The sequence below is a fragment of the Microvirgula sp. AG722 genome (assembly GCF_003269145.1).
Lineage (GTDB): Bacteria > Pseudomonadota > Gammaproteobacteria > Burkholderiales > Aquaspirillaceae > Microvirgula > Microvirgula aerodenitrificans.
Genome location: NZ_QLTJ01000001.1, coordinates 570,004 through 627,329, shown reverse-complemented (window position 1 = coordinate 627,329; position 57,326 = coordinate 570,004). Strand labels below are relative to the sequence as shown.

51 protein-coding genes and 1 riboswitch (2 of these 52 only partly in view) are annotated in these 57,326 nt (G+C 67.1%); of the genes, 41 read left to right on the top strand and 10 right to left on the bottom strand.

The features are described from left to right. The 4 genes from kdpB to DFO50_RS02955 all read left to right on the top strand — a co-directional run. Window positions 1-556: the 3' end of a potassium-transporting ATPase subunit KdpB gene (gene kdpB / locus DFO50_RS02970; protein WP_112692000.1), read on the top strand. It extends 1,526 nt beyond the left edge of the window; 556 of the gene's 2,082 nt are visible here — the last part of the coding sequence; the start codon falls outside the window, past its left edge; the stop codon is at window positions 554-556. A 48-nt stretch (window positions 557-604) separates the two neighbouring features. Beyond that, window positions 605-3,274, top strand: coding sequence for a sensor histidine kinase KdpD (locus DFO50_RS02965; RefSeq protein ID WP_028498632.1), 2,670 nt, complete (start codon window positions 605-607; stop codon window positions 3,272-3,274). After that, the gene (locus tag DFO50_RS02960; RefSeq protein WP_112691999.1) at window positions 3,271-4,032 is read left to right on the top strand and encodes a response regulator; all 762 of its coding nucleotides are present in this window, start codon (window positions 3,271-3,273) and stop codon (window positions 4,030-4,032) included. The genes DFO50_RS02965 and DFO50_RS02960 overlap by 4 nt, the downstream gene beginning before the upstream one ends. A 78-nt stretch (window positions 4,033-4,110) precedes the next feature. Then, a complete protein-coding gene (locus DFO50_RS02955) occupies window positions 4,111-4,599 on the top strand; it encodes a M48 family metallopeptidase (RefSeq protein ID WP_028498631.1) in 489 nt (162 codons plus the stop codon). Between the two features lie 6 nt (window positions 4,600-4,605). On the opposite strand, the gene DFO50_RS02950 is transcribed toward DFO50_RS02955, so the two are convergent. Together DFO50_RS02950 and DFO50_RS02945 are read right to left on the bottom strand one after the other, a co-directional pair. After that, window positions 4,606-5,544, bottom strand: coding sequence for an alpha/beta hydrolase (locus DFO50_RS02950; protein WP_028498630.1), 939 nt, complete (start codon window positions 5,542-5,544; stop codon window positions 4,606-4,608). A gap of 52 nt (window positions 5,545-5,596) precedes the next feature. Further along, complete coding sequence (locus DFO50_RS02945; RefSeq protein ID WP_112691998.1) at window positions 5,597-6,490, bottom strand: DMT family transporter; 894 nt, start codon at window positions 6,488-6,490, stop codon at window positions 5,597-5,599. An 85-nt stretch (window positions 6,491-6,575) separates the two neighbouring features. Between DFO50_RS02945 and DFO50_RS02940 the strand changes: the two genes are divergently transcribed. Next, complete coding sequence (locus DFO50_RS02940; RefSeq protein WP_036385490.1) at window positions 6,576-7,160, top strand: helix-turn-helix domain-containing protein; 585 nt, start codon at window positions 6,576-6,578, stop codon at window positions 7,158-7,160. Here DFO50_RS02940 and metH read toward each other — a convergent pair. Continuing rightward, on the bottom strand, window positions 7,145-10,855 hold the full coding sequence (metH, locus tag DFO50_RS02935) for a methionine synthase (protein ID WP_112691997.1): 3,711 nt from the start codon (window positions 10,853-10,855) through the stop codon (window positions 7,145-7,147). The two genes, DFO50_RS02940 and metH, sit on opposite strands and share 16 nt — an antisense overlap. A 250-nt stretch (window positions 10,856-11,105) precedes the next feature. On the opposite strand from metH, the gene DFO50_RS02930 reads away from it, so the two are divergent. From DFO50_RS02930 to DFO50_RS02875, 11 genes are all read left to right on the top strand, one after another. Next, the gene (locus DFO50_RS02930; RefSeq protein ID WP_028498626.1) at window positions 11,106-11,930 is read left to right on the top strand and encodes a MetQ/NlpA family ABC transporter substrate-binding protein; all 825 of its coding nucleotides are present in this window, start codon (window positions 11,106-11,108) and stop codon (window positions 11,928-11,930) included. Between the two features lie 10 nt (window positions 11,931-11,940). Next, window positions 11,941-13,065 (top strand): methionine ABC transporter ATP-binding protein, encoded by a 1,125-nt coding sequence (locus DFO50_RS02925; RefSeq protein ID WP_051528723.1) that lies wholly within the window; start codon window positions 11,941-11,943, stop codon window positions 13,063-13,065. Beyond that, window positions 13,058-13,702 (top strand): methionine ABC transporter permease, encoded by a 645-nt coding sequence (locus DFO50_RS02920; RefSeq protein WP_107888925.1) that lies wholly within the window; start codon window positions 13,058-13,060, stop codon window positions 13,700-13,702. Before DFO50_RS02925 ends, DFO50_RS02920 begins: the two co-directional genes overlap by 8 nt. 60 nt (window positions 13,703-13,762) lie before the next feature. After that, window positions 13,763-15,016: an SfnB family sulfur acquisition oxidoreductase gene (locus tag DFO50_RS02915; RefSeq protein ID WP_112691996.1), complete on the top strand. Its 1,254-nt coding sequence runs from the start codon at window positions 13,763-13,765 to the stop codon at window positions 15,014-15,016. Window positions 15,017-15,032: 16 nt separating this feature from the next. Further along, a complete protein-coding gene (locus tag DFO50_RS02910; protein WP_112691995.1) occupies window positions 15,033-16,265 on the top strand; it encodes an SfnB family sulfur acquisition oxidoreductase in 1,233 nt (410 codons plus the stop codon). Continuing rightward, complete coding sequence (locus DFO50_RS02905; RefSeq protein WP_112691994.1) at window positions 16,265-17,620, top strand: LLM class flavin-dependent oxidoreductase; 1,356 nt, start codon at window positions 16,265-16,267, stop codon at window positions 17,618-17,620. Before DFO50_RS02910 ends, DFO50_RS02905 begins: the two co-directional genes overlap by 1 nt. 364 nt (window positions 17,621-17,984) lie before the next feature. Further along, entirely contained in the window at window positions 17,985-18,959 is a 975-nt protein-coding gene (locus tag DFO50_RS02895) for a quinone oxidoreductase (protein WP_107888921.1), read from the top strand. Window positions 18,960-19,091: 132 nt separating this feature from the next. Then, entirely contained in the window at window positions 19,092-19,874 is a 783-nt protein-coding gene (gene cysE / locus DFO50_RS02890; protein WP_028498619.1) for a serine O-acetyltransferase, read from the top strand. Between the two features lie 195 nt (window positions 19,875-20,069). Further along, entirely contained in the window at window positions 20,070-20,642 is a 573-nt protein-coding gene (locus DFO50_RS02885; RefSeq protein WP_233495170.1) for a DUF6088 family protein, read from the top strand. Next, complete coding sequence (locus DFO50_RS02880) at window positions 20,635-21,675, top strand: nucleotidyl transferase AbiEii/AbiGii toxin family protein (protein WP_112691993.1); 1,041 nt, start codon at window positions 20,635-20,637, stop codon at window positions 21,673-21,675. Before DFO50_RS02885 ends, DFO50_RS02880 begins: the two co-directional genes overlap by 8 nt. A gap of 87 nt (window positions 21,676-21,762) precedes the next feature. Then, window positions 21,763-22,341 (top strand): YqiA/YcfP family alpha/beta fold hydrolase, encoded by a 579-nt coding sequence (locus DFO50_RS02875; protein ID WP_036385487.1) that lies wholly within the window; start codon window positions 21,763-21,765, stop codon window positions 22,339-22,341. Between the two features lie 3 nt (window positions 22,342-22,344). Here DFO50_RS02875 and DFO50_RS02870 read toward each other — a convergent pair whose 3' ends face one another. The 3 genes from DFO50_RS02870 to DFO50_RS02860 form a co-directional block, all read right to left on the bottom strand. Further along, window positions 22,345-23,706, bottom strand: coding sequence for a sodium-dependent transporter (locus DFO50_RS02870; RefSeq protein WP_028498615.1), 1,362 nt, complete (start codon window positions 23,704-23,706; stop codon window positions 22,345-22,347). A 135-nt stretch (window positions 23,707-23,841) separates the two neighbouring features. Next, the gene (gene rng, locus DFO50_RS02865) at window positions 23,842-25,365 is read right to left on the bottom strand and encodes a ribonuclease G (RefSeq protein WP_028498614.1); all 1,524 of its coding nucleotides are present in this window, start codon (window positions 25,363-25,365) and stop codon (window positions 23,842-23,844) included. Window positions 25,366-25,439: 74 nt separating this feature from the next. Then, window positions 25,440-26,039: a nucleoside triphosphate pyrophosphatase gene (locus tag DFO50_RS02860; protein ID WP_028498613.1), complete on the bottom strand. Its 600-nt coding sequence runs from the start codon at window positions 26,037-26,039 to the stop codon at window positions 25,440-25,442. Between the two features lie 221 nt (window positions 26,040-26,260). Here DFO50_RS02860 and DFO50_RS02855 point away from each other — a divergent pair, with 221 nt between their 5' ends. Further along, the gene (locus tag DFO50_RS02855; RefSeq protein WP_199489719.1) at window positions 26,261-26,650 is read left to right on the top strand and encodes a VOC family protein; all 390 of its coding nucleotides are present in this window, start codon (window positions 26,261-26,263) and stop codon (window positions 26,648-26,650) included. 1 nt (window position 26,651) lies between these two features. Here the strand turns inward: DFO50_RS02855 and DFO50_RS02850 are convergent, their stop codons facing one another. Then, entirely contained in the window at window positions 26,652-27,107 is a 456-nt protein-coding gene (locus DFO50_RS02850) for a GNAT family N-acetyltransferase (RefSeq protein ID WP_051528722.1), read from the bottom strand. Window positions 27,108-27,254: 147 nt separating this feature from the next. Here DFO50_RS02850 and parC point away from each other — a divergent pair, with 147 nt between their 5' ends. From parC to DFO50_RS02805, 9 genes are all read left to right on the top strand, one after another. Continuing rightward, the gene (gene parC / locus DFO50_RS02845; protein ID WP_107888918.1) at window positions 27,255-29,585 is read left to right on the top strand and encodes a DNA topoisomerase IV subunit A; all 2,331 of its coding nucleotides are present in this window, start codon (window positions 27,255-27,257) and stop codon (window positions 29,583-29,585) included. A gap of 107 nt (window positions 29,586-29,692) precedes the next feature. Beyond that, the gene (locus tag DFO50_RS02840; RefSeq protein ID WP_107888917.1) at window positions 29,693-30,154 is read left to right on the top strand and encodes a cupin domain-containing protein; all 462 of its coding nucleotides are present in this window, start codon (window positions 29,693-29,695) and stop codon (window positions 30,152-30,154) included. A 64-nt stretch (window positions 30,155-30,218) separates the two neighbouring features. Further along, window positions 30,219-30,599 carry a fluoride efflux transporter CrcB gene (crcB, locus tag DFO50_RS02835; protein ID WP_028498609.1) on the top strand — a complete coding sequence of 127 codons (381 nt, stop codon included), beginning with the start codon at window positions 30,219-30,221 and terminating at the stop codon, window positions 30,597-30,599. 78 nt (window positions 30,600-30,677) lie between these two features. After that, the gene (locus DFO50_RS02830; RefSeq protein WP_107888916.1) at window positions 30,678-31,523 is read left to right on the top strand and encodes a sulfurtransferase; all 846 of its coding nucleotides are present in this window, start codon (window positions 30,678-30,680) and stop codon (window positions 31,521-31,523) included. Between the two features lie 146 nt (window positions 31,524-31,669). Beyond that, entirely contained in the window at window positions 31,670-32,671 is a 1,002-nt protein-coding gene (locus DFO50_RS02825; RefSeq protein WP_028498607.1) for a sulfate ABC transporter substrate-binding protein, read from the top strand. A gap of 13 nt (window positions 32,672-32,684) precedes the next feature. Continuing rightward, entirely contained in the window at window positions 32,685-33,509 is an 825-nt protein-coding gene (locus DFO50_RS02820) for an EAL domain-containing protein (RefSeq protein WP_051528720.1), read from the top strand. Between the two features lie 26 nt (window positions 33,510-33,535). Next, on the top strand, window positions 33,536-34,366 hold the full coding sequence (gene cysT / locus DFO50_RS02815; protein WP_028498606.1) for a sulfate ABC transporter permease subunit CysT: 831 nt from the start codon (window positions 33,536-33,538) through the stop codon (window positions 34,364-34,366). Between the two features lie 12 nt (window positions 34,367-34,378). Beyond that, window positions 34,379-35,269: a sulfate ABC transporter permease subunit CysW gene (gene cysW / locus DFO50_RS02810; protein ID WP_028498605.1), complete on the top strand. Its 891-nt coding sequence runs from the start codon at window positions 34,379-34,381 to the stop codon at window positions 35,267-35,269. Between the two features lie 26 nt (window positions 35,270-35,295). Beyond that, on the top strand, window positions 35,296-36,357 hold the full coding sequence (locus DFO50_RS02805; RefSeq protein ID WP_112691992.1) for a sulfate/molybdate ABC transporter ATP-binding protein: 1,062 nt from the start codon (window positions 35,296-35,298) through the stop codon (window positions 36,355-36,357). A gap of 40 nt (window positions 36,358-36,397) precedes the next feature. On the opposite strand, the gene DFO50_RS02800 is transcribed toward DFO50_RS02805, so the two are convergent. Further along, entirely contained in the window at window positions 36,398-37,843 is a 1,446-nt protein-coding gene (locus tag DFO50_RS02800; protein WP_233495169.1) for a cobyric acid synthase, read from the bottom strand. Window positions 37,844-37,969: 126 nt separating this feature from the next. After that, a riboswitch (cobalamin riboswitch) is annotated at window positions 37,970-38,147 on the top strand. Between the two features lie 167 nt (window positions 38,148-38,314). Between DFO50_RS02800 and DFO50_RS02795 the strand changes: the two genes are divergently transcribed. From DFO50_RS02795 to DFO50_RS02735, 13 genes are all read left to right on the top strand, one after another. Next, the gene (locus tag DFO50_RS02795) at window positions 38,315-38,644 is read left to right on the top strand and encodes a ferredoxin (protein WP_107888914.1); all 330 of its coding nucleotides are present in this window, start codon (window positions 38,315-38,317) and stop codon (window positions 38,642-38,644) included. Next, window positions 38,641-42,708, top strand: a complete 4,068-nt coding sequence (locus DFO50_RS02790; protein ID WP_112691990.1) for a cobaltochelatase subunit CobN — start codon at window positions 38,641-38,643, stop codon at window positions 42,706-42,708. The genes DFO50_RS02795 and DFO50_RS02790 overlap by 4 nt, the downstream gene beginning before the upstream one ends. Then, window positions 42,705-44,651, top strand: coding sequence for a putative cobaltochelatase (locus tag DFO50_RS02785; protein WP_112691989.1), 1,947 nt, complete (start codon window positions 42,705-42,707; stop codon window positions 44,649-44,651). The genes DFO50_RS02790 and DFO50_RS02785 overlap by 4 nt, the downstream gene beginning before the upstream one ends. A gap of 33 nt (window positions 44,652-44,684) precedes the next feature. Then, window positions 44,685-45,389 (top strand): cobalt-precorrin-7 (C(5))-methyltransferase, encoded by a 705-nt coding sequence (locus DFO50_RS02780; protein ID WP_112691988.1) that lies wholly within the window; start codon window positions 44,685-44,687, stop codon window positions 45,387-45,389. Continuing rightward, window positions 45,386-46,957, top strand: a complete 1,572-nt coding sequence (locus tag DFO50_RS02775; protein ID WP_112691987.1) for a precorrin-8X methylmutase — start codon at window positions 45,386-45,388, stop codon at window positions 46,955-46,957. The genes DFO50_RS02780 and DFO50_RS02775 overlap by 4 nt, the downstream gene beginning before the upstream one ends. Further along, window positions 46,954-48,108: a cobalt-precorrin-5B (C(1))-methyltransferase CbiD gene (gene cbiD, locus DFO50_RS02770; protein ID WP_112691986.1), complete on the top strand. Its 1,155-nt coding sequence runs from the start codon at window positions 46,954-46,956 to the stop codon at window positions 48,106-48,108. Before DFO50_RS02775 ends, cbiD begins: the two co-directional genes overlap by 4 nt. Beyond that, entirely contained in the window at window positions 48,105-48,836 is a 732-nt protein-coding gene (cobI, locus tag DFO50_RS02765) for a precorrin-2 C(20)-methyltransferase (RefSeq protein ID WP_107888910.1), read from the top strand. Before cbiD ends, cobI begins: the two co-directional genes overlap by 4 nt. Next, on the top strand, window positions 48,833-49,648 hold the full coding sequence (gene cobM / locus DFO50_RS02760) for a precorrin-4 C(11)-methyltransferase (protein ID WP_028498595.1): 816 nt from the start codon (window positions 48,833-48,835) through the stop codon (window positions 49,646-49,648). The genes cobI and cobM overlap by 4 nt, the downstream gene beginning before the upstream one ends. Before the next feature lie 23 nt (window positions 49,649-49,671). After that, entirely contained in the window at window positions 49,672-50,511 is an 840-nt protein-coding gene (locus DFO50_RS02755) for a cobalamin biosynthesis protein (protein ID WP_233495168.1), read from the top strand. Window positions 50,512-50,582: 71 nt separating this feature from the next. Further along, on the top strand, window positions 50,583-52,124 hold the full coding sequence (gene cobJ, locus DFO50_RS02750) for a precorrin-3B C(17)-methyltransferase (protein ID WP_028498594.1): 1,542 nt from the start codon (window positions 50,583-50,585) through the stop codon (window positions 52,122-52,124). Beyond that, window positions 52,121-53,209 (top strand): GTP-binding protein, encoded by a 1,089-nt coding sequence (locus DFO50_RS02745; protein WP_028498593.1) that lies wholly within the window; start codon window positions 52,121-52,123, stop codon window positions 53,207-53,209. Before cobJ ends, DFO50_RS02745 begins: the two co-directional genes overlap by 4 nt. Window positions 53,210-53,218: 9 nt before the next feature. Then, on the top strand, window positions 53,219-53,821 hold the full coding sequence (cobO, locus tag DFO50_RS02740) for a cob(I)yrinic acid a,c-diamide adenosyltransferase (RefSeq protein WP_028498592.1): 603 nt from the start codon (window positions 53,219-53,221) through the stop codon (window positions 53,819-53,821). 2 nt (window positions 53,822-53,823) lie between these two features. Continuing rightward, a complete protein-coding gene (locus DFO50_RS02735) occupies window positions 53,824-55,131 on the top strand; it encodes a cobyrinate a,c-diamide synthase (RefSeq protein ID WP_112691985.1) in 1,308 nt (435 codons plus the stop codon). Here DFO50_RS02735 and pyrC read toward each other — a convergent pair. Both pyrC and DFO50_RS02725 read right to left on the bottom strand, forming a co-directional pair. Beyond that, on the bottom strand, window positions 55,128-56,168 hold the full coding sequence (pyrC, locus tag DFO50_RS02730; protein ID WP_028498590.1) for a dihydroorotase: 1,041 nt from the start codon (window positions 56,166-56,168) through the stop codon (window positions 55,128-55,130). The genes DFO50_RS02735 and pyrC overlap by 4 nt on opposite strands. 17 nt (window positions 56,169-56,185) lie before the next feature. Beyond that, window positions 56,186-56,416 (bottom strand): sulfurtransferase TusA family protein, encoded by a 231-nt coding sequence (locus DFO50_RS02725; protein ID WP_028498589.1) that lies wholly within the window; start codon window positions 56,414-56,416, stop codon window positions 56,186-56,188. Between the two features lie 143 nt (window positions 56,417-56,559). Between DFO50_RS02725 and DFO50_RS02720 the strand changes: the two genes are divergently transcribed. Together DFO50_RS02720 and DFO50_RS02715 are read left to right on the top strand one after the other, a co-directional pair. Next, complete coding sequence (locus DFO50_RS02720) at window positions 56,560-57,321, top strand: NRDE family protein (protein WP_028498588.1); 762 nt, start codon at window positions 56,560-56,562, stop codon at window positions 57,319-57,321. Further along, window positions 57,318-57,326, top strand: the 5' end (the start) of a protein-coding gene (locus DFO50_RS02715; RefSeq protein ID WP_028498587.1) for a CNP1-like family protein. Its footprint extends 507 nt past the window's final position; the window shows 9 of its 516 coding nt (coding positions 1-9); the start codon lies at window positions 57,318-57,320; its stop codon lies off the right edge, out of view. Before DFO50_RS02720 ends, DFO50_RS02715 begins: the two co-directional genes overlap by 4 nt.

Genomic DNA, 57,326 nt, shown 5'->3' with positions numbered 1-57,326 from the left:
CGAGGACAAGCTGCGGCTGATCCGCAAGTACCAGGAGGAAGGCCGGCTGGTCGCCATGACGGGTGACGGTACCAATGATGCGCCAGCGCTGGCGCAAGCGGATGTCGCCGTCGCCATGAACAGCGGCACCCAGGCTGCCAAGGAAGCCGGCAACATGGTGGACCTCGACAGCAATCCTACCAAGCTGCTGCGTGTCGTCGAAGTCGGCAAGCAAATGATCATGACGCGCGGTGCGCTGACGACCTTCAGTGTCGCCAACGATCTCGCCAAGTACTTTGCCATCATCCCTGCCGCGTTTGTCGCCACCTATCCGGCGCTGGGGGCGTTGAACATCATGCATCTGCACAGCCCGGGCTCGGCGATCCTGTCCGCGGTGATCTTCAATGCCCTGATCATCGTCGTGCTGATTCCCCTCGCCCTGCGTGGCGTGAAGTACCGGGCGGAGCCGGCAAGCCGCCTGCTGACGCGGAACCTGCTCATCTATGGCCTGGGCGGACTGATTGCGCCGTTTATCGGCATCAAGCTGATCGACCTCATGCTGACGCCCTTCTTCTGATCCCGGTGCGATAGCGGCATGAACCCTGCGGAAAGGAAAACGGAATAGATGATGACCGAGGACCGCCCGGACCCCGACGCACTCCTGCAGGTCATTGGCGACGACCCGCACCGTCCTCGTCGAGGCCAGCTGAAGATCTTCTTCGGCGCCTGCGCGGGGGTGGGCAAGACATACGCCATGCTCCAGGCTGCGCACCAGCTCCGGGCCGAAGGCACGGCGGTGGCGATCGGCATCGTTGAGACGCACGGGCGGGAGGAGACGCTGGCACTCACGCAAGGCCTCCCCATGCTGCCGCGGCGGGAGATTCAGACGAATGGCCGGCTGGCGACGGAATTCGATCTGGACGGTGCGCTGACGGCCGGCTATCAGTTGCTGGTGGTCGACGAACTCGCCCACTCCAACCTGGCCGGCAGTCGCCACGCCAAACGCTGGCAGGATGTCGAGGAGCTGCTGGACGCGGGCATTGACGTCTACACGGCCTTGAACGTGCAGCACCTCGACAGCCTGAACGACGTTGTCGGCGGGATCGTGGGCATACGGGTCCGGGAAACCGTGCCCGACCGGATTTTCGACCGCGCCGCAGACGTGGTGCTGGTCGATCTTCCCCCGGACGACCTCCTGGCGCGCCTGAGTGCCGGGAAGGTGTATCTGCCGCCCTCCGCCATGCAGGCGCGTCAGCATTTTTTCCGTCGCGGCAATCTGATTGCCCTGCGCGAGCTCGCCCTGCGCCGCGTGGCGGACCGGGTCAACGCGGATGTCCGGGTGTACCGGATCTCGCATGCGATCCGCACAGTCTGGCCTACCCGGGAACTGCTGATGGTGTGCGTGAGCGCCGACAGCGCCCAGGAAGCGCTGATCCGGGAAGGGGCAAGGCTTGCCCAGCAGCTTCAGACCCAATGGGTCGTTCTGCATGTGGACCCGCCCCATGAGAGCGGCGACCCCAAGGCACAGGCCGCACTGCTGCGTCTGGCAGCCTGTGCGCAGCATGCCGGCGCCGATTTCGTGAATATCGCGGGACAGGATGTGGCGCATGCGATCCTGAGCTACGCCAGACAGCGCAACGCGACCAAGCTCATCATGGGCAATACGGCGGCGCGGTCTTTCCTGCCGTTTCAGTCGCGGCTGGCGGAACGCATCGCCCGAACCAACCCCGAGATGGGCCTGGTTCTGCTGCGCATCGACGCGGCGCAGCGGCCGATCCGGCGCTGGGAGCTGGAAAAGCCGGCAGGGCATGTCAAGGCGCTGTCGATTGCGACGCTGGCCTGCATCCTGATCGTGGCGGTCGCCAGTCAGCTGCTGCGGTTTTTCGATCTCTCGAACGTGGTCATGCTGTTTCTGATCACGGTGGTGTTCACCTCCCTGCGGCTGGGGCGTCTTGCCGGGGTATGGGTCTCCCTGCTGTCGGTCGCATTTTTCGACTTCTTCTTTGTCGAGCCCCGCTTCTCTTTTGCCGTTACCGACACGCAGTACGTATTCACTCTCGGACTGATGCTGGCGGTGGCGATCATCATCGGCCAGCTTGCTGCCAGGCTGCAGCGGGAGGCGAAGGGGGCGCGGGAAGGCGAACGGCGCGCTTCGGCACTGGTGCGCGTGACGCGTGACCTTGCCGGCGCCATCGCGGTCGAGCAGGTCGTGGAGGTTTGCCGGGAGACGGTCGAGCCGCTTTTCGGGACGCAGGTGGTCCTGATCCTGCCCGACAGCGACGGCCAGCTCGTCGCGACCCGTCATGCGGACTTCGTCGAGCTGTCGGTCGCCCAGTGGGCATTCGATCACGCCGAGGAGGCCGGACACGGTACGCAGACACTGAATGGCGCACTGGCGCTGTATCTGCCGCTGGAAGGGCCGATGGCGCCGCGGGGCGTGCTCGCCGTGGAACCCGGTGACACGCTGTTGTCGGGCACGCCCGACAGCAGGCGGCTGCTGGATGCCTGCTGTTTTGCCATCGCCCAGGCGCTGGAGCGCATCCACTTCGTTGACATTGCCCAGGACACCATCGTCCGCATGGAGGGCGAGAAGATGCGAAACACGCTGCTGTCCGCCGTTTCACATGACCTCAAGACCCCCCTCACCGCGATTCGCGGGCTGGCCGAGACCCTGGAACATCCGGGGGGACTGGCGGAGTCCGAACGAACGGACATCGCCAGATCCATCCGCATCGAGTCGGACGAGTTGCGACGGCTGGTCTCCAATCTGCTGGATCTTGCGCGCATACAGAGCGAAGGGGTCAGACTGCACAGGGAATGGCATGCGCTCAGCGAGATCGTGGGCTGTGCGCTGGCACGATGCACCACGGCGCTGCAGCCCCGGACGCTGGTGACCGACCTGCCGCCCGACCTGCCGCTGGTGGAGCTCGATGCCGTACTCATGGAGCGCGTGCTCGCCAACCTTCTGGACAATGCCGCAAAGTACACGCCGCCAGACAGCACGATCAGGATCCGGGGCCTGTCTTCCGGCGACTCGATGTACCTGCTGGTCTCCGACGATGGCCCCGGACTGCCGGCCGGTGATCCCGAGCGGCTGTTCGAGTCTTTTACCCGCGGGCAGAAAGAGTCTTCCATCGCCGGCGTCGGCCTGGGCCTTGGGCTGTGCCGCACGATCATCGCTGCGCATGGGGGCAGCATCAGCGCAAAGCCGCGCAAGCCGCATGGCGTCACTTTCGAAATCCGCCTGCCGTTGCGCATTCCGCCCGCGGTCGACAGCGATGAGGTCAATGCATGAGCAAGCCGAAGATACTGATTGTCGAGGACGAAGCGAATATCCGGCGCTTTGTCCGGATTGCGCTGGAGCAGGAAGGAATGAGCGTTTTCGAGGTGCCCTCGGGGGCGCAGGCCCGGATGGACGCCGTGACGCGCAGGCCCGATCTGATCATCGTGGACCTTGGCCTTCCGGACGGGGATGGAAAGGACCTGATCCGCGAGTTGAGGAACTGGGTTTTTTCTCCCATCCTCGTGCTTTCGGCCCGGGAGCGCGAAGACGAAAAGGTAGAGGCGCTCAATGTCGGTGCGGACGACTATCTTGTCAAACCGTTTGGCGTGCCGGAGCTGGTCGCGCGGATTCGCGCGCTGTTGCGCCGTTCGCAGGTCGTGTCCAATACCGATGTGGCCTCGTCGCGCATCCGGTTCGGCAATGTCGCGGTCGATCTCGCCACTCATGAAGTGATTCGCGATGGCAAACCGGTGCATCTGACGCCCATCGAGTTCCGCTTGCTGACGTCGCTGATACGCGGGCATGGCAAAGTGCTGACCCACAAGCAGCTTCTGCGCGACACCTGGGGCGCGCCGTATACCAACCGTCCCCACTACCTCCGCGTTTACATGATGCAGCTGCGGCAAAAGCTTGAAAACGATCTCTCCCAGCCAGAATTCCTGCTTACCGAACTGCAGGTCGGCTACCGGCTGTCCGGCATGACGATCGAAGGCGAAATCCCGGCGAACGCCCCCGGCTCCAGCCCATGGCCCCCCGGACTTCCGTCGTAAGCACGGGCCCCGCGCCGGGCGGGTCCTTGCCTGCGCATGCTCAAGACACACCGGTCACCGGCCCGTACAATCCGCGCCATGTCCGATCTTCCCTACCTGGCCGGCTATGCACCGGCCCTGCTTGAGCGCGTGCGCGACCTGCGTGATGGCGGCAAGCTGCGCGCCTGGATCGAGCAGCGTCACCCCGACCGGCATGCGGTGCAGACCGACAAGGCGCTGTACCAGTACGTCGATGCGCTGCGCCAGCGCCATATGCGCAATGCGCCGCTGCTGTCCCGGGTCCAGTTCGACAGCCAGCAGCACCCGATGCGCGGCACGCTGGGCACCCATACCTTCGTGTCGCGCACCCAGGGCGGCAAGCTGAAGGCCAAGCACGAAATCCGCATTGCCGCGCTGTTTCGTGATGCGCCAGCGGCCTTTCTGCAGATGATTGTCGTGCACGAGCTGGCGCACATGAAGGAGAAGGACCACAACAAGGCCTTCTACCAGCTGTGCTGCCATATGGAGCCTGACTACCACCAGCTGGAATTCGACATGCGGGTGTGGCTGACCGTGCGCGAGGGCTGAGCGGGCTCAGTCGCCCTGCAGGAAGCCGGCAATGCGCCGGTAGACGGCGGCGCATTCATCGGCGACCAGGTTCTCCAGGTTCAGGAACGCATGCACCATGTCGTCGAAGTGCAGCCGTTCGCAGACAATGCCGGCCTGTTGCAGCCGCGCCTGGTAGGCGATGGCTTCGTCGCGCAGCGGGTCGAAGCCGGCGCTGACGATCAGCGTGCGCGGCAGGCGCTCGATAAATGGCGCGTGCAGTGGCGAGGCGTCGCGGCGGTTCTCGCTGTGCTGGAAATAGTTGTCGAAATACCAGCTGACCCGGCTGCTGTGCAGCAGGTATCCCTCGGCATTTTCCTGTATCGACGGCAGGCTCAGCGTGTAGTCCAGGCTCGGATAGATCAGTACCTGATTGCTGATGCGCAGTGCCGGATCGAACTGCGCCAGTGTGCTGATGCTGGCGCACAGCGCGCCGCCGCCCGAGTCGCCGATCAGGGTCAGCTCGTGCCGGTACGGCAGCTGGCGCCGTTCCAGTGCCGCCCAGACGCCACGCGCCACGGTGTGGCCGTCGTTCAGGCCGGCCGGGTACGGGTTTTCCGGCGCGAGCCGGTACTCGGCCGAGACCACCACCTGGCCGGTTGCGGCGGCCAGCCGGCGGCAGACCGGATCGTAGACGCTGACACCACCGGCCATATGGCCGCCGCCATGCAGGAACACGATCACGGCGCGTTCCTCGGTCGGTGCCGGGTGATAGATGCGCACCGGCACGGTGTAGCCCGGACCGGGAATCAGCTCGTCATTGACCCAGGCCAGCGGCGGGCCGGGCTGGACCTGCAGGAAGGTCATCCCGGCCAGTCCTTCACGCGCACTGATTGCGGTCGGCAGATAGCCATTGGCGATCAGCGCGGCGTTGCGCTGGTTCAGATCGGCAAGCCACGGGACGAGTTTGGGGCTGACTGCATGCATGGCGGTTTCCGTTAGTCGGATGGAATAATCCTGACTATAGCCCGGATCCCGTTCACTGGGCCTGCCGCTCGCCCCACTGGCTGATCAGCACGCTGACCACCACCAGTGCCGCCCCGGTGATCACCAGCGGTGTCAGCGTCTCGCCGGCCAGCCAGCCGATCCAGCCGGCCCAGACCGGTTCCATTGCATAGATGATGGTGGCGCGGGTGGCCGGCACGGTCTTCTGCGCCCAGTTCATCGCCACCTGGATCAGCGCGGTGGCCAGCCCGATGCCGGCGACGCAGGCAATCAGGCCCGGATGCGGCTGCGGCAGCGGTTCGCCGGACACCAGCATGCCGGTGGTCGCCAGCAGCGACACCACCAGCAGCTGCACCGTCGCCACCCGGCGCGGTTCGCAGGCGTTCGCATAACGGCTGATCAGGCAGATCTCGAACGCGATGACGGCGGCGCCAGCCAGGGTCAGCCATTCGCCCGGTCCGAAACCGAAATCGAGCCCGCTCGGATCGGACAGCAGCGCCAGACCGGTGAAGGCGATGACGATGCCGGCCCAGGACCAGCGGCTCGGATAGCGCTTGAACAGCAGCCATTGCATCAGCGGTACCAATGGCACGTACAGCGCGGTCAGAAAGGCGGATTTGCTGCTGGTGATGCTGCTCAGCCCCGAGGTCTGCAGGCTGTAGCTGAGGAACAGCACGCTGCCGATCAGGATGCCGGAACGCAGCTCGATGCGGGTCAGCCCGCCGAGCAGCCGCCATGACAGCAGCAGCGCCACCAGCCCGGCGACACCGAAGCGCAGGGCAACAAAACCGAACGGGCCGGACCATTGCAGTGCGGTCTGCACGGTCAGGAAGGTGCCGCCCCACAGCAGGGTGATGCCGACCAGGGTGGCATCGGGCAGCAGGGAGCGGGGCGGGGCCAGCGGAGCGGCCGGGCTGGAGGCGGTCATCGGTAGTGGGCGTTTGTCTGACAACAGGACTGGGCAATATACTGCGCATTTGTTCTGCGGCGCAATATATTGCACAATCCGGCCGATGAATACCGACTCCGTGCTCGCCAATGTGTCCCGCAATGTTCGCCATGCCCGCCGTCTGCGCGGCTGGAGCCAGGAGCGGCTGGCTGGTGCCGCCAGCGTCAGCCGGCGCATGCTGGTCGGCATCGAGACCGGCGACAGCAATGTCAGCCTGGCAACGCTGGACCGGCTGGCGGCCGCACTCGGCCTGAGCTTTGCCGAGCTGGTGCGGCCGGCGGACGGCGAGGGTCCGCCACGGGCCGCGCCGCTGCAGGTCTGGCAGGGCGCCCTGCCAGACAGCAAGGGCATCCTGATGGAGAGCCTGACCCACAACGGGCAGACGGTCGAACTGTGGGTCTGGCGGGTGGCGCCGGGCGATCGCTATGACGCCGAGGCCGATGCGCCGGGCAGCCACGAAATGGTATGGGTGACCGATGGCGAGCTGGTGCTGCAGCAGGGCGAGCGGGTCTGGCGACTGGCGGCCGGCCAGTCGCTGACCTTTCATTCCGACATCGACTACAGCTACCGGAACGAGGGGACGGAGACGGTGCGTTTCAGCAAGAACGTGATCGTCGCTGCCCCGCCGGTCCCTTACTCCGGGTCGTAGCCGAGGTTCGGCGCCAGGTCGCGTTCGGCCTGCTGCAGCGTGACGCCGCGGCGGGCGGCATAACTTTCCACCTGATCACGCCCGAGCTTGCCGACGCCGAAATACTGGCTGTCCGGATGACTCAGATAGAAGCCGCTGACCGCTGCCGCCGGCGTCATTGCATAGCCATCGGTCAGGTCCATGCCGATGGCGCGTGCATCGAGCAGGTCGAACAGCGCGGTCTTGACCGTATGGTCCGGGCAGGCCGGATAGCCCGGCGCCGGGCGGATGCCGCGGTACTGCTCGTCGATCAGCGCTTCATTGCTCAACTGTTCGTCGGCGGCATAGCCCCAGAACTCGCGGCGCACCCGCTCGTGCATCAGCTCGGCGAACGCTTCGGCAAAGCGGTCGGCCAGCGCCTTCAGCAGAATGGCCGAGTAGTCGTCGCCGGCTTCCTCGAAACGGCGCACGTGCTCGTCGATGCCCAGGCCGGCGGTCACGGCAAACGCGCCGACATAGTCGGTGACGCCGCTGGCCTTGTCGGCGACGAAGTCGGACAGGCACCAGTTCGGTTTCACGTCGTTGCGCGGCATCTGCTGGCGCAGTCCGTGCCAGGTCAGCAGCCGTTCGCCCGTGTCCGGGTGATACAGCGCGATATCGTCGTGGTCGACGCGGTTGGCCGGGAACAGGCCGATCACGGCATTGGCGGTCAGCCAGTCGCCGGCGATGATCTCCTTCAGCATCGCCTGGGCATCGGCGAACAGCGCGCGTGCCGATTCACCGACGATCTCGTCACTGAGAATGCGCGGATAACGGCCGGCCAGCTCCCAGCTCTGGAAGAACGGCGTCCAGTCGATATGGCCGGCGATCTCCGCCAGCGGATAGTGGCGGAATTCGCGCACGCCGAGCCAGGCCGGTTTCGGCGGCGTGTAGTGGGCGAGATCGAGCTTGTAGTCGTTGGCGCGCGCGGCGGCGATCGAGGCCAGCCGGCCTTCGCGGCGGTTGGCGTGGCCGTCGCGGGCGCGCTGATATTCGGCGGCGATTTCGGCCACGAACGGTTCGCACAGCGTGTCCGACAGCAGGTTCGAGCACACGCCGACCGCGCGGCTGGCGTCGGCGACGTAGATGACCGGATGCGCGTAGTGCGGGGCGATCTTCACCGCCGTATGCACCTTGGACGTGGTCGCGCCGCCGATCAGCAGCGGCAGGCTGAAACCCTGGCGCTGCATTTCCCTGGCGACGTGGCTCATTTCCTCCAGCGACGGCGTAATCAGGCCGGACAGGCCGATGATGTCGGCCCTGTGTTCGATGGCGGCGTCGAGAATCTTCTGGCACGGCACCATCACGCCGAGGTCGATGACCTGATAGTTGTTGCAGCGCAGGACCACGCCGACGATGTTCTTGCCGATATCGTGGACGTCGCCCTTGACCGTGGCCATGATGATCACGCCCTTGGCCGGCGCGTCGGCCAGCCCCATGCGGATCTTTTCTTCTTCGATGAACGGTTCGAGGTGGGCGACTGCGGCCTTCATGACCCGGGCCGACTTCACCACCTGCGGCAGGAACATCTTGCCGGCGCCGAACAGGTCGCCGACCACGTTCATGCCGTCCATCAGCGGGCCCTCGATCACATGGATCGGGCGCTCGCAGGTCAGCCGGACCTGTTCGGTATCCTCGACAATAAAGGTGGTGATGCCCTTGACCAGCGCGTGCTCCAGTCGTTTGGCGACCGGCCATTCACGCCAGCTCAGGTCCTCGCCCCTGGCTTCCTTCGCGTCGCCCCGGAATTTCTCCGCCAGGGTGATCAGGTGTTCGGTTGCATCGCCGCCGTCCTTCGGCGTGCGCATCAGCACCACATCCTCGATGCGTTCGCGCAGGGCCGGGTCGACTTCGTCGTAGACCTCCAGCGCCCCGGCATTGACGATACCCATGGTCATGCCGCGCTGGATGGCGTGGTACAGGAACACGGCGTGGATCGCCTCGCGCACCTTGTTGTTGCCACGGAACGAGAACGACACATTGGACACGCCGCCGGAAATCTTGGCATGCGGCAGGTTCTGCTTGATCCAGCCGGTGGCCTCGATGAAATCGAGACCGTAGCGCGCGTGTTCCTCGATGCCGGTGGCAACGGCGAACACGTTCGGGTCGAAGATGATGTCCTCGGCCGGGAAACCGACCTCGTCGACCAGGATGCGGTAACTTTCGGCGCAGATCTCGACCTTGCGCGCATAGGTGTCGGCCTGACCGCTCTCGTCGAAGGCCATGACGATGACGGCTGCGCCATAGGCGCGCAGCAGGCGTGCCTGCTCGACGAACTTGTCGCGGCCTTCCTTCATCGAGATCGAGTTGACGATGCCCTTGCCCTGGATGCACTTCAGCCCGGCCTCGATCACGTCCCACTTCGACGAGTCGATCATGATCGGCACGCGGGCGATGTCCGGCTCGGCGGCGATCAGGTTCAGGAAGCGGACCATGGCGGCATGCGCATCAAGCATGCCCTCATCCATATTGATGTCGATGACCTGGGCGCCGTTTGCTACCTGCTGGCGCGCCACATCGAGCGCCGTCGGGTAGTCGCCGGCCAGGATCAGCCGGGCAAAGGCCCTGGAGCCGGTGACGTTGGTGCGTTCGCCCACGTTCACGAACAGGTCGCGGTCGCCGATATTGAACGGTTCCAGACCGGACAGCCGGCATTTCGGCTCGATGACGGGCCGCTGCCGCGGCGGCAGGCCGTCGACCGCGCGCGCCATGGCGGCAATGTGGTCCGGGGTGGTGCCGCAACAGCCGCCGACGATATTGATCAGTCCGGACTCGGCCCATTCGCGCACCGACGTCGCCATGTCGGACGGTTCCAGATCGTAGCCGCCGAACGCATTCGGCAGACCGGCGTTCGCATGGACCGACACGAAGCTTTCGTTGATCCGCGACAGCTCCTCGACATACGGCCGCAGCAGGTCCGGGCCCAGCGCACAGTTCAGGCCCATGCTCAGCGGGCTGGCGTGGCGCAGGCTGTTGTAGAACGCCTCGGTGGTCTGGCCGGTCAGTGTGCGGCCGCTCTGGTCGGTAATGGTGCCGGAGATCATTACCGGCAGCCGTTCGAGCGTCGGGCGGGCGTCGAAATAGCGGCGGATGGCGAACACCGCCGCCTTGGCATTCAGCGTATCGAAGATGGTTTCGACCAGCAGCAGGTCGGCGCCGCCGGCCACCAGGCCATCGATGGCCTCGGTGTAGGCCACCACCAGCTCGTCGAAACTCACATTGCGGTAGCCGGGATCGTTGACGTCCGGGCTGATGCTGCAGGTGCGGTTGGTCGGGCCGAGCACGCCGGCGACAAAGCGCGGTCTGGCCGGATTGCGTGCCGTTTCGGCATCGCACAGCCCGCGTACCAGCGCTGCCGCACTGCGGTTCATCTCGTGGACCAGCGCTTCCATGCCGTAATCGGCCATGGCGATCGACGTCGCATTGAAAGTGTTGGTCTCGATAATGTCGGCGCCGGCATCGAGATAGGCCTGGTGAATGCCGCCGATCACGTCCGGGCGCGTCAGCACCAGCAGGTCGTTGTTGCCTTTTACGTCGCTGGGCCAGTCGGCAAAGCGCTCGCCACGATAGTCGGCTTCCTCCAGCTGGTGGCGCTGGATCATGGTGCCCATGCCGCCGTCGAGAATCAGGATGCGTTCGGCAAGCAGGGCGGACAGGCGGGCGGATCTATCGGGCATGGCGGGGCGGCTGACGGCAACGGAGACTGGGTTGGCGAGTCTACCATGCACGCCGCGCGCGCTCAGGACGACGGTCTTTTATCGATATAACGATTTGCATCGGTATTTTTATAACCAAAAGAAATTAACAAGCCGACTAACAGTATTTAAAAACATAAAAAAACTTGCTTTCATCGATAGCGAACCCGGCGGAAAACCCGGCGGACAACCTGATGCCAGGCCCTGAACAGGCCTTTGCGGGAGTCGCTACATGAACAGCAGAACTGCAGGAAACCGGGCCGCGCCGACGCGGACGTGGCTGGGCGCCGTACTGGCGCTGACCCTGATGCTGCCACTGGCGGGACAGGCGAAAGACGCGCCGATCCGGCTCGGCGTGACGCCGACGCCGCAGGTCGAATCGCTGCGGATTGCAGCGCGCGAGGCCAAAGCACAGGGGCTTGAGGTCGAACTGGTCGAGTTCAACGACTGGAATACCCCGAATGCCGCACTCGCCAACGGTGATATCGACGTCAACTACTTCCAGCACATCCCGTTCCTGGAAAACGCGAAGAAACAGGGCGGCTACCGGCTGGTCGCCATCGCCCCGGGCACGCTGACCCAGATCGGGCTGTACTCGAACAAGTACAAATCGTTCAGCCAGATCCCGACCGGCGGCACGGTGGCGATTGCCAGCGACCCGGTCAACGGCGGCCGCGGGCTGCTGATGCTGCAGAAGTCCGGCCTGATCCGGCTGAAGCCCGGCGTCAGCTACAACGCCAGCGTGCAGGACATCGTCAGCAATCCGAAGAAGCTGAAAATCATCGCGCTGGAAGCGACCCAGCTGGCACGCTCGCTCGACGATGTCGACCTGGCCCAGGGCTACCCGATCTTCCTGAAGCTTGCCGGCCGCAATCCGGACAATGCACTGCTGTTCGACGGCATCGACAACAAGCTGTACGCACTGCAGTTCGTGGTGCAGCCGAAGGATGCGAACAACCCGCGCATCCGCAAGTTCATCGACATCTACCAGCACTCGAAGGCCGTGCGCGCGTCGCTGGATCAGGTGTTCGGCAAGCTGTACGTACCGGCCTGGTAAGGGAGACGTCATGACTTCGCTGACCGATCTGCCGCCGGACCTGCATGCGCTGCTGCAGCCGGCACAGGCCGAAGCCGCCTCGACGGCACGGGTGGCGTTCGAGCATGTCGGCCGCCGCTTCGATACGCCGGCCGGTGCGGTCGACGCGCTGCACGATATCGACTTCACCATTCATGCCGGCGAAATCTTCGGCATCATCGGCCGCAGCGGTGCCGGCAAGTCGACGCTGGTGCGGACCATCAACCAGCTGGAACGGCCGACGTCCGGCCGGGTGCTGGTCAATGGCGTCGACCTGGCCACGCTGGGCGAGGATGCACTGGCGCAGGCACGTCGGCGCATCGGCATGATCTTCCAGCATTTCAATCTGCTGTCGTCCGGCACAGTGGCCGAGAACATCGGCCTGCCGCTGCGTATCGCCGGCGTGCCGAAGCGCGATATCGCGGCGCGGGTCGACAGCCTGCTGGAACTGGTCGGCCTCAGCGCCAGGCGCGATGCCTACCCGGCCACGCTGTCCGGCGGGCAGAAACAGCGGGTCGGCATTGCCCGCGCGCTGGTCCACGACCCGGACATCCTGCTGTGCGACGAGGCGACCTCGGCGCTTGATCCGGAAACCACCCACTCGATCCTGGCCCTGCTGCGCGACATCAACCGCCGGCTCGGGCTGACCGTGGTGCTGATCACCCACGAAATGGAAGTCATCCGCGAGGTGTGCGACCGGGTCGCGGTGCTGGAAAAGGGCCGGGTGGTCGAGCTGGGGCCTGTGTGGCGCGTCTTCGGCGCGCCGCAGGCTGAGGCCACCGACGCCCTGCTGCGTCCGCTGGCGCACGACCTGCCGGATGACCTGCGCGATCGCATCACTGCCACGCCGTCCGCCGTCGATGACGATCTGCTGCTCGATGTCCGGCTGGATGGCGCCAGCGGCGACGATCCTGACCTGGCTCGCGTCGCCGCCGCCCTCGGCCGGCGGGTCCGGCTGCTGCACGGCGGGATCGAACGCATCCAGGGCCGGCCACTGGGCCGGCTGGTGCTGGCGCTGGACCCGGCCGGCCTGTCCTCACCGGCGTCGGCACTGGCCGCGAGCCTCGGGCTCGGCGCGGAGCGCGTGCGCGTTCTCGGATACCTGAATCATGCTTGAACTCTATCTGGAAGCTTTCTGGCAGACCCTGCAGATGGTCGGGGTGTCGGCACTGGTGTCCGGCGTGCTCGGCATTGTGCTGGCACTGGTGCTGGTGACCACCGGCCCCGGCGACCTGTACCCGTCCCGGGGGCTGAACCGGGTGATCGGCACCGTGGTCAATGTGTTCCGTTCCGTCCCGTTCATCATCCTGCTGGTGGTGCTGCTGCCGTTCACCCGGCTGGTGGTCGGCACCACCATCGGCGTGTGGGCGGCGGCGGTGCCGCTGTCGGTGGCCGGCATTCCGTTCTTCGCCCGCATTGCCGAAGTCAGCCTGCGCGAGGTCGACCGCGGCCTGATCGAGGCCGTGCAGGCGATGGGCGGCAAGCGCCTGCACGTGATCCGCCATGTGCTGCTGCCGGAGGCCCTGCCCGGCATCGTCAGCGGCCTGACCATCACGCTGGTGGCGATGATCGGCTCATCGGCCATGGCTGGTGCGGTCGGCGCCGGCGGACTCGGCGATCTGGCCATCCGCTACGGCTACCAGCGCTTCGACAGCGAGGTGATGTTCTCGGTGCTGGCCGGTCTGGTCGCCCTGGTCTGCCTGGTCCAGGCCAGCGGCGACTTCTGGGCCCGGCGGCTGAATCATCGGCTGTAACGACTTCTTTCCTTCCCTGACATCCTGCGCCGTCGTCACGGTGGCGCCCGAGGAATTCCCATGTCCGTACCGCTTCATCCCCCCGTTCCCGGCGTCGTCTCGACCCGACTGCCGACCGTGCCGGATCCCGCCGGCGTCCACCGCATCACCAGCGATGCCGAGGCGATCGAGGTCGCCCGCGCGCTGGCCGCCGTCTTCGCCGATGGCGCCTCCGATCGCGACCGTCACCGCCGGCTGCCGTGGGACGAACTCGACCGCTACTCGGCCAGCGGGCTGGGCGGCATCACCGTGCCGCGCGAATACGGCGGGGCTGCGGTGTCGCATGTGACGCTGGCCGAGGTGTTCCGCATCCTGTGCGCCGCCGATCCGGCACTGGGCCAGATCCCGCAGAACCAGTTCGGCGTACTCGCCGTGGTGGCCGAGCTGGCCAGCGACGCGCAGAAGCGGCGGATCTACGCCGACGTGCTGGCCGGCAAGCGGCTCGGCAATGCCGGGCCGGAGCGCGGCACCCGGACCATCGCGGTCCAGACCACGCGCCTGAGCCGGACCCCGCTCGGTTTGCGGCTCAGCGGGACGCGCGCCTATTCGACCGGGGCGCTGTTCGCGCACTGGATTCCGACCCGGGCGCTGGACGACGACGACCGGCCGATTCTGGTGCTGGTGCCGCGCGAACGCGCCGGCGTCAGCGTGATCGACGACTGGTCGGCCTTCGGCCAGCGCACCACCGCCAGCGGCACCGTGGTGTTCGATGGCGTGGCCATCGACGACGAGCTGGTGCTGCCGGCCTGGCAGCTGGCCGACCGGCCGGGCCTGACCGGGCCGGTGTCGCAACTGATCCAGGCCGCCATCGACGCCGGCATTGCCCATGCGGCGCTGGAGGATGCCAAAACCTTCGTGCGCGAGCATTCGCGGCCGTGGGTGGATGCCAGTGTGGCGCGCGCCAGCGACGACCCGCACCTGATTCATGACGTCGGCCGGCTGACCATCGACCTGCATGCGGCCGAGGCGCTGCTGGCCGATGCCGGCGAAACCCTGGACCGGATCGCGGCCGGCCCGGTGACGGCCGACAGCAGCGCCCGCGCCTCGGTCGCCGTGGCCGAAGCCAAGATCCTGACCACCGAAATCGCGCTGGCCGCCAGTGAAAAGCTGTTCGAGCTGGCCGGCTCGGCCGCGTCGCGCAGCACGCACAACCTCGACCGGCACTGGCGCAACGCCCGCACTCACACGCTGCACGACCCGGTGCGCTGGAAATACCACCTGGTCGGCAATTACTACCTGAACCGGGCACTGCCTGCCCGTCATCAATGGAACTAAGGCGAGGGCTCACGACATGACACACACTGCATCCCTCCAGACGTCGCTGCAGCCGGCTCCGGCCCCGCTGACACCCGCGCAACGGATTCGCGACGATGCCGAGGCGGTGGCAGTCGCCATCGAACTGGCCAGCGTTTTCGCCGTCGGCGCATCCGATCGCGACCGTGACCGGCTGCTGCCGTGGAACGAACTCGAACGCTTTTCCCGCAGCGGGTTGTGGGGCATTACCGTGCCGCGCGAATACGGCGGCGCCGGTGTCTCCAGCGTGACGCTGGCCGAGGTGGTGGCCACCCTGTCCGCCGCCGACGGCTCGCTGGCGCAGATTCCGCAGAACCATTACTACGCGCTGGAAGTGCTGCGCGTCGGCGGCAGTGAGGCGCAGAAGCGCTTTTTCTATCAGCAGGCGCTGGCCGGCTACCGTTTCGGCAATGCACTGGCCGAAATCGGCCACAAGGATTTCCGCCGCCGCACCCGGCTGATCGCCGACGGTGACGGCTTCCGCGTCGACGGACGGAAGTTCTATTGCACCGGGGCGCTGTACGCGCACTGGATTCCGACCCTGGTGGTCGCCGACGACGACACCCAGTACCTGGCCTTCGTGCCGCGCGAGGCGGATGGCGTGACCATCGTCGACGACTGGGACGGTATCGGCCAGCGCGTGACCGGCAGCGGCTCGGTGGCTTTCGAGCAGGTGCGGGTCGAGGCCGACTGGGTGGTGCCGTTCTCGGCATCGTTCACCCGGCCGACGCCGATCGGGCCGTTCGCCCAGTTGCTGCATGCCGCCATCGATACCGGCACGGCGCGCGGCGCATGGGCGGCGACGCTGGACTTTGTCCGCACCCGCGCCCGGCCATGGATCGACGCCGGTGTCGATCGTGCCAGTGACGATCCGCTGGCCATCGTCCAGGTCGGCGACCTGGCCGTGCGCCTGCATGCGGCCGAGGCACTGCTGCGGCGCGGCGGCCGCTTCGTCGATGCGGCCCAGGCGCAGGCCAGCGACGACAGCGTGGCCGAAGCGTCGGTGGCGGTGGCCGAGGCGCGCGTGCTCAGCACCGAAATTGCGCTGAAGGCCGGCAACCGCCTGTTCGAGCTGTCCGGCACCGCGGCGACTTTCGGCGAGCACAACTACGACCGCTTCTGGCGCAACGCCCGCACCCACACGCTGCACGATCCGGTGCGCTGGAAATTCCACGCCGTCGGCAACTTCCACCTGAACGGCGCGCGTCCGCCGCGTCACGGAGCCCTGTAATGAGCAAGAAACAGTTGCTGATCAACGCGTTCAACATGAACTGCGTGGGGCATATCAATCACGGGCTGTGGACGCATCCGCGCGATGACTCGGTCGATTTCAATACGCTGGGCTACTGGACCCGGCTGGCGGCCACGCTGGAGCGCGGGCTGTTTGACGGCCTGTTTATCGCCGACATCATCGGTGTCTACGACGTGTACCAGCAGTCGGTCGACCTGACGCTGAAGGAGTCGATCCAGCTGCCGGTCAACGATCCGCTGCTGCTGGTGCCGGCGATGGCCGCCGTGACGCAGCACCTGGGTTTTGGCGTGACCGCCAACCTGAGCTACGAACCGCCGTATCTGTTCGCTCGCCGCATGTCCACGCTCGACCACCTGACCGGCGGCCGCGCCGGCTGGAATATCGTCACCGGTTATCTGGACAGCGGCGCACGGGCGATGGGCCTGCCGGCCATGGATGCACACGACCAGCGCTACGAGCGTGCCGACGACTACCTCGAACTGCTGTACAAGCTGTGGGAGGGCAGCTGGGAGGACGGCGCGGTGCGCCGCGACAAGGCGGCGCGGATCTATGCCGATCCGGCCCGGGTGCATCGCGTCCGGCACGAGGGACCGTTCTACCGGCTCGATGGCTATCACCTGTCCGAACCGTCGCGGCAACGCACGCCGGTACTGTTCCAGGCCGGCGCGTCCGACCGCGGCCAGCGCTTCTCCGCCCGTCACGCCGAAGGCATCTTTATCGCCGCGACCGACAAGGCGGGGACGCGCAAGCTGGTCGACAGCCTGCGCGCGCAGGCCGTCCGTGCCGGCCGCCGTGCCGAGGACCTGAAAATCTTCATCGGGGTGTCGGTGGTGGTCGGCAGGACCGCGCACGAGGCACAGCAGAAATTCGACGAGTACTGGCAGTACGCCAGCGCCGAGGCCGGGCTGGCCCACTTCGCCAGCAGCACCGGGGTCGACTTCGCCCGCTACGGGCTCGACGATCCGATCGACTACGGCAACAGCAACGCCATCGAGTCGGCTGCGCAGACCGCGCAGGCCAGCGCGCTGACCAGACGCAAGCTGCTGGAACGCTTCCGCCTCGGCAGCCGTTATCCGACCCTGGTCGGCGATGCGGCCAGCGTGGCCGACGAACTGGAATCCTGGCTGGAGGAAACCGGTATCGACGGCATCAACCTGACGCGGACGGTGACGCCGGAAAGCTACGAGGACTTTATCGAACTGGTAATCCCCGAACTGCAGCAGCGCGGCCGCTTCAAGACCGCGTATGCCGAAGGCAGCCTGCGCCACAAGCTGTTCGGTGACGGCGACCGGCTGCCGGCGCGGCATGTCGGGGCATCGTATCGGTGGGGGTGAGTCAAGGAGAAGGCCATCGCCTGGCCGTATGCAGGATGCGCAATACCCGTATTTGGGCATCAACGACGCCATAAATCAGTATGCAGCCTGGATGAATGACAAATTCCCGCGTTCCTTCGGCGGGTGGTCTCGGCGATCAAACTGTCCAGCAACAGCGCAGCGCGGGGATTGTCTGCTTCTCGGCATCGACGTGGATGACAACGGTCGTTTCGGACATGTTCAGCCCTCCTGCGCTGATCGCCCGCTTCAGTACAGGGCGTGCCCGGTGGCGAAGAAAACCGGCCGCCGGCGCGTGCGGCCGCACGACATGAAATTTGTCAGGCGCTACAATCGACAGGTCAACCCTATTGATTCGGAGTGCCCGATGAGTCATGCCATCCGCTTCCACACCGTGGGCGGCGCCGACGTGCTGCGCTGGGAAACCGTCGACGTGCCCGCGCCGGGCGCAGGCGAAGTCACCGTCCGGCACACTGCCATCGGGGTCAATTTCATTGATACCTATATCCGCAGCGGGCTGTACCCGGCCCCGCTGCCGTCCGGTCTCGGCACCGAGGCTGCCGGGGTGGTCGAGGCGATCGGCCCCGGCGTCGACGGTATCGCCATCGGCGACCGCGTCGGCTATGTCGGCGGGCCGCTCGGCGCCTACAGCGAGCGGCGCAACCTTGCCGCCGACAAGCTGGTCCCGCTGCCGGACGGCATCAGCGACGAGATCGCCGCCGCCAGCATGCTGGCCGGCATGACCGCCCGTTACCTGCTGAAGTGCACCCGGCCGGTCCGGCCTGGCGACACGCTGCTGTGGCATGCCGCCGCCGGCGGCGTCGGCCAGATCGCGGTGCAGTGGGCGAAGGCGCTCGGCGCGACCGTGATCGGCACCGTCGGTTCGGACGCCAAGGCCGACATCGCCCGCGCGCTCGGCGCCGACCACGTCATCAATTACCGGCGCGAAAACTTCGCCGAGCGGGTGCGCGACATCACTGGCGGCCACGGGGTGCCGGTGGTGTTCGACTCGGTCGGCAAGGACACCTTCGCCGGCTCGATCGACAGTCTGGCGCTGCGCGGGATGCTGGTCAGCTTCGGCAATGCGTCCGGTGCGGTGCCGCCGTTCAGCCCATTGCTGCTGTCGCAGAAGGGCTCGCTGTACCTGACCCGGCCGACGCTCGGCCATTACACTGCCACCCGCGCCGAACTGCTGGAAACCGCCGCCGACCTGTTCGACGTGCTGCTGTCCGGCCAGGTCCGGGTCCAGCCCGGTCAGCGTTATGCGCTGAAGGACGCGGCGCAGGCGCACGCGGACCTGGAAGCACGGCTGACCACCGGTTCGACCATTCTGGTGCCCTGAACCACAGCCGATTGAATCCTGCCCCTTTCGCCCCCACGCTGGGGGAGACCCCGTTCACGCTCGTCTGTGGCGTTGACGGGGGTTCCGAACCCTCTGCCCCCGCCGGCCCGGCCGGTTTTTTCGGAGATAGTAGTGAGTTTTCAGCCCGACCCGCTCTGGCAATCCATCCGCGACGAGGTCGAACGCGCGGCCAGACAAGAACCGCTGCTGGCCAGTTTCCTGCACATGACCGTGCTGCGGCACGCGTGTTTCGAGGACATGCTGGCCTTCCACCTGTCGAGCAAGCTGGCGTGCAATGTCATGGACGGCCGGGCACTGTACGAGCTGCTGTGCGAAGGCTTCGATGCCGACCCGCATCTGGCCGATGCCGCCCGGGCCGACCTGACCGCCTGCTTTGACCGCGACCCGGCCTGCGACGCGTACTCGACGCCGCTGCTGTACTTCAAGGGCTATCACGCATTGCAGAGCTACCGGGTCACGCACTGGCTGTGGAATGCCGGCCGCGTGTCGCTGGCGCTGTTCCTGCAGAACCGGGTCTCGGAAAGCATGGGGGTCGACATCCATCCGGCCGCCCGTTTCGGCCGTGGCATCCTGCTCGACCACGCGACCGGCTTTGTCGCCGGCGAGACGGCGGTGGTTGGCGACAATGTGTCGATCCTGCAGGGCGTGACGCTCGGCGGGACCGGCAAGGAGTGCGGTGACCGCCACCCGAAGATCGGTGCCGGCGTGCTGCTTGGCGCTGGGGCCAAGGTGCTTGGCAATATCCGCATCGGCGAAGGCGTGAAGGTCGGTGCCGGCAGCGTGGTGCTGGATGACGTGCCGCCACACGTGACCGTGGCCGGCGTGCCGGCCCGCATCGTCGGCCAGTCGGCCGAGGACATGCCGGCGCTGGAGATGAATCACAAGCTGGGCTGAGGCCCTCTTCCTGGCGGGCCTGTGCTTCGTGCAGGCCCGTGCCGGATTGCCCGGTTATCCAGAACAGGCGTACCTTGCCATCCAGGGCCGCCAGACCGCTGTGCACGGGGCACGTTATTGCTTTCATGATGTCAGAAACTGGAGTACTGTTTCTGACAAATGAGGTGCCCTGTGAATACGTTGCCCGAAACCATCATGCAACAAGCCCGCTCTCTCCCCGAGGGGGGCGTCCTGTCGCCAAAGGCATTCCTGCACCTGGGCAGCCGGGCCGCCATTGACCAGGCGTTTTCCCGGCTGGCAAGGGCCGGCCGGCTGCTGCGCGTGGCCCGTGGTGCCTACGTTGCTCCTGTATCCAGCCGGTTCGGCGTGCGTGCACCTGCTCCTGAAAAGATCGTTCTGGCCCTAGCCACGCAAAGTGGCGAGATCGTCGTGCCGCATGGCGCCAGTGCTGCCAATGCGCTGGGGCTGACACAACAGGTGCCTGTCCGGGAGGTTTACCTGACGTCCGGCCGGACGCGCAAACTGGTGCTTGGTCGCTCGGAAGTGCTGGTCAAGCATGCTCCGCACTGGATGCTGGCCCTGGGCGCACGCCCGGCGGGCGCAGCGGTGCGTGCCCTGGCATGGATGGGGCAAACGCATGCCAGTGAGTCCCTGGCTTTACTGCATCGCACACTTTCCAGTACCGAGTGGCATGCCCTGACCACGGCACGGGCAACCTTGCCGGGCTGGATGGCGGCGGCCATCGGCCAGGAGGCAATGCGTGGCTGAACACTTTTTCAGCCTCAGCCAGGAAGACCGGCGTGAAGCGCTGGAACATGCCCGCGCCCGATCAGGCCGCCCGGCTCACCTGCTGGAAAAGGACATCTGGGTGGTCTGGGCGCTATGCGCTCTCTTCGACTCGCCCTCAGCAAGTGACCTGACCTTCAAGGGCGGTACTTCGCTCTCCAAGGTCTACAGGATTATCGACCGCTTCTCGGAAGACATCGACCTTACCTGCGACATCCGAAAGCTGATCCCGGATCTGCTTGCTCACCATGGAGAACTGCCGGCCAGCCGCAGCCAGGCCGACAAATGGACCAGGGCCGTCCGGGATCGCCTGCCCTGCTGGATCACAAAAGACATATTGCCCGTCCTTCAGCAAGCACGTGAGCGTGATCACCTTGACGTGCAGATCGAGCCCGGCGGCCAGGATAATGACAAACTGCTGCTGCGCTATCCTGCCTTGACGCAGGGTACGGGCTATGTGGCGCCGGTCGTCACGCTGGAGTTCGGCGGTCGTGCTACCGGAGAACCCCACCAGATACATCACGTTACCTGCGATATGGCCGAATGCCTGCCGGATCTCACCTTTCCGGTCGCTTTCCCGCAGGTGATGAGTGTCAGCCGGACCTTCTGGGAAAAGGTGACCGCAGCGCATGTGTTCTGCGCACAAGGGCGTATTCGAGGCGGACGGTATGCCCGGCATTGGCACGATCTGGCTGCGATTGCGCGAAGTTCCCATTTCACGGCAGCCATTGCCGATCATGAGGTGGCAATCGCTGTTGCCCGCCATAAATCGCACTTTTTTATTGAAAAAGATGCCAGCGGCCAGATCATTGACTATGTCGCAGCAGCTACAGGGAAGCTGAGCATCGTCCCCGAAAAAAACGCCCGGGCCGCTCTTGCCGAGGATTATGCGGCCATGCTTGCTGACGAGATCATGCTGGGCGACGCATTGCCTTTTGACGAGCTGCTAGAGGCATGCGCCGACCTGGAAGCAAAGGCAAACGAGGAAGCTTGCAAGCTCGCCAGCGGGAAATGAAAGCGCAGAAAAAAGCTGATGCAGGCGTCCGGGGTGGAAGCCGCTTTCCGCATGCCGTCGCCTCGCCGCTTGTGTATGCTTTACAGCATGAATACCCACATCCTCTACCTGCACGGCTTCCTGTCCAGCCCCGCGTCCGAAAAGGCGATGATGCTGGCCGGGCACATGGCTGACCGTGGACTCGGTCACCTGTTCCACGCCCCGCTGCTGCCGTCCGAACCGCTAGCGGCCATGCTGGCCATCGAAGCGGAGATTATCGACTTCGAGTTCGAGCCGTTCATCATGGTCGGGTCGAGCCTGGGCGGCTATCTGGCCCAGATCATGGCGGAGAAGTGGAATGCGCGCGCGGTGCTGGTCAATCCGGCCGCCTATCCGTACCGGCATGCGGATGAATATGTCGGCATCCACACCCACCATCACACCGGCGAGCAGGTCGTGGTGCGGCGCGAGTACTTCGACATCCTGCGCCAGGCGGAGCCTGCACGGGTCACGCCGTCGCGCTACTGGCTGCTGACATGCACCGGCGACGAAGTGCTCGACTACCGTGATGGCGTCGAGCGCTTCGCCGGTTGCCGCCAGACCCTGCTGGACGGCGGCGACCACAGTTTCCCGCAGTTCGGCGACTACCTGGACCAGATCCTCGCCTTCGCCGCCGAGGAAGGCTGACGGTCAGAAGTCCTTCAGCCCTTTCAGCATCACCAGGGCGATCAGCACCGGCGACACCCAGCGCAGCAGGAATACCACCACCCTGACCACGCCGGCATTGGCCAGCACGCCGCCGTTCGACAGCGCGTCGATGGTCTGGTTCTTGCCGAGCACCCAGCCGACGAAGATCGCCAGGCCGATGCCGCCCAGCGGCAGCATGATGTTCGAGCTGAGGAAGTCGTACAGGTCGAAGAAGGTCATGCCGAACGGCTTCACGTCGGCCAGCAGGCTGTGTGACAGCGCGGCGGTCGAGCCCAGCGCCGCCAGCAGCAGCACGCTGACCACCACGGCACGGATGCGCGACCAGCCGAACTTCTCGCTCAGCACGGCGACCGGGACTTCCAGCAGCGACAGCATCGCCCCGGTCGAGGCGATCGCGGTCAGCACGAAGAACACCACCAGGAACACGCTGCCACCCGGCATGTTGGCGAACACGGCCGGGATGGTGATGAACAGCAGCGACGGGCCGGCTTCCGGCTTGAAGCCCAGCGCGAACACGGCCGGGAAGATGGCGATGCCGGCGAGGATCGAGACGGTCAGGTCGGCCAGCATGACCCGGGTCGCGGTGGCCGGGATATTCTGGTCGTCACGGAAATAGCTGCCGTAGGTCATCATCGTGCCCATGCCGATCGACAGCTTGAAGAACGCCAGCCCCAGTGCGGTCAGCACGGTGGCGGTGGTGATCTTGGAGAAGTCCGGCGCGAACAGGAAGTGCAGACCGGCCATCGCGCCCGGCAGCGTCATGCTGCGGATGCCGATGGCGATCAGCAGCAGGAACAGCACCGGCATCAGCCGTTTGGTGACGGCTTCAATGCCCTTGGACACGCCCATCAGGATGATGGCACCGATAAACACCAGCACCGCCCATTGCCACAGCAGCGCCTCGAACGGGCTGTTGATCATGTGCTCGAACGCGGCGCCGGCCACGGCCGGGTCGGTCGTCAGCACATGGCCGGCCGCCGACTTGAACACGTAGGCGAACACCCAGCCGGCCACTTCGGAATAGAAAGCCAGGATCAGGAAGGCAGCAAGCCCGCCCATCGCCCCGATCAGCCACCACGGCTGTCCGCGCGGCGCGAGGCGTTCCAGCGTGGTCACGGCATTGGCCTTGGCGCGCCGGCCGAGCATGATTTCGACGATCATCACCGGCAGGCCGACCAGCAATGTCGCCAGCAGGTAGACGACCAGGAAGCTGGCGCCGCCATTGGCACCGGTCAGGTAGGGAAATTTCCAGATATTGCCGAGACCGACGGCCGAGCCGAGGGTCGCGGCCAGCACGCCGAACGAAGACGTGAAACCGTCGCGCTGAGTAGAGGGGGTAGACATACTGGTTGGCACAATCTGCGAGCGATCCGGGTCGCGAAGGCGCGATTGTGCTGAGATCGCGGCATGCCGGCAAGAATCTGGCGCAAGGAAACGTGAAATTTTCGCCGGACGGCGCCATTCGCGCCGCGCCGACGCTCAGTTCGACATCAGGACCACGTCGAATTGTTCCTGAGGATACTCGGTTTCCACCTGCAGCGTGACCGGCTTGCCGACGAAATCGGCCAGCATGGCGAGGCTTTGCGACTCCTCGTCGAGGAACAGGTCGATGACCGGCTGGGCGGCGAGAATGCGGAAGCCGCGGGCCGAGAACTGGCGGTTTTCCCGCACCACCTCGCGCAGGATTTCATAGCACACCGTCTGCGCGGTCTTGATCTCGCCCCGGCCCTGGCAGGTCGGGCAGGATTCGCACAGCACGTGGGCAAGGCTTTCCCGCGTGCGCTTGCGGGTGATTTCGACCAGCCCGAGGCTGGTGAAGCCGTTCAGCGTGACCCGGGTGCGGTCGCGCGCCAGCGCACGCGCCAGTTCGGTCAGCACCGCTTCCCGGTGCTGCTCGCTGTCCATGTCGATAAAGTCGACGATGATGATGCCGCCCAGATTGCGCAGCCGCAGTTGCCGGGCGATGGCGTGGGTGGCTTCCAGATTGGTCTTGAAGATGGTGTCGTCAAAGCTCTTTACCCCGACGAAGCCGCCGGTGTTGACGTCGATGGTGGTCATCGCCTCGGTCTGGTCGATGATCAGGTAGCCGCCGAACTTCAGGTTCACCCGCCGCGACAGCGACTTGTCGATCTCGCTTTCAATGCCGTGCAGCTCGAACAGCGGCCGCTCTCCGGCATAGCGCTCGATCTTGCGCAGCGACTGCGACACGTACTGGGCGGCGAACTCGACCATGCGGCCATGGTTTTCCGTCGAGTCGACAACGACCTTCTCGGTGGCCTCGCTGACCATGTCGCGCAGCACGCGCAGCGACAGCGGCAGGTCCTGGTACAGCAGCGACTGCGCCGGCTGCGTTTCGGCCCGGGCGCGGATGTCGGTCCACAGCTTGCTCAGGTAGCCGATATCGGCCGCCAGTTCGTCGTCGCTGGCGGTTTCCGCGCTGGTGCGGATGATGTAGCCGCGCGGCGAGCCTTCCGGCAGCAGCGATTCCAGCCGGGTTTTCAGGCTGGTCCGGTCGGTTTCGGCTTCGATCTTCTGCGAAACGCCGATATGTTCTTCCTGCGGCAGGTGGACCAGGAAACGTCCGGCCAGGCTGACCTGGGTGCTGAGACGCGCGCCCTTGCTGCCGATCGGGTCCTTGATCACCTGCACCAGCACGGTCTGGCCTTCAAACAGCATCTTTTCGATGCGCTGCGGTTCGCTCGGGTGCTGGCGCTGCTCGAGAATGTCGGCGATATGCAGGAACGCCGCGCGTTCCAGACCGATCTCGATAAAGGCCGACTGCATGCCGGGCAGCACGCGCTTGACGCGGCCGAGATAGATATTGCCGACGATGCCGCGGCTGGCCTCGCGCTCGATGTGCAGTTCCTGCACCACATTGTCTTCCAGCACCGCCACGCGGGTTTCCTGCGGGGTGATGTTGACCAGGATCTTTTCCGCCAGTCGCATGCTGTCGCGCGTCGGCAGCGGAATCGGCTGTGAAGTGGGGTGGTCTTTCAACGACATGTCGGCCTCCGGCAATGGCAATCAGCTGCGTCCGCCGGATGCGGGCGGTCGCTGGAAATAAGGGAGCGGTGCGTTCAGGCCGCCAGCACGTCGATACCGAAGGTGGCCAGCAGACGTCCGGTTTCATGGACCGGCAGCCCCATCACCCCGGAATAGCTGCCTTCCAGATAGGCGACGAACAGTCCGGCCCGACCCTGGATGCCGTAGGCGCCGGCCTTGTCCATCGGCTCGCCGCTGGCGACGTAGGCGTCGATCTGCCGCTCGCTCAGCACCGAGAACGTGACCTTGCTGACCGAGGTGGCGACCTCGACCCGGCCGCCCAGCCGCACCGCCACCGAGGTGAACACCTCGTGCACCGTGCCCGACAGGCGGCGCAGCATCCTGCGCGCCTCGTCGGCATCGGCCGGCTTGCCGAAGATCTCGTCGCCGAGCGCCACCGTGGTGTCCGCCGCCAGCAGCGGCCGTGCCGGCAGGCCCTCGGCCTCGACCACCGCCCAGCCTGCTGCGGCCTTTTCCCGCGCCAGCCTCACCACGTACTCGCGCGGGCTTTCGCCGTAATGGCGCGACTCGTCGATGTCGGCGCGAATGCGCGCCGTCATCAGGCCGAGCTGATTGAGGATTTTCTTTCGTCGCGGGCTGGCGCTGGCGAGGTACAGAGTGTGCACGGCAGTCATGATGTCGGGGTGGGAAGCAGAACGCAGTTGGACAAGGAGATTACCACGCCGGGCGTTGCCGGGCCGGGGTGATACGTGCTGAAACGACGCTCGCGTGCCATTGCCGGCGCCAGCAGGCGTTGTCTGTGATCAAGGGGGGTGTGCGTTTGTCGCCGGCAAGGCAGAATGATGGCATATCAGCCTTTCTCCGGACCTCCGGGCAACTGGCAAGGAGCCGCATCATGAAGCTGGACCAACTGGACCATGTGGTTCTCACCGTCGCCGATATCGAGCAGACCTGCCGTTTCTATTCGATCGTACTGGGCATGGACATCGTTACCTTCGCCGAGCGGCGCAAGGGGCTCAGTTTCGGCACGCAGAAAATCGACCTGCACCTGCACGGGCACGAATTCGAACCCAAGGCGGACCATCCGCTGCCGGGCTCGGCCGATTTGTGTTTCCTGACCTCGGTGCCGATCCACGATGTCATCGCCCATCTCGACGCCTGCGGCGTGACGGTGGTGGAAGGCCCGGTCCATCGGACCGGGGCGACCGGCATGCTGCTGTCGGTGTACTTCCGCGATCCGGACAACAACCTGATCGAGGTCGCCAACCGCGACCCGTCGCTGTAAGTCAGGCCGGACGGCACATGTCCCGGTGCAGGATGCCGCCGTCGTCATAGGCGTCGCCCTGGTCGACGAAACCGAACTGGCGGTACAGGCCGATCTTGTCGACCTGTGCCGACAGCCACAGCGGCGTGCCCGGGAAGTGGCGGGCAGCGGTGTCGAGTGCAAGCTGCATCAGCTGTTTGCCCAGTCCCTGGCCCCGGCCGGCCGGGGCGATGACCACGCGACCGATGGCGACTTCGCCGTCGCGCTTGCTGCCGGGCGGCAACAGGCGTGCATAGGCCACCAGCGCGCCGCTGCCATCGCGACCGAGCAGGTGCAGCGCCGGGCGGTCGAGGCCGTCGAGGTCGCCGTAGATCGACGCCTGTTCGACGACGAATACCTGGTCGCGCAATTGCAGCAGGTCGTACAGGTTGTCGACGCCGAGTTGCGGAAAAGTCAGAACGGTCCAGTCAGTCTGCATGATCGTGCTTTCGTGCCAAGGCGGAAGAATCCGCCATGATAGTCGCCGGATCCCGGTCCGCGTACCCGGTCCATGACCTGCGGGCGCGACGGACCGGGTCGTAACCGATAGAATCCGCGACGAGATGAACTTCCTGACCGCATTGCGATGAACGATCTGTTCGAACCGGCCGGCACCGTCCCGCCGGCACCGCCGGCGCCGGTAGCCGACGAGGCCGCCGACCACCTGCCTCTCGACACCTACGCCGAGCGCGCCTACCTGGAATACGCGATGAGCGTGGTCAAGGGGCGTGCGCTGCCCGAAGTGGCCGACGGCCAGAAGCCGGTGCAGCGTCGCATCCTGTACGCGATGAAGGAAATGGGCCTGTCCACCGGCGCCAAGCCGGTCAAGTCGGCGCGCGTCGTCGGTGAAATCCTCGGCAAATACCACCCGCACGGCGACAGCTCGGCCTACGAGGCACTGGTGCGGATGGCGCAGGACTTCACGCTGCGCTACCCGCTGATCGACGGCCAGGGCAACTTCGGCAGCCGCGACGGCGACGGGGCGGCCGCGATGCGTTACACCGAGGCGCGGCTGACGCCGATCGCCGATCTGCTGCTGTCGGAAATCGACCAGGGCACGGTGGATTTCATCCCGAACTACGACGGCGCCTTCGAAGAACCGCAACTGCTGCCGGCGCGACTGCCGATGGTGCTGCTGAACGGCGCCTCCGGCATCGCCGTCGGGCTGGCGACGGAAATTCCGCCGCACAACCTGACCGAAGTCGCCGCCGCCGCCGTGGCGCTGCTGAAGCAGCCGGATCTGGATACCGCCGCGCTGATGGCCTACGTGCCGGGCCCGGACTTTCCGGGCGGCGGGCGCATCATCACCCCGCCGGAAGACATCCGCGCCGCCTATGAACACGGCCGCGGCTCGGTCCGTGTCCGCGCGTGCTGGGAGGTCGAGAAGCTGGCCCGCGGCCAGTGGCGGATCATCGTCGGCCAGCTGCCGCCGGGCAGCTCGGCGCAGAAAGTGCTGGCGGAGATCGAGGACGCGACCAATCCGAAGGTCAAGACCGGCAAGAAAACCCTGTCCCAGGACCAGCAGAACCTGAAGGCGCTGATGCTGAGCCAGCTCGACCGCGTGCGCGACGAGTCGGACAACAAGCATCCGGTGCGGCTGGTGTTCGAGCCGAAGTCCAGCCGGCAGAACCCGGACGACTTCATGACCCTGCTGCTGGCGCAGACCAGCATGGAACAGAACGTTTCGCTGAACCTGGTGATGATCGGGCTGGACGGCCGTCCGCGCCAGAAGGGGCTGCGTGCCATTCTGAGCGAGTGGCTGAGCTTCCGCGTCGATACCGTCACCCGCCGCCTGCGCCACCGGCTCGGCAAGGTCGACCAGCGCATCCACATTCTCGAAGGCCGGCTGCTGGTCTTCCTGCGTATCGATGAAGTGATCCACGTCATCCGCGAATCGGACGAGCCGAAGTCCGAACTGATGGCCGCATTCGGCCTCAGCGAGATCCAGGCCGAGGACATTCTCGAAATCCGCCTGCGTCAGCTGGCGCGGCTGGAAGGCTTCAAGCTGGAAAAGGAACTCGATGCGCTGCGTGAAGAAGGCGCGCGTCTGTCGCACCTGCTCGGCGACGAGGAGGCCAAGCGGGCACTGGTCATTGCCGAAATCGAGGCCGATGCGGCCAGGTACGGCGACAAGCGCCGCAGCCTGCTGCAGCCGGCGGAGAAGGCAGTACTGACCCAGACCGTGGCCGACGAGCCGATCACGCTGATCCTGTCGCGCAAGGGCTGGATCCGTGCCCGGGTCGGCCACAGCGTCGACCTGGAATCGCTGTCGTTCAAGGATGGCGACGGGCTGCATACCGTGGTCGAGACGCGCACGGTGTGGCCGGTGGTGGTGCTGGACAGCCAGGGCCGCGCGTATACCGTGGATGCGGCCGAAGTGCCGACCGGCCGGGGCGACGGCGTGCCGGTCACGTCGCTGATCGAAGTGCAGGACGGGGCGCAGGTGGCCGAGCTGGTTGCCGCGCCGGAGGATGCCCGCTTCGTCATCGCCGGTTCCGGTGGCTATGGTTTTGTCGCCCGGATGGGCGACATGGTCAGCCGCAACAAGTCCGGCAAGGGCTTCCTGTCGCTGGACGGAAAGGAAACCCCGCTGCGGCCGCTGCCGCTGCCTGCCGCGACGCCTGCCGGCGCCCTGCTGGCGGTCGGGACCAGCGAGGCGCGGGTGCTGGCCTTCCCGCTGGCCGAGCTCAAGCCGCTGGCCAAGGGCCGTGGCCTGATGCTGGTACAGCTCGACGACGGCGAGACCACGACTGCCGTCGGCATCGTCAGCGGTGCCAAGGCGACGCTGACCGGCACGTTGCGGACCGGGCGCGAGGACAGCTTCAACATCATGCTGGCCGACTATATCGGCAAGCGTGCGCGGCGCGGCAAGCTGCTGCCGAAGCGCTGGCAGATCAGCGCGATCCGGGACTGCTGACGACGGCTGATGCCGGTGGGCTGTGGCCTGCCGGCTTTTGTCGTTCCCGAGTGACGGCGATGGACTACAACGGATAAGTAGCCGATCAGCCGACGCGGGGACGACCGATGCGCGCAATATACTTGCTGGCCCTGCTGCCCATGCTGCCTCCGGCGCTGGCAGCGCTGCCGCCTGGCGTTATCGAACGTGCCGGCTCGGACGTGTCGTGGCGCATGGCGACCCGGGCGATGCCGAAGGGCGCGCTGGTCACGGCGCTGCAGGGCAACCCGGAGCGGGCCGGCACCTACTCGGTGTGGCTGATGCTGCCGGCCGGCTACCGGATCGGCCCGCACTGGCATTCGCTGGCGACCAATTTCGTCGTGCTGTCCGGCGGGCTGTATGTCGGTTACGGCAATACGGTCAAGGCCGGCGCCGCCGACGAGCATCGCAGCGGCGCCTATCTGTACCTGCCACCGGCCACCCACCACTATCTGTACACCCGGCAGATGACCGTGCTGCAGCTGTATGGCGACGGGCCGTTCGACATCCACTATCTCGATCTGGCCGACGACCCGCGACTGGGCAAGTGAGGCGGGGCTACCCGGCGCCGTCCTGGCGCGCTACCCTGCCGGTTTTATTTGCTAGCGCCTGCTCATGAGTCCCCTTGCCTTTCTCTATGTCGGCATCGGCGCCGCCGTCGGTGCCTGGTGTCGCTGGGTGTTGAGCCTGCTGCTCAATCCGCTGCTGGCCAGCCTGCCGCTCGGCACGCTGGCCGCCAACTGGATCGGCGCGCTGCTGATGGGCGTGATCATGGGGCTGTTCAGTCATTTCGGTGACTGGCCCGATGCGATGCGACTGGCGCTGACGACCGGTTTTCTCGGCGGTTTGACGACATTTTCGACATTTTCCGCGGAAATGTCGGGCTTTATTCTGGCCGGCCAATGGGCCAGCGTCATGATTGGCATCGGTCTGCACGTCTTCGGCTCCCTGCTGCTGACACTGACCGGTCTGTTGCTGGTGCGGGTGCTGGCATAGCGCGCACGACGGCATGCCGGCTTGCCAGCGGCGGGGGCAAGGGACTTTAATGGTCACACTGTGTAACGGAGTGTGACCATGTACCGAACACTGATTTCCGTGGACGAACTCGCGGTGTTGCCACCCGAATCCGTCCTGCTGATCGACTGCCGGCACCAACTGGCCGACCCCGATTACGGCCGCGGTGCCTATGCGGCCGGACACCTGCCCGATGCGCATCACCTGCACCTGGACTATCACCTGTCCGGACCGACCTCCGGCAGCAACGGCCGTCACCCGCTGCCGGACCGGCAACGGCTGGCAGTGGTATTCGGTGCGCTGGGACTGGCACCCGGCATCCAGTGCGTGGCCTATGACGACGCCGGCGGCATGTTTGCCGCGCGGCTGTGGTGGCTGGCGCAATGGCTGGGCCATCACGAGGTGGCCGTGCTCGATGGCGGTATCCAGGCCTGGACCGCCGCCGGCCATCCGCTGACCCGGGCGGAAGCCGGCTCGCACCCGCCGGTGCGTTTCCTGCCGCGCGATGGCGGCATGCGTACGGTGACGGCCGACGAGGTGCTGGCCAATATCGACCGGGCGCAGTTCCAGCTGGTCGATGCGCGCGGTGCCGACCGCTTCCGTGGCGAGAATGAAACCATCGACCCGGTCGGCGGGCATATCCCCGGTGCGATCAATCATCCGTTTGCCGGCAATCTGGCCAGCGACGGCCGCTTCAAGCCGGCGGCCACGCTGCGTGACGAGTGGGAGACGCAGCTTGGCGGACGCCCGCCGCAGCAGGTCGTCCACCAGTGCGGTTCCGGCGTGACCGCCTGCCACAACCTGCTGTCGATGGAGTATGCGGGCCTGAACGGCAGCCGCCTGTATCCGGGCTCGTGGAGCGAATGGGTGGCCGCGCCGGGCCGGCCCTGCGCGACCGGCGCCTGAGCGCCGAAGCCCCCTGTTGCCGGGTCCGGGCGGGGGGCTGGTTATTCTCAGACAATATAAAACTATCGCTAAACAGTATTTATTGTAATTAAGGCGAATTGCGTAAGCTCTCTGGCATTGCCCGAAATCAGCCCAGGAGTTGCCGCATGGTCAGCCGCCTTTTGTCCCGCCTCGTTGTCGCCGCCGCACTGGCCGGCAGCAGTGTTGCCGCCATCGCCGATGTCACGCTGCTGAACGTCAGCTACGACGTGATGCGCGACTTCTACAAGGACTACAACCCGGCATTCCAGAAGGCATACAAGGCCCGGACCGGCGAGACGGTCACCATCCAGCAGTCGCACGGCGGCTCCAGCAAGCAGGCGATGAGCGTGGTCAACGGCCTGGCGGCCGACGTGATCACCATGAACCAGGCGCCGGACATCGACATCCTGGCCGAACGCGGCAAGCTGGTGCCGGACAACTGGCAGAAACGCCTGCCGGATCACGCCGCGCCGTTCAGCTCGACCATGATCTTCCTGGTGCGCAAGGGCAACCCGAAGCAGATCAGGGACTGGAACGATCTGGTCAAGCCGGGCGTGCAGGTCGTGATCCCGAACCCGAAGATTACCGGCAACGGCCGCTATACCTATCTGGCCGCCTGGGGCCAGGCGAAGCGCCATGGCGGTGATGCCGCCGCGCGCGACTACGTGAAGAAACTGTTCGCCAACGTGCCGGTGCTCGATGCCGGCGGCCGTGCCGCTACCACCACCTTCATGCAGCGCCAGATCGGTGACGTGCTGGTCACGTTCGAGAACGAGGCGGAAATGGTCGCGCGCGAATTCGGCCGCGGCAGCTTCGACGTTGTCTACCCGGCCGTGTCCATCCTGGCCGAAAGCCCGGTGTCGGTGGTCGACAAGGTGGTCGACAAGAAGGGCACCCGCAAGGAAGCCACCGCCTACCTGGAATACCTGTGGAGTCCGGAAGGTCAGGAAATCGCGGCGCAGAACTACCTGCGCCCGCGCAACAAGCAGGTGCTGGCCAGACATGCGGCCCAGTTCCCGGCGATCAGGACCTTTACCGTCGAGGAAACCTTCGGTTCGTGGAAGCGGGCGATGGACGTCCACTTCAAGGACGGCGGCGTGTTCGACCAGATCTACAGCAGCAAGTAAAAGGCGTTATCCGGTGGCCATCTCCGTCGATCTGCTCAACCTGCTGAACCAGCGCTTCGCCAGCGACGACACCCCGGTGTTCGTCGCCCGCCATGGCGTGGTGGAAGCGGACAGCAACGGTCTGCGTCTGACCAGTGCGTTCCAGCCCATCCTCCGCGCGACCGACAACAGCGTGCTGGGCTGGGAAGGGCTGCTGCGGGCCTTCGACGAGCACGGCGCACCGCTGGCGCCGGAAGCAGCCTTCGACCGGCTCGGCGTCGGCGAGGCCATGGCGCGTTTCGACCGCATCTGCCGCAGCCTGCACCTGGCCAACTTCGTCGCCCAGCAGCCGAAGGACGCTTACCTGTTCCTGAATCTGCACCCGCGTCACCTGCAAAGCGTGTCCGGCGAGTACGGCCGGACCTTCGAGTGCATCGTGCGCGAGGCCGGTCTCGAACCGGGCCGCGTGGTGCTGGAGATCCTCGAACACGCGACGACGGACGAGGTGCGCCTGAGCCACGCAGTCAGCAACTTCAAGACCCGCGGTTTCCTGATCGCGCTGGACGACTTCGGCGGCGATGACAACGGGGTGTCGGAGCGGCGGCTGTTCAGCCTGCGTCCGCATATCGTCAAGCTTGACCGCCGGCTGCTTGACGGCAGCCGTGCCAGTCCGAGCTACCTGCTGCCGAAGCTGGTGCGGGTGGTCAACGGACTCGGCGCGCATGTCGTCGCCGAGGGCATCGAGACGGCGTCGCAGCGCGCGCTGGCCGAGGAAGCCGGCATTCCGTTCCTGCAGGGCTATCTGTTCGGGCGCCCGGCGCCGGGACTCGACGGCGCGGTGGACGCCCTGGCCGCCTGACTTCAACCTCTAGCCCGAGTACATACATGTCGTTCAAAAAACACAGTGTCCTGCCCGGCTTCGGCCTCGGTCTCGGCTACAGCCTGTTCTGGCTGTGCCTGATCGTGCTGCTGCCGATCGCCGCGCTGGTGCTGAAAACCACCGACCTGGGCCTGGCCGGCTTCTGGAGCACGGTCACCACCGACCGGGTGCTGGCCTCGCTGCGGCTGTCGTTCGGCGCCTCGCTGATTGCCGCCAGCATCAACGGCGTCATGGGCCTGCTGGTGGCGTGGGTGCTGGTCCGCTATCCGTTCCCCGGCAAGCGGATCATCGACGCCCTGGTCGACCTGCCGTTTGCGCTGCCGACTGCGGTGGCCGGCATCGCGCTGACCACCATCTATGCGCCCAATGGCTGGTTCGGCCAGTGGCTGGAGCCGCTCGGACTGAAAGTCGCGTTTACCCCGCTGGGCATCGTCGTGGCGCTGACCTTTATCGGCCTGCCGTTCGTGGTGCGGACCGTGCAGCCGGTGCTGGAGGACCTCGAGGCCGAACTGGAAGAGGCGGCGACCTGTCTCGGCGCCAGCCGGCTGCAGATCTTCACCCGGGTGATCCTGCCGACCATCCTGCCGGCGCTGCTGACCGGTTTTGCGCTGGCCTTTGCCCGCGCCACCGGCGAGTTCGGCTCGGTGATCTTCATTGCCGGCAATATTCCGATGGTGTCGGAAATCACGCCGCTGCTGATCATCGGCAAGCTCGAGCAGTACGACTATATCGGCGCGACCGCCATTGCCGTGGTGATGCTGGTCATTTCGTTCCTGATGCTGTTTTCCATCAACGGCATCCAGTGGTGGGCCAGCCGCCGCCACGCCGCGCGCTAACCGGAGAGAACCATGTCCAATTCCGCTTCGAAGCGCACCCGGGCCACGACCGAGCCGCTTGCCGTCCGCTGGGCACTGATCCTGCTGGCGCTGCTGTTCCTGACCCTGTTCCTGTTCGTGCCGCTGATCAGCGTGTTCTGGGAAGCGCTGTCCAGGGGCTGGGACCTGTACCTGGCCGCGCTGACCGACCCCGAAGCCGTCGACGCGATCAAGCTGACGCTGATCGCCGCGCTGATCTCGGTGCCGCTGAACCTGGTGTTCGGTGTCGCCGCTGCCTGGTCGATCGCCAAGTTCGAGTTTCGCGGCAAGAGCTTCCTGACCACGCTGATCGACCTGCCGTTCTCGATCAGCCCGGTGGTCGCCGGCCTGATCTACGTGCTGCTGTTCGGCGCGCAGGGCTGGCTGGGCCCGTGGCTGGCCGAGCACGACATCAAGATCATCTTCGCCGTGCCGGGCATCGTGCTCGCCACCGTGTTCGTCACCTTCCCGTTTGTCGCCCGCGAACTGATCCCGCTGATGCAGGCCCAGGGTACCGACGAGGAACAGGCGGCGATCGTGCTTGGCGCCTCGGGCTGGAAGACGTTCTGGAAGGTCACGCTGCCGAACATCAAGTGGGGTCTGCTGTACGGCGTGATCCTGACCAATGCCCGCGCGATGGGCGAGTTCGGTGCGGTGTCGGTGGTGTCCGGCCATATCCGCGGCGAAACCAACACCATCCCGCTGCATGTGGAGATTCTGTACAACGAATACAACTTCGTCGGCGCCTTCGCCTGCGCGTCCCTGCTGGCCCTGCTGGCCCTGGTCACGCTGGTGCTGAAGTCCATCGTCGAATGGCGCGCCACGCGCCAGCAAAGCGCGGACGTGCCGCTGGAAGCCCGCGCCCGTCTTGCCACCGCTCACTGAATTGAAAGAATGACGGGAAAGATCGCATGAGCATCGCCATCCGCCAGATCCAGAAGACATTCGGCGACTTCGTCGCCCTCGACAACGTCAACCTCGACATCGCCTCGGGCGAACTGCTCGCCCTGCTCGGGCCGTCCGGCTGTGGCAAGACCACGCTGCTGCGCATCGTCGCCGGCCTGGAAACGCCGGACAGCGGCCAGATCCTGTTCCATGGCGAGGATGCGACCGAACGCCATGTGCGCGAGCGCAAGGTCGGTTTCGTGTTCCAGCATTACGCGCTGTTCCGCCACATGACGGTGTTCGAGAATGTCGCCTTCGGCCTGTCGGTACGGCCGCGTGCGACCCGGCCGCCGAAGGAGGTGATCCGCGAGAAGGTCATGTCGCTGCTGAAACTGGTGCAGCTGGACTGGCTGGCCGACGCCTACCCGTCGCAGCTGTCCGGCGGCCAGCGGCAGCGGATCGCACTCGCCCGTTCGCTGGCGGTCGAGCCCAAGGTGCTGCTGCTCGACGAGCCGTTCGGCGCGCTCGACGCCAAGGTGCGCAAGGATCTGCGTCGCTGGCTGCGCCGCCTGCACGATGAAATGCACATCACCAGCGTGTTCGTGACCCATGACCAGGAAGAGGCGCTGGAAGTGTCCGACCGGGTGGTGGTGATGAACCACGGCCGCATCGAGCAGGTCGGCAGCCCGGCGTCGATCTATGACGATCCGGCCTCGCCGTTCGTCACCCAGTTCCTCGGCGACGTGAACCTGTTCCACGGCCGGGTCGAGGCCGGACGCGTGGCGATCGGCGACTACCAGCACAAGCTGGAAGACGCGACCCGCGATGGCGATGCGACCATCTACGTGCGGCCGCACGATCTTGAAGTCAGCCGCGACGAAGACCGCGCGCTGGCCAGCGGCACCGTCGAGCACATCCATGCGGTTGGCCCGGTGGTGCGGGTCGAGCTGAACAGCCTGAGCGGGCAGGTTATCGACGTGGCGCTGAGCCGCGACGATTACCGCGCCCTTGGCCTGATGCTTGGTGACCAGGTGTTCGTCCGGCCGAAAAAAGTGGCGGTATTCGTCGACGAAGGCGCGAACATCTGAGTTGTCGCCGGGGGCAGGCCCCGCTTCGCGCGTCCGCGCTTCAGTCCGGCAGCCAGTCGGCGATGCGGGTGATGTCCAGGTTCTCCTCGATCAGGTTTGCCAGCCGTTCGATATGCGCCTCGCGGAGCGCAGGGTAGTCGACGGGCACCGCATCGGGCAGGCCGGCCCAGTGCAGCAGGGCGAGGCAGGCTTCCGGATGGTCGAACAGGCCGTGCAGATAGCTGCCCAGCACCTGGTCGTCGGCCGAGACCGCCCCCTCGTTGCCGTCGGCCAGCCGGATCGCCGGCCGGTCCAGCGCCGGGCCGGTCGACACGCCCATGTGGATCTCGTAGCCGGTGACGGCGGCATGGCCCGAGGCCAGCCATCCCTGCCGGCGTTCGAGCTGCTTGTGCGCATCCAGTGTCGTTTCCATGTCGAGCAGGCCGAGTCCCGGCGTGCTGCCGGCCGCACTTTCCAGCCCGAGCGGGTCGTGCAGCTGGCGGCCCAGCATCTGGAAGCCGCCGCAGATGCCGATCAGCCTGCCGCCGTAGCGCAGGTGACGGTCGATGGCGGCCTCCCAGCCATTGGCGCGCAGCCAGCCGAGGTCGTCGCGGACGTTCTTGCTGCCCGGCAGCACGATCAGGTCGGCCGGCGGAATCGGCTGGCCGGCGGGGACCAGCTGGAATTCGACCTGCGGATGCAGGCGCAGCGGGTCGAAGTCGGTGTGGTTGCTGAGACGGGGCAGGGCCGGCGCGATCACGCGCAGTATCCGCTCGCCGCTGGCCGCCACGCCCTGCGTGCCCTGGCTCAGGCTGTCCTCGGCCTCGATATGCAGTCCCTGCAGGTACGGCAGGACGCCGAGCACCGGCTTGCCGGTTTCGCGCTCCAGCCAGTCCAGTCCCGGCTGCAGCAGGGCGATGTCGCCGCGGAAACGGTTGATGACCAGGCCGACCACGCGCCGGCGCTCGCTGTCCGACAGCAGCGCCAGCGTGCCGACCAGATGGGCGAACACGCCACCCCGGTCGATATCGGCCACCAGGATCACCGGGCAGTCGACCGCTTCGGCAAAGCCCATGTTGGCGATATCGCCATCGCGCAGATTGATCTCCGCCGGGCTGCCGGCGCCTTCGACCAGGACGCAGTCGCAGCTTGCCGCCACCCGGCTGTGGGCTTCGAGCACCACGCTCAGCGCCCTGGGCTTGAAGCGGTGATAGGCGGCGGCGTCCATATTGCCGATCGAATGGCCAAGGACGATGACCTGCGAGCCGGTATTGCTGTTCGGCTTCAGCAGGATCGGGTTCATGTCGGTATGCGGTTCGATGCCGCAGGCCAGCGCCTGCACCGCCTGCGAGCGGCCGATCTCGCCGCCATCGACGGTGACTGCGCTGTTCAGCGCCATGTTCTGCGGCTTGAACGGCATGACCCGGATGCCACGCCGCACGAGGAAGCGGCACAGGCCGGTGACCAGGGTGCTTTTGCCGGCATCGGAGGTGGTGCCCTGGATCATGAGGGTTCTGGCTGGCATGGCGGCGGGGACGGGTGAATGAGGACGGCCATTATAGGGGTGTCGCCTGCGCCGGGCGTGGCTGACGGCCGATCCGGCACAAACGCGGTACCCCGAAATCACGTATTATCCGGCGCTATTGCTGATGGTGCCCTTCGGGGTGAAACGGGAATGCGGTGAGAAACCGTGGCTGCCCCCGCAACTGTAAGTGACGAGCCCGCTTGACGATGCCACTGGACGATTCCGGGAAGGCCGCGCGGGTGATGACGCACGAGCCAGGAGACCGGCCATCGCCTTAGTCGACGTGAGTTGAAACCGGGCGGGGTGCACCGGGGGAAACCGCCAGCAGCCGTTCCGGCTGCGGCGCCTCGCTCGCGGCGACGCCCCCTGCACGAGGACGTCCTCCATGGCCCTGCCACCGCGCCGCTTCCGCCTTCCATCGTCGTTCTGCCCTGCCGCCGCACGGGTGCCGTCATGAGACGCCACGACCGCCATGTCCTGATGTGCACCGGCCCGCGCTGCACCGGCAACGGCGTCGAGGCCGAGGCGATGTTCAAGGTGCTCGGGCAGGCGATCGACGCGCGCGACGGGCTGTGTGTCAAGCGTACCCGTTCGCACTGCTTTGCCGTGTGCAGGGAAGGCCCGATCGCCGTCGTCTATCCGGACGGCGTCTGGTATCGCCAGGTTGATGCCGCCGCCGTCGAGCGCATCGTTGACGAACATCTGGTCAACGGTCGCCCGGTCGAGGCGCTGGTGTTCCACCGGCTCGGAACCGGCGATGTCGGGCAGGAGGCGGGCCAGTGAACACTCCCGTTTCCCGCGGCATCGTATTGCTGACCCACGCCGGCACCGACCTGACCGCACTGCAGCGCGTGCGTGCCGAACTGCCGGACGGTTTCGTGCCGGTCTCCGGCGTCAACCTGCAGACCATCGACAGCCCGGACGGCATGGCCGCCGTGCTGGCCGGCCCGGTGGCGACGGCGCGCATCGTCATCGTCCGCGTGCTGGGCCGCACCAGTGCCATTCCCGGTTTCGACACCCTGTGGAAGAACGCCCGCGCCCACGGACGCGCCCTGATCGTGGTCAGCGGTACCGGCGAGCCGGACCCGGATCTGGCAGCGCAGTCGACCGTCCCGCCGTCCCTGCAGCATGAAGTGACCGCCTACCTGCAGGCCGGTGGCACCGGCAATATGGCGCAGCTGCTGCGTTTCCTTGCCGACTACCTGCTGATGACCGGCTTCAGCTACCTGCCACCGACGCCGCTGCCCGAGCACGGCATCCACCATCCGGAACTGTCGGCCGACTGCTCGCTCGACGACTGGCTGGCGGTCCGCCGGCCGGACTGGCCGACGGTGGGCATCACCTTCTATCGCGCGCACTGGGTCAGCGGCAACACCCGCTTTATCGACAGCCTGGTCGACGCCCTGGCCGCGCAGCAGCTGAATGCGCTGCCGGTCTATACCGCCTCGCTGCGCACGCTGGACGGTGACGGCATGCCGGCGGCGATGCAGTTTTTTGTCGGAGCGGACGGCACGAGCCGCATCGATGCACTGATCAATACCACCTCGTTCGCCATGGGCGACGTGAACGCCGACGGACCGACGCCGACCGGCTGGTCGGTGGCCGCTTTCGAGCGCCTCGACGTCCCGGTGGTGCAGGCGATCACCAGTAGTATGACCCGGGCGCAATGGGAGCAGTCGGAACGCGGGCTGAATCCGCTCGACACGGCGATGAACGTCGCACTGCCGGAGTTCGACGGCCGCATCGTCAGCGTGCCGATGTCGTTCAAGCATGCCAGCGACGGTGCGCCGGCCGAACAGACCGACTATGCGCCGCTGCCCGACCGGGTGCGGCGCGTGGCCGGCATCACCGCGCGGCTGGTACGGCTGCGTCGGGTGCCGGCCGCCGACAAGCGCATCGCTTTCATCTTTACCAACTCGAACAGCAAGGCGTCGCAGATCGGCAATGCCGTCGGCCTCGACTCGCCGGCCTCGCTGTTTGCCATGCTGCATGCGATGCAGGCGCGCGGCTATCGCATCGATGGGCTGCCGGACAGCAGCGACGCCCTGATCCACGAACTGATTGACCGCGGCGCCTATGACGAGGCCTATCTCAGCGACGACCAGCTGCGGCGGGCCGTGGCGGCCGTGCCGGCGGCGCGTTACGCCGAGTGGTTTGCCGAGCTGCCGGACGCACTGCGCGAGCGGATGAGCGCGCGCTGGGGTGCCGCTCCGGGCAGTGCCTATGTCCATCAGGGCCGGCTGGTGTTTGCCGGGCTGGAATACGGCAATGCATTCGTCGCCCTGCAGCCGCCGCGCGGCTACGGCATGGACCCGGATGCGATCTACCACACGCCGGACCTGCCGCCGACCCATCACTATCATGCACTGTACTGCTGGCTGCGCGACGACTGGCGGGCCGACGCCATCGTCCACGTCGGCAAGCACGGCACGCTGGAATGGCTGCCGGGCAAGGGCGTCGGCGTGTCGGAAAACTGCTTCCCGGATGCGCTGCTCGGCGACATGCCGCTGTTTTATCCGTTCATTCTCAATGACCCGGGTGAAGGTTCGCAGGCGAAGCGCCGCGCCCATGCCGTGGTTATCGACCACCTGACGCCGCCGATGACCACCGCCGACACCTACGGGCCGCTGGCACAGCTGACACAGCTGGTCGACGAGTACTACCAGGTCGAGATGCTCGATCCGGGCAAGCTGCCGCTGCTGCAGCAGCAGATCTGGGATCTGATCAAGGCCTCGAATCTCGATGCCGATCTGGCGGCGATGATGAAGCACGAGCACGAGCACGAACCCGCCCCGGTGCCGGCTGCGCCGACGGGCCTGTACCGGCCGAAGCCGGCGTCATCCGCCGCGCCCGGTGCCGGCAAGTACCGCATCGCCACGCCGGCAGCCGCGCACCCGCATGACCATGATCACGGCCATCACCATCACCACCATCATGATCATGACCATCATCACGATCATGACCACGACTGGGACGCCACGCTGAACGATGACGGCGTGCCGCTGACGCTGGCCGGCATGGACGGTGTCGATGTCGCCCACCTGATCGAGGATATCGACGGCTATCTGTGCGAGCTGGGTGCGGCGCAGATCCGCGACGGCCTGCATGTGCTGGGCCGCTCGCCGGATGGTGAGGCGCTGGTCGACATGATCTGCGCGCTGGTGCGCCTGCCGAACCTGGACGTGCCCGGCCTGCCGGCCGGGGTGGCGGCGGCGCTCGGGCTGGTGCTGGAGACGCTGCAGGCCGACAAGGGCCGGCGGCTGGAGCCGGTACCGCCCTTGCTGGCAGCGCTGGCCGATGCGCCGGTGGTGACCCGTGCCGATGCGCTGGATGTCATCGCCGCGCTGGGCCGCCGGCTGGTGGCCGGGCTGGCCGGACACGGTTTCGACCCGGCGGCGGTCAGCGCGGTGCTGGCGGCCGTGCTGCCCGGCGTCGTCGCCAGTGACGACATGGCGCGCACGCTGGCGTTTGTCTGCGCCGAACTGGTGCCAAACCTGGCGCGAACGCGCGAGGAAATCGACAACCTGCTGCACGGACTCGATGGCGGCTACGTGCCGGCCGGGCCAAGCGGCGCGCCGACGCGCGGCATGGCCCATGTGCTGCCGACCGGGCGCAATTTCTACTCGGTCGATCCGCGCGGATTGCCCTCGCAGGCCGCCTGGCGCATCGGCGCCGAGCTGGCCAGCGAGGTCATCGCCCGCCATCGCCAGGACACCGGGCATGATCCGGAGTCGGTCAGCATCAGCGTCTGGGGCACCAGCGCCATGCGTACCCATGGAGACGATATTGCCGAGATCCTGGCCTTGCTCGGTGTCCGGCCGACCTGGCAGGCCGAGAGCCGGCGCGTGTCCGGCATCGAGGTGATCGGACTGGCCGAACTGGGCCGGCCGCGCATCGACGTCACTGTGCGCATCAGCGGTTTCTTCCGCGATGCCTTTCCGCACCTGATCCAGCTGGTCGATGATGCGGTGCGGACGGTCGCGCTGCTCGATGAACCGGTCGATCGCAACTTTGTCCGCAAGCACTACCTGGCCGATCTGGCCGGCGAGCTGCTGGGCCGGCTGCCGCGTGACAGCGCCAACCGGCGCGCGCTGTACCGGGTATTCGGTTCAAGACCGGGCACCTATGGTGCCGGCATCCTGCCGCTGATCAACGAGCAGAACTGGCAGGACGATGCCGACTTCGCCACCGCCTACGTCAACTGGGGCGGCTATGCATACAGCCGCGATGACCAGGGCGTCGACGCCCGCGACGACTTCCGCCACCGGCTGTCCGGCATCGAGGTCGCGCTGCACAACCAGGACAACCGCGAACACGACATTTTCGACAGCGACGACTACCTGCAGTACCACGGCGGCATGATCGCCACCATCCGCAGCCTGACCGGCCGCCAGCCACGGCAGGACTTCGGCGACACCCACGATCCGGCCAGCCCGACCGTGCGCGGACTGAAGGAGGAAGTGCTGCGGGTATTCCGTTCGCGCGTCGCCAATCCCAAATGGATAGACGGCATCCGCAAACACGGCTACAAGGGCGGACTGGAACTGACCGCCACCGTCGACTACCTGTTTGGCTACGATGCCACCGCGCACGTGGTCGACGACTGGGTGTACCAGCAACTGGCCGAAACCTACGCGCTGGACGCCGACATGCAGGCCTTCTTTGCCGACAGCAATCCGTGGGCGCTGCATGCCATCACCGAACGCCTGCTGGAAGCCGCGCAGCGCCAGCTGTGGGCCGAACCGGCGCCGGACACGCTGGAGGCGCTGCGCGCGCTGCACCTGCGCAGCGAGGCAATGCTCGAAGCCCGCGGTGACATTCCGCGCATTGGAGTCGACAAGGCATGAAACACGCTTATCCGTTTGTCGCCATCGTCGGCCAGCCGCAACTGAAGCGGGCGCTGCTGCTGTGCGCGATCGACCCTTCGCTCGGCGGCGTGCTGATCCGTGGCGACAAGGGCACCGCCAAGAGCACCGCCGCGCGCGGGCTGGTCGATGTGCTGCCGCCGATCACCCGGGTGCCGGGCTGCGCGTACAACTGCGCGCCGGATGCGCCGCTGGCCGAGTGCCCGCATTGCGGCGATGGCGCCACCCCGGTTGCCGTGACCGCGCCGGTGCCGTTCATCAACCTGCCGCTCGGCGCCACCGAAGACCGCGTGCTTGGCAGCCTCGATTTCGAGCAGGCGCTGAAACACGGCCGGCAGGCCTTCAAGCCCGGCTTGCTGGCGGCTGCCCACCGCGGGTTGCTGTATATCGACGAGGTCAATCTGCTGGCCGACCACCTGGTCGACGTGCTGCTGGACGTGGCGGCGATGGGCGTCAATACCGTGCAGCGCGAGGGGCTGTCGGTCAGCCATCCGGCCCGCCTCACCCTGCTCGGCACCATGAATCTGGAAGAAGGCGACCTGCGTCCGCAATTGCTGGATCGCTTCGGCATGATGGTCGAAGTCAGCGCGCCGCGCGATGCGGCGGTGCGGGCTGAAGTGGTGCGGCGGCGGCTGGCGTTCGAGGCCGATCCGGCCGGCTTTGTCGCCGGCTGGCGCGCGGAAACCGATGCGCTGCGCGACACGATCCGTGTCGCGCAGGCCGGTCTGCGCCGGGTGACGCTGTCCGATGCGCTGTTCGATTTCGTCAGCCAGCTGTGCTGCGAATTCGAGGTCGCCAGCCTGCGTGCCGACATTGTCATGCACAAGGCGGCGCGGGCGATGGCAGCACTGGACGGTCGCGAGGTGGTCAGTGCCGAAGACGTGCGCGATGCCGCCGGGCTGGTGCTGCCGCATCGTCGCCGGCGCAAGCCGTTCGAGCAGGCCGGTCTCGACCACGACAAGCTGGAGTCGCTGACCCGGCAGGCAGCGGCGCCGCCACCGCCGCCGTCCGATGGCCAGGACGGCCCGCCGCCCGATGACGACGCCACCCCTGCTCCCGCCGCCGATGAGCCGGACGATGAGCATGACGGGGACGGCGGGTCCGGCGTGGCGCCGGAGCGGCAATTTGCTGCCGCCGGGGCAGACGACGTCGCCCGCATCGACCTGCTGGCCCGTCAGGCGCATGAGGCCAGCGGCCGGCGCAGCAGCGTGGTCGGCGCCCGGCGCGGTCACTATGTGCGTGCGGTGCCGGACGAGGCGCCGGACCAGCTGGCGGTCGATGCCACGCTGCGCCATGCGCTGCTGCGCGACCCGCAGGCTTTCGGCGTCACCCGTGCCGACCTGCACGCCAAAGTCCGCGTCGGCACCCAGGCCAGCCTGATCCTGCTGGTGGTCGACGCGTCCGGCTCGATGGCCGCGCGCCGGCGCATGGAAGCGGTCAAGGGCGCGGTGCTCGGCCTGCTGCGGGATGCGTACCAGCGCCGTGACCAGGTCGCGGTGATTGCCTTCCGCGGCGACGAGGCCGAGCTGGTGCTGCCGCCGACACGCCAGGTCGAACAGGCGGAACAGGCCCTGCACGAACTGCCGACCGGGGGCCGTACGCCGCTGTCGCATGCGCTGCGGCTGGCCGCCGACACCCTGGCCCGGCATGGCGACACGCTGACGCCGCTGCTGGTGGTGCTCAGCGACGGCCGTGCCAATGTGGCGCTGGATGTGCATCTCGATCCGTGGGCCGAGGCGCTCGGGCTGGCCGGCCGGCTGGCGGAGAGCGGCCTGCCGGCGCTGGTGCTGGATACCGAGCAGGGTTTTGTCCGGCTGGGCCGCGCGCGCGAACTCGCGCAGACGCTGCAGGCCGACTATGTACCGATGGACCAGTTGTCGGCCGAGGTGCTGGCGCTGTCCATCCGTGAACGCCAGGGCCGGTAGGGCACGGCGATTCCACTCAAATCAGGAACTGACATGATCATTTGCATAGGCGCCGGCCCCGGCGATATCGGCTACCTGCCGCAACGCTCGGCCGGGCTGATCCGCGACGCGGACGTGATCGCCGGCTTCGACGCGGTCGTCAATGTGGTGCGGCCGCTGATTCCGGCCCGTGCCGAGGTGGTGCTGATGGGCTACAAGGACCAGGTCGCGCAACTGGAACACGTGGCGCGCCTGCACCACGCCGGCAAGCGCTGCGTGGTGGTGTTCATGGGCGACATTCATTTCAGCGGCTTCCAGTATCTGGAACGGGTCGAGCGCGCCTGCGGCCATCCGGTCGAGACCATGCCCGGCCTGTCGTCGGCGCAGGTGCTGGCATCGCGCGCCAGGGTGTGCTTCGACGAAACCACCTTTGTCACCTTCCATCGCCGTGGCGACCTGACGCCGTTCAAGCGCCATCTGGTCCATGTGCTGGAAGACCAGCGCAACGCCATCGTCATTCCGTGCCCGTGGGATGCGGCGCGCTCGTTCATGCCGTGCCATATCGCGGCCTATCTGCTGGAAAACGGCATTTCGCCGGCGCAGCCGACCGAAGTCTGGGAAAACCTGACCCGCGGCGAAGCCGAATGGCATGGCACGCTGGCCGAATGCGCGGACAAGACCTTCTCCGACATGAGCATCATGCTGATCCGCACGCTGCAGCCGATGGCGAGCCAGATCGAACCGGCGGAGGCCGCATGAGTGACGGCAGCGACTACGCGATCGTGCTGGCCGGTCACGGCAGCCGCGATCCGGACGGCGTGCGCGAGTTCATGGCGCTGGTCGGGCTGTTGCGCGAGCGCGCCGCCGGCCGGCCGGTCACGCACGGTTTCCTGGAATTTGCCGCGCCGACCCTGGACCAGGCGGTCGAGGCGGCCATCGCCGACGGTGCGCGGCGACTGGTGATGGTACCCGGCGTGCTGCTGGCTGCCACCCATGCCAAGAACGACATGCCGAGCGAGCTGCTGGCGCTGCAGCGCGCCCATCCCGGTGTCGATTTCCACTTTGGCGCGGCAATGGACCTGCATCCGAAACTGCTGGAACTGTGCCGGCTGCGGCTGATAGAGGCCGAGGCGCGCACGGCGCGCACCGTGGCCCGTGCCGATACCTGTCTGGTGGTGGTCGGCCGCGGTACGTCCGACCCGGATGCGAACTCGGAAATCTCCAAGCTGACGCGCATGCTGGAGGAAGGCATGGGCTACGGCGCATCGTTCGTCTGCTATTCCGGCACGGCGCGGCCGCTGGTCGCCGACGGGCTCCGGGCCGCCGCGCTGCTCGGCTATTCGCGCATCGTGGTGCTGCCGTATTTCCTGTTCGATGGCGTGCTGGTCAAGCGCATCTACGCGGCTGCCGCCGACCTCGCCGCCCGCCACCCGGAGATCGAGGTGCTGCCGGCCGGCTATCTCGGCGTGCATGCGCACGTGGCCGACGTGTTCCTCGATCGCGCCCGCGAAGGCGTCGACGGGCGGGCGACGATGAACTGCGCGCTGTGCAAGTACCGGGTGCAGATCGTCGGCTTCGAGGAACAGGTCGGTCTGCCGCAGCAGGGCCATCATGGCGGCGTGCGCGGGCTGCTGGCGCGCGACGACACGCCGGCGGAGGCGGTGCCATGGCCCGCGTACCAGCCGCACCCGATCGAGGCGGAAAGCATGCGCCTCATCGACGCCGGTCGCGACTGGTCCGGTGTGCCGGACGACCACCGCATCGTGCTGCGGCGGCTGGTGCATACCAGCGGTGACTTCGACATTGTCGACGACCTGTATTTCTCGCCCGGCGCGGTCGAGATCGGCATGCGTGCGCTGCTGCGCTGCCGGCGCATCGTGACCGACGTCACCATGGTGCAGACCGGACTGAAGCGCGCGGTGCTGGATCAGCTTGGCGTCGACACCTGGTGCGGCGTGCACGATGCGGAAACCCGCTTGCTGGCCGACGCGCACGGCATCACCCGCTCGGCCGCCGGCATCCGCCGCGCGTGGGAGAAATTCGGCAACGAGGTGGTGGTGGCGATCGGCGACGCGCCGACCGCGATCATGGAACTGGTACGGCTGGTGCGCGAGCACGGCTGGCGGCCGCAGCTGGTGGTCGGACTGCCGGTCGGCTTCGTCGGCACGCGCGAATGCAAGGAGGCACTGCGCCGGCTGATGCAGGTGCCGCGCATCACCAATCGCGGTACGCGCGGTGGCTCGCCGTGGGCGGCGTCGGCGGTCAATGCGCTGATGATCGAGGCGATCGACCACGTGTATCGCCAGCAGGCGGACGCCGTACGATGAACGCCCCGGTGCGCCGTCCGTACGATCTGGCCACGCCGGCGCCGAACGGCCTGCGACGCGGCCGGACCACGGGCAGTTGCGCCACGGCAGCGGTCAAGGCCGCGTTGCTGCTGTTGCTGCGCGATGTCCGCGCCAGCGAGGTCGACATCAGCCTGCCGGACCCGGCGTTCTACCTGACCGTGCCGGTACAGGCGGTCGGGTTGCTGGACGGCGGCGCGGCTCGTGCCGAGGTACTGAAGTACGCTGGCGATGACCCGGACAACACCGATGGCGCGACGATTTTTGCCACGGTGACGCCGAACGGCAGCGGTGAACTGCGTTTTCTCGCCGCCGCCGGCGTCGGCACCGTCACCCTGCCCGGCCTGCGCATTCCGCCCGGCGAGGCGGCGATCAATCCGGTGCCGCGCGAGATGATGCGGCGGGCGGTGGCCGAGGTGCTGGCCGGTGCGCCGGACCCCGGCTTCGACCTGGCGATCGGCTGCGTAGATGGCGAGAAGATCGCCCGTCGCACTTTCAATCCGATGCTCGGCATTGTCGGCGGCATTTCCATCCTCGGCACCAGCGGCATTGTTGAACCGATGTCGCTGGCGGCCTGGATGGCGTCGATCGAAATCTATATCCGCGTGGCGCTGGGCGAACTGCCGGACGCCATCGCCTTCACCCCGGGCAAGATCGGGCGCGGCCATGCGGCGCAGGTTCTGGGTCTGCCCGGCACCCGGGTGGTGCAGATCGCCAACTTTGTCGGCACGTCGCTGGACTATGTCGAGGCGACGCTGCAGGAACGACAGGCCCGGCTCGGTACCCTGTGGGTGCTCGGCCACCCGGGCAAGATTGCCAAACTGCTCGACGGCGTGTGGGACACGCATTCGGGCAAAAGCGGCATGGCCATGGGCGGCGTGGCCGCCGTGGCCGCCGAATCCGGTTTTCCCGCCGCGCTGGTGACGCGCATCGGGGCAGCCAATACCGTGGAGAATGCAGTGCAGATCATGGCCAATGATGCCGGCGACCGCGCCCGCGCGTTCTGGAGTGAAATCGAACAGCGGGTGGCAGCGCGGATGCAGACGCGGGTGCCGAGCGTCGACCGGGTTGCCGTGCGCCTGTTCAGCATGGATGGCACGCCGCTGGGTGAAGCGGCAGGGGAGGCGGCATGAGCCAGTGCGGACGTTTCTTCGGCGTAGGCGTCGGCCCCGGCCCGGCCGGGCTGGTGCCGGTTGCCGCCCTCGAGGCGCTGCGCGGCGTCGACCTGATCTACCTGCCGCGCGCGCGCGGCAGCGAGGTGTCGGTGGCGCGACAGTGCCTGGCCGGGCTCGGGCTGGCCGACGACCGCTTCCGCGAAATCGAATTCGAGATGGACCCGGACCGCCGGGTGCTGGCGACGCACTATGCGGCGCTGGCGGCAACGGTGGCTGGCGAGCTGCAGCAGGGACGTGACGTCGCCTACCTGACCATTGGCGATTCGATGACCTACTCGACCTACGGCTATCTGCTTGCCGCGCTGCGCGAGCGGCTGCCCGGGCTCGAGCACCGCACCTTTCCCGGCGTCACCAGCTTTGCCGCGACCGCGTCGGCACTGTCATGGCCGCTGGGCGAAGGCAAGGAACGCATCCTGATCCTGCCGTGCCCGGACGACATGGCCGCGCTGCGCGCCGATATCGACAGCCACGACATCGTGGTGCTGATGAAAATCGGCGCCCGGCTGGGCGCGGTACTGGATCTGCTCGACGACATGGGCATTGCGCGGCATTGTGCCTTTGCCCGCCGTATCGGCCTGCCCGGCGAAGTGCTGTGCGATGACGTGAGCCGGCTCGATGCGTCGGCCAGCGGCTATCTGGCCACCCTGCTGATCCGCCGCGAGGCGAGAGAGAGACGACACGCATGAAAGTCTATTTCATCGGCGCCGGTCCCGGCGCCGCCGACCTGATCACCCTGCGCGGCAGCCGCCTGCTCGGCCGCGTGCCGATGGTGCTGTACGCCGGTTCGCTGGTGCCGGCCGAAATGCTGCAGCATTGCCGCGCCGATGCCGAGATCCTCGATACCGCCGAGCTGTCACTCGACCAGCAGGAAGCCTGCTATCGCCGCGCGCGTGATGCCGACCTGGACGTGGCGCGGCTGCATTCCGGCGATCCGGCCATCTACGGCGCGACCGCCGAGCAGATGCGCCGGCTGGAAGCGCTCGGCATCGACTACGAGATCGTGCCCGGCGTGTCGTCGTTTACCGCCGCCGCCGCCGTTCTCGGCAGCGAGCTGACCCGGCCGGCGGTGTCGCAGTCGGTCATCCTGACCCGGGTGTCCGGCCGGGCGTCGGCAGTGCCGGAGCGGGAGTCGATCGCCCGTTTTGCCGAGCACCAGGCGACCATGTGCATCTTCCTGTCCGGCCAGCGGCTGAAGCAGACCGTGGCCGACCTGCTGCTGCACTACCCGGCCGATACCCCGGTGGCGCTGGTGCGGCGCGCCAGCTGGCCGGACCAGACGATCCACCGCGCCACGCTGGCGACCCTGCTTGGCGGGGTGCGGCAGAAGGACTGGCTGCTGACCACGCTGCTGCTGGTCGGCCCGGCGCTGTCACGCGACGGCGGGGTCGAATCCAGCCTGTATGCGGCCGGTTTCACCCACCTGTTCCGCGACGGCAGCGACCGCAAGAAGCCGCGCGTGCGCCGTCGCACGGCGCCGGCAGCGGAGGACGCGAAATGAAGCCACCCGGACACACTTCTGCCATGACATCGCTGCGCCCCGCCGTGGTCGCCGGCAAGCTGAGCCCGTGCGCGGTCTGGCTGGTGCGGCCGGATGCGCAGCCGCTCGGCGAGCGACTGGCCACTGCACTTGATGCCGACTGCGTCCGGCCATGGCTGACACCCGGGCTGTCGCCACTGATCCAGTTCCGGCAGCAGTTTGCGTTGCGGCGGCAGTGGGTGCTGATCATGGCCAGCGGCATCGCCGTGCGCTATCTGGACGGTCTGACCGCCAGCAAGCATACCGACCCGGCGGTAGTGGTGCTCGATGAAGCAGCGCGCTTCGCCATCCCGCTGCTGTCCGGCCACGAGGGCGGCGCCAATGCCCTGGCCTACCGGCTGGCGCGACTGACCGGTGCCGTCCCGGTCGTGACCACCGCGACCGAGGCGCTGAAACCGCTGACGCTCGGCATCGGCTGCCGCCGCGGCAAGTCGGTCGACGAGATCGAACGTGCGGTGCTGCAGGTGCTGGATGGCCGTCCGCTGCGCATGGTGCGCGAGGTCGCCACCATCGACCTGAAAGCCGACGAACCCGGCCTGCTGGCGTTCTGCATCCGCTACGACCTGCCGTTGCGCGTCATCGACCGCGACGATGTCGCTGCCCGGGCATGGCTGAACCAGCCGTCCGACTGGGTGCGGCGCCATGTCGGCGTCGGCGGCGTGTGCGAGCCGTGCGCGCTGATCGCCAGCCCGCGCGGGCAACTGGTCGTGCCCAAGACCGCGGTCAATGGCGTGACCGTCGCCGTCGTCGACGATGGCCAGACCGCCGATACCGCCGGACCCTACCGGCCGCACTGGCGCCGCTGCCTGCCTGACGACTGCTAGGACGCCTTGCCGATGCAGCCTGTTTTCCTTCCCTTGCCGTGCTTCCGGCGCGGCAGCCTGAAAGCCATCCAATGAGCGGCAAACTTTATCTGGTCTCCGTCGGCCCGGGCAGTCATGAACTGATCCCGCCGATGGTGAAGACCGCCCTGCAGGCCAGCGACGTGGTCGTCGCCTACGAGCTGTATCTGACCTGGATCCGGCCATGGATTGCCGGCAAGGACATCCGCACCCTGCCGCTGACCCAGGAGCGCGACCGCGCGCAGCTGGCGATCGCCGAAGCCCGCGCCGGCCGGACCGTGGCGCTGGTGTCCAGCGGCGACATCGGCGTGTACGCCATGGCGGCGCTGGCATTCGAGGACATGGCCGACGATGACAGCTACGAGGTGCAGCTGATTCCCGGCATCACCTCGGCCAATGCCTGCGCATCCCTGCTCGGTTCGCCGCTGTCGCACGATTTCGCCACCCTGAGCCTGTCCGACCTGCTGTGCCCGTGGGACTGGATCGAAACCCGTGCCCGCCATATCGCCCAGGCCGACCTGGCGGCGGTGTTCTACAACGTGCAGAGCCGCCAGCGCCAGGAAGGCGTCTACCGCATTCTCGACATCATGCTCGAACACAAGCGGCCCGGGACCCTGTGCGGCATCGTCCGCAATGCCTACCGCGAGGGCCAGTCGGTCGAGATCGCCACCCTGGCCGAGCTGCGCACCCGCCAGTTCGACATGCTGACCACGCTGGTGATCGGCAACCGCTTTACCCGGCGCAAGCGCGACTGGATCTTCACCCCGCGCGGCTACGGCAACTGGGATGACACGCCGGACACGGTCACGGCGGACAGCCTGCCCGATGGCGCCGTGTGGGTGTTCTCCGGTACCGGTGACGGCAATGCGCTGGCACGCGAGATCGCCGGCCGCGGCCATGCGGTGGTGGTGTCCAGCGCCAGCGACTACGGTGCCGAACTGGTCGCGCAGGACTGCCCGGGCCTGACGCCGCTGGCCGGCCGGCTCGGCATCGAGCGCCGGCGCGAGCTGCTGGCCCGCAGCCGGGCGCGCTTCATCGTCGATGCAACCCACCCGTACGCGGCCGACATGTCACAGCAACTGATCGCGCTGGCAGCCGGGCAGAACCTGCCGTATCTGCGCTACGAGCGACCGGATGCGTGCGATCCGCACCCGGCCAGGCACTGCACCAGCATGGCCGGGGCGGCCGCACTGGCCATGGCGCACGGCCGGCGCATCTTTCTTGCCACCGGCAGCAAGGATCTGGCCGATTTCGTCCAGGCCGACGGTGCCGGCCAGCACGCCTGGTTCGTGCGCCTGGCACCGGACCCGCTGCACCTGCAGCGCGCGCTCGACCTCGGCATTCCGCGCTCCCGGCTGTGCGCGATGCAGGGGCCGTTCTCGCAGCAGGCCAACGAGACGCTGTGGCGCGACTGGGGCATCGACTGCGTGGTGACCAAGCAGTCCGGCGCGGCCGGCGGTTATCCGGCCAAGGCCGCGGCGGCGGCGGCGCTGGGCATTCCGCTGATCGTGGTCGACCGGCCGCAGGTCGATTACCCGGCCATGGCCACCGATTTCGGCGCCGTTCTGGCCGCTTTGCCGGAGATTGCCGCATGAACCGCATTCCGGTCACCCTCATCACCGGCTTTCTCGGCGCCGGCAAGACCACCTTGCTGTCGAACCTGATCCGCACCAGCCGCAACCGCCGGCTGGCCATCCTGGTCAACGAATTCGGCGAGGTGTCGATCGACGGCGCGCTGCTGCGCGACGATGGCCGCAGCGCGGACGCGGAAATCCACGACCTGCCGAACGGACTGATTGCCTATGGCGACGATCAGGACTTTCTGCCGACGCTGCAGGCCCTGTGGGCGCGGCGCGAGCAGATCGACCATATCCTGATAGAGACCTCCGGTCTGGCCCTGCCGACTGCGGTCATGGAGCGCCTGCAGGGCGACGACCTGGCGCCGTATTTCGTGCTCGACGCCACGCTGGCGGTGGTCGATACGCCATTGCTGCTGGCCGGCGATTTTGATCCGGCAACGGATGGCGATCCGGTCGCCAGCCTGTTCCGGCAGCAACTGGCCAGCGCCGACATTGTGGTGCTGAACAAGATTGGCGGGCTTGACGACGACGCGCTGCTCGACGCCGAAGCCCGCGTGCGCGGGCTGGCGCCGGCGATCCGCTTTATCGAGCTTGCGCATGATGCGCGGCTGGATACCCGGCTGACGCTCGGCCTGCACCTGCACGAAGTGGCCGGCAGCGGCCATCGCCACTACGGCCCGGTCGCCACCCTGCCGGGGCTGAACCTGCGCCCGCTGTCCGACCAGCGACCGCTCGACGGCCACAGCCATGGCGGCCTCGGCGCCCACAGCCACGGCCTTGCCACCCATCGCCATTTCCATGAGCAGGACCCGGGCTGGCAGTCGTTTACCGTCAGCAGCACCGAGGCGCAGGATGCCGACACGCTGCGCCGGGCGCTGATCGCCATCGCCCGCTGCGAGCCGCTGCTGCGCATCAAGGGCTTCGCCCCGGCAGCCGGCAGCCGGTTGCGCATCCAGGCGGTGCGCAGCCGGGTCGACGTGCAGCTGCAGGACGCCGACACCCCGGTGCGGCCGGCGCAACTGGTGTGCATCGGCTACCACCCGAGCCGTCCGCGCGTGATCGAACAACTGAACGAACTGACCGGCACCCGCTGGCGTTAGGAGATCTCCATGAAAACCGATCCGGCTTCCCACCAGCGCATGACCGAGCGACGCAAGGCCGGCTTCGACAAGAAGCAGGCTGCTGCTGCCGGCGAAAAAGGCCTGCTGATCGTCCATACCGGCATCGGCAAGGGCAAGAGCAGCGCCGCCTTCGGCATGGGGCTGCGCGTGGTCGGCCACGGCATGCGGCTCGGTGTGGTGCAGTTCATCAAGGGCGCGCTGCATACCGCCGAGCGCGATCTGCTCGGCGGCTTCGACAACTGCGATTTCCTGACCGTCGGCGACGGCTACACCTGGAACACCCAGGACCGCGACGCCGATATCGCCACCGCCCGCCGGGGCTGGGACGAGGCGCAGCGGATGATCGCCGGCGGCGACTACGACATGGTGATCCTCGACGAGCTGAACGTCGTGCTCAAGTATGACTACCTGCCGCTCGACGAAGTGCTGGCGACCTTCGCCGCTCGCCCGGCCGCGCTGCATGTGGTCGTGACCGGCCGCCATGCGCCGGACGCGCTGATCGAGGCGGCCGACCTGGTGACCGAGATGCGGCTGGTCAAGCACCCGTACCGCGAGCAGGGCATCAAGGCCCAGCAGGGTGTCGAGTTCTGAGCATGGACGAGCGCATTCGCCATTGCCCGGCGCTGTTTCTGACCGCGCCGGCGTCGCACCAGGGCAAGACCACGCTGTGTGCCGGGCTGGCCCGTCACCATCGTGACCAGGGACGTCGGGTACGGGTGTTCAAGACCGGGCCGGACTTTCTCGACCCGTACATTCTGGAACGCGCATCCGGCCTGCCGGTCCACGCGCTCGACCTGTGGATGACCGGCGAGCAGGACTGCCGCCAGCGGCTGTACCAGGCTGCCGGCGATGCCGATCTGATCCTGATCGAAGGCAGCATGGGACTGTTCGACGGCACGCCGTCGAGCGCCGACCTGGCGGCGACCTTCGGTGTGCCGGTGCTGGCGGTGATCGACACCACCGGCATGGCGCAGACCTTTGCCGCCGTGGCGCACGGGCTGGCGAGTTTCCGGCCCGACCTGCCGTTTTATGGCGTGCTGGCCAACCGCGTTGCCAGCGAGCGCCATGCCGAAATGCTGCTGCAGGCGCTGCCGCCCCATCTTCGCTGCGTCGGCTGCGTGCCGCGCGACGAGACAATGACCCTGCCCGAGCGCCATCTGGGACTGGTGCAGGCGCAGGAAATCGATGATCTGGAACACCGGCTGCAGGTTGCCGCCACGCAGATTGCCGCCACTGCGCTGACAACGCTGCCTCCGCCGGTTGTCTTCGCCCCGGTCGGGTGCCTGCCACTGGCGCCACGACTGGCCGGCGTGCGCATCGCCATTGCCCGCGATCGTGCGTTCTCGTTCCTGTATCCGGCCAATGTCGAGTGCCTGACCGCGCTGGGGGCCGAACTGGTGTTTTTCTCGCCGCTGGCCGACGAGCCACTGCCGGCAGCCGATGCGGTCTACCTGCCGGGCGGTTACCCGGAGCTGCACCTGGACGCACTGGCGGCGAACCGGATCAGCGCGGACACGCTGCGCGCGCATGTCGACGCCGGCAGGCCGCTGTATGCCGAATGCGGTGGCATGCTCTATCTGCTGGACCGGCTGACCGACGGCACCGGCCACGGCGCGGCCCTGCTCGGCCTGCTGCCGGGACAGGCCCGGGTCCAGCGCCGGCTGGCCGGCCTCGGCCTGCAGGCGGTCGAGCTGGATGGCGGCACGCTGCGCGGGCACACCTTCCACTACTCGCGGCTGGACACGCCGCTGACGCCGCTGACCCATGCCCGGCGCGCAAGCGGCGGGGCGGCCGGCGAGGCGGTCTATCGCCATCGCGGCATTACCGCCAGCTATCTGCACGCCTACTTCCCGTCGCAGCCGGAGGCGGCCGCGCGGCTGTTCCTGCCCGCCGGGGCCTAGTCGACCCGCTTCCAGCGCATGGTTTCGCCGGCGCGGAACGGGACCAGCTGCTGATCGCCATACGGCAGACTGTCCGGCACGGTCCAGCTTTCGCGCGCCAGGGTCAGGGTGCCGGTGTTGCGCGGCAGGCGGTAGAAGTCCGGGCCGTGGTGGCTGGCGAAAGCTTCCAGCCGGTCCAGCGCGTCGGCATCCTCGAACACCTCGGCATACAGCGGCATCGCCGCCAGCGCGGTGTACATGCCGGCGCAGCCACAGGCGGTTTCCTTCGCGTGCCGGGCGTGCGGTGCGCTGTCGGTGCCAAGGAAGAACTTCGGCGACCCGCTGGTGACGGCGGCGACCAGCGCGCGGCGATGTTCCTCGCGCTTCAGGATCGGCAGACAGTACAGGTGCGGACGAATGCCGCCCTGGAAGATCGCATTGCGGTTCAGCAGCAGGTGATGGGCGGTGACGGTCGCCGCCAGATTGTCGCCGGCGGCGGCGACGAACTCGGCTGCCTGGCGGGTGGTGATGTGCTCCATGACCACCCGCAGCGTCGGCAGTTCGCGCAGCAGCGGCATCAGCACGGTGTCGATGAAGACCGCCTCGCGGTCGAAGATGTCGATCTGCGGATCGGTCACCTCGCCGTGAACCAGCAGCGGCACGCCGCGCTCGGCCATGCGCTCCAGCGTCTTCATGCACTTCTGCAGGCTGGTGACGCCGGCGTCGGAATTGGTGGTCGCCCCGGCCGGGTACAGCTTCAGCGCGTGGACAAAGCCCGATTCCGCCACCCGGTCGATTTCGTCCGCCGGGGTGTTGTCGGTCAGGTACAGCGTCATCAGCGGCGTGAATGACAGGCCGGACGGCAGCAGCGCCGCGGTGATCCGGTCGCGGTAGGCGGCCGCCAGCGCGACGGTGGTGACCGGCGGCTTCAGGTTCGGCATGACGATGGCGCGGGCGAATTCGCTTGCGGTATGGGCAACGACGGCATGCAGTGCCGCTTCGTCGCGCAGGTGCAGGTGCCAGTCGTCGGGGCGGGTCAGGGTCAGGAATTGGGTCATCGGCAGGGCTTCCGTGATTACTTGCGACGCAGCACGAGACGGAACTTGCCGTCATCGGTCTGACCGGACTCGACCAGCACATTGCCGGTCTGGCGACAGAAGGCTTCGAAATCGGTCGGCGCGGCCGGGTCGGTGGCGATGACCTCCAGCGTCTGGCCGCTGGTCAGCGTGGCCAGGGCCTTCTTGGCACGCAGCATTGGCAGCGGGCAGGACAGGCCGCTGACGTCGAGCTTGTGATCGGGGATCATGCGTTTCTCTAACGGGGAATCGGGCAGGAGCCCATGTTACCCGGCTGCCGCAAACGCTGAAAGTTGCGCCCGCGCTGGTCGCGGGCCGGCCGGGCCGGGTATCCTTCCGCCGTTGCGGCATTTCGCCGTCGGACAGGTTGACCATGTGCCTCATTGCTCTTGCCGTTCATGCCATTCCCGGTCAGTCGCTGGTAGTGCTCGCCAACCGTGACGAGTTCGTCGCGCGTGAATCCGCGGTGGCCGACTGGTGGGAAGATCGCCCCGACACGCTCGGTGGCCGCGATCTGGTCGCCGGGGGCTCGTGGCTGGCAATCCGTCGCGACGGCCGTTTCGCCGCCGTGACCAATGTCCGTCAGGGCCGTCCGGGCAGCGGCGAAAAAAGCCGTGGCGAGCTGGTCACGTCGTTCCTGGCGTCCGACCTGTCGCCGGCAGCCTATGCCCGTGAACTGAAAGACCTTGCGCCGGCCTATGCGCCGTTCAATCTGGTGTTCGGCCATGCCAACGAACTGCTGGTTTTCCACAGCCCGACCCGCGAGCTGAACCGGCTGACGCGCGGCGTGCACGGCATCAGCAACGGCCGTCCCGATGCGCCGTGGCCGAAAACGCGCCGGCTGGGCGAGCATCTGACCGGACTGAGCCGGCTGCCGTCGCAGGACACCCTGTTCGAGTGGCTGTCCGATACCGAGGAAGCCGGTATCCATGAATTGCCGAATACCGGCGTCGGCACGGCGCGCGAGCGCTTTCTGTCGCCGGTATGCATCCAGGGTGCCGATTACGCGACCCGCGCCAGTACCGTGGTCGCCGTCGACACCCGTGGCCGGGTCTCGTTCTGCGAACAGCCCTGGCATGCCGGCCGGCCGCTGGGCCGGCGCCCATTCACCTTTACCCTGGAGTCGCGTCCGTGAACGCC

Coding starts and splice junctions, on each gene's coding strand:
- DFO50_RS02965 (WP_028498632.1), top strand. CDS start 605: ATGATGACCGAGGACCGCCCGGACCCCGACGCACTCCTGCAGGTCATT.
- DFO50_RS02960 (WP_112691999.1), top strand. CDS start 3,271: ATGAGCAAGCCGAAGATACTGATTGTCGAGGACGAAGCGAATATCCGG.
- DFO50_RS02955 (WP_028498631.1), top strand. CDS start 4,111: ATGTCCGATCTTCCCTACCTGGCCGGCTATGCACCGGCCCTGCTTGAG.
- DFO50_RS02950 (WP_028498630.1), bottom strand. CDS start 5,544: ATGCATGCAGTCAGCCCCAAACTCGTCCCGTGGCTTGCCGATCTGAAC.
- DFO50_RS02945 (WP_112691998.1), bottom strand. CDS start 6,490: ATGACCGCCTCCAGCCCGGCCGCTCCGCTGGCCCCGCCCCGCTCCCTG.
- DFO50_RS02940 (WP_036385490.1), top strand. CDS start 6,576: ATGAATACCGACTCCGTGCTCGCCAATGTGTCCCGCAATGTTCGCCAT.
- metH (WP_112691997.1), bottom strand. CDS start 10,855: ATGCCCGATAGATCCGCCCGCCTGTCCGCCCTGCTTGCCGAACGCATC.
- DFO50_RS02930 (WP_028498626.1), top strand. CDS start 11,106: ATGAACAGCAGAACTGCAGGAAACCGGGCCGCGCCGACGCGGACGTGG.
- DFO50_RS02925 (WP_051528723.1), top strand. CDS start 11,941: ATGACTTCGCTGACCGATCTGCCGCCGGACCTGCATGCGCTGCTGCAG.
- DFO50_RS02920 (WP_107888925.1), top strand. CDS start 13,058: ATGCTTGAACTCTATCTGGAAGCTTTCTGGCAGACCCTGCAGATGGTC.
- DFO50_RS02915 (WP_112691996.1), top strand. CDS start 13,763: ATGTCCGTACCGCTTCATCCCCCCGTTCCCGGCGTCGTCTCGACCCGA.
- DFO50_RS02910 (WP_112691995.1), top strand. CDS start 15,033: ATGACACACACTGCATCCCTCCAGACGTCGCTGCAGCCGGCTCCGGCC.
- DFO50_RS02905 (WP_112691994.1), top strand. CDS start 16,265: ATGAGCAAGAAACAGTTGCTGATCAACGCGTTCAACATGAACTGCGTG.
- DFO50_RS02895 (WP_107888921.1), top strand. CDS start 17,985: ATGAGTCATGCCATCCGCTTCCACACCGTGGGCGGCGCCGACGTGCTG.
- DFO50_RS02885 (WP_233495170.1), top strand. CDS start 20,070: ATGCAACAAGCCCGCTCTCTCCCCGAGGGGGGCGTCCTGTCGCCAAAG.
- DFO50_RS02875 (WP_036385487.1), top strand. CDS start 21,763: ATGAATACCCACATCCTCTACCTGCACGGCTTCCTGTCCAGCCCCGCG.
- DFO50_RS02870 (WP_028498615.1), bottom strand. CDS start 23,706: ATGTCTACCCCCTCTACTCAGCGCGACGGTTTCACGTCTTCGTTCGGC.
- rng (WP_028498614.1), bottom strand. CDS start 25,365: ATGTCGTTGAAAGACCACCCCACTTCACAGCCGATTCCGCTGCCGACG.
- DFO50_RS02860 (WP_028498613.1), bottom strand. CDS start 26,039: ATGACTGCCGTGCACACTCTGTACCTCGCCAGCGCCAGCCCGCGACGA.
- DFO50_RS02855 (WP_199489719.1), top strand. CDS start 26,261: ATGAAGCTGGACCAACTGGACCATGTGGTTCTCACCGTCGCCGATATC.
- DFO50_RS02850 (WP_051528722.1), bottom strand. CDS start 27,107: ATGCAGACTGACTGGACCGTTCTGACTTTTCCGCAACTCGGCGTCGAC.
- parC (WP_107888918.1), top strand. CDS start 27,255: ATGAACGATCTGTTCGAACCGGCCGGCACCGTCCCGCCGGCACCGCCG.
- DFO50_RS02840 (WP_107888917.1), top strand. CDS start 29,693: ATGCGCGCAATATACTTGCTGGCCCTGCTGCCCATGCTGCCTCCGGCG.
- crcB (WP_028498609.1), top strand. CDS start 30,219: ATGAGTCCCCTTGCCTTTCTCTATGTCGGCATCGGCGCCGCCGTCGGT.
- DFO50_RS02830 (WP_107888916.1), top strand. CDS start 30,678: ATGTACCGAACACTGATTTCCGTGGACGAACTCGCGGTGTTGCCACCC.
- DFO50_RS02825 (WP_028498607.1), top strand. CDS start 31,670: ATGGTCAGCCGCCTTTTGTCCCGCCTCGTTGTCGCCGCCGCACTGGCC.
- cysT (WP_028498606.1), top strand. CDS start 33,536: ATGTCGTTCAAAAAACACAGTGTCCTGCCCGGCTTCGGCCTCGGTCTC.
- cysW (WP_028498605.1), top strand. CDS start 34,379: ATGTCCAATTCCGCTTCGAAGCGCACCCGGGCCACGACCGAGCCGCTT.
- DFO50_RS02805 (WP_112691992.1), top strand. CDS start 35,296: ATGAGCATCGCCATCCGCCAGATCCAGAAGACATTCGGCGACTTCGTC.
- DFO50_RS02800 (WP_233495169.1), bottom strand. CDS start 37,843: ATGATCCAGGGCACCACCTCCGATGCCGGCAAAAGCACCCTGGTCACC.
- DFO50_RS02795 (WP_107888914.1), top strand. CDS start 38,315: ATGAGACGCCACGACCGCCATGTCCTGATGTGCACCGGCCCGCGCTGC.
- DFO50_RS02785 (WP_112691989.1), top strand. CDS start 42,705: ATGAAACACGCTTATCCGTTTGTCGCCATCGTCGGCCAGCCGCAACTG.
- DFO50_RS02780 (WP_112691988.1), top strand. CDS start 44,685: ATGATCATTTGCATAGGCGCCGGCCCCGGCGATATCGGCTACCTGCCG.
- DFO50_RS02775 (WP_112691987.1), top strand. CDS start 45,386: ATGAGTGACGGCAGCGACTACGCGATCGTGCTGGCCGGTCACGGCAGC.
- cbiD (WP_112691986.1), top strand. CDS start 46,954: ATGAACGCCCCGGTGCGCCGTCCGTACGATCTGGCCACGCCGGCGCCG.
- cobI (WP_107888910.1), top strand. CDS start 48,105: ATGAGCCAGTGCGGACGTTTCTTCGGCGTAGGCGTCGGCCCCGGCCCG.
- cobM (WP_028498595.1), top strand. CDS start 48,833: ATGAAAGTCTATTTCATCGGCGCCGGTCCCGGCGCCGCCGACCTGATC.
- DFO50_RS02755 (WP_233495168.1), top strand. CDS start 49,672: ATGACATCGCTGCGCCCCGCCGTGGTCGCCGGCAAGCTGAGCCCGTGC.
- cobJ (WP_028498594.1), top strand. CDS start 50,583: ATGAGCGGCAAACTTTATCTGGTCTCCGTCGGCCCGGGCAGTCATGAA.
- DFO50_RS02745 (WP_028498593.1), top strand. CDS start 52,121: ATGAACCGCATTCCGGTCACCCTCATCACCGGCTTTCTCGGCGCCGGC.
- cobO (WP_028498592.1), top strand. CDS start 53,219: ATGAAAACCGATCCGGCTTCCCACCAGCGCATGACCGAGCGACGCAAG.
- DFO50_RS02735 (WP_112691985.1), top strand. CDS start 53,824: ATGGACGAGCGCATTCGCCATTGCCCGGCGCTGTTTCTGACCGCGCCG.
- pyrC (WP_028498590.1), bottom strand. CDS start 56,168: ATGACCCAATTCCTGACCCTGACCCGCCCCGACGACTGGCACCTGCAC.
- DFO50_RS02725 (WP_028498589.1), bottom strand. CDS start 56,416: ATGATCCCCGATCACAAGCTCGACGTCAGCGGCCTGTCCTGCCCGCTG.
- DFO50_RS02720 (WP_028498588.1), top strand. CDS start 56,560: ATGTGCCTCATTGCTCTTGCCGTTCATGCCATTCCCGGTCAGTCGCTG.